Source organism: Pseudomonas sp. PGPPP1 (genome assembly GCF_002255865.1).
GTDB lineage: Bacteria > Pseudomonadota > Gammaproteobacteria > Pseudomonadales > Pseudomonadaceae > Aquipseudomonas > Aquipseudomonas cremoris.
In genome coordinates this window covers 56415-113340 of record NZ_NKIG01000019.1, presented here as the reverse complement: position 1 = coordinate 113340, position 56926 = coordinate 56415, and the positions used below count along the sequence as shown (strand labels likewise).

The following is a 56926-nucleotide window of genomic DNA, read 5'->3' as shown; positions in this document are numbered from 1 at the left end:
CACACCGGGATCAGTTCAGCCTGTGGGTAACTTTTGGCCAGGTGATAGAGCCCGCTTTTGAACGGCAGCAGGCCGTCTTCCAAGTTGCGCGTGCCTTCGGGGAAGATGATCAGCGAGTCGCCGCCCTCCAACGCGTCGAGCATCGGCTGCAAGGGGTTATCCACAGGGTCTTTACGTTCGCGGTCGATCAGTACGCCATTGAACACGCGGTTGATGATGTAGCGGCGCAGGGCGCTTGTGTTCCAGTAGTCGCTACCGGCCACCGGGCGGGTGAATTTGCGTAGGTTTTGTGGCAACGACGCCCACAGCAGCACGAAATCGCCGTGGCTGCTGTGGTTGGCGAAGTAGATGCGCTGCACCGGCACCGGCGCGCAACCTAGCCATAAGCTGCGGGCGCCAGTCACGGTGCGGGCCATGGAGGTGATCAGCGTGGCAACCACGGGTTCGAACATGGGAATTCCTTATCCGGCGAAAGGCAGCCAAGGGCTGGCAAGGATCACGCACAAGGTCAGCAGCGCTTGCGCGCCGAGCAGCCAAGCTTGTTTACGCAGCAGTTTGAGGGCGCCGCGACGGCGTTCTGCCCAAGGGCGACCGGCACGTTTGGGCGATTGTAGACCCAGGGTTTGCATGGCTTGGTCGAGGTCAGCGGTGCGCTCGATATCGCGCGCGAGCAGGGCGAACAGGTCCGCATCGAAGGCCACGCGCAGCGCCCAATACTTTTGCAGCAGCCCGAGAATAATCATCCACAGGGCCAGCAGCAGGCAGATCGTGGAAATGCTCGCCAACAAGAGTTGTGCGAGGCCGAACAATACGCCGAGCAAAGTCAGGCCTGTGGATAACTGATCCAGCGAACGGCCTCGACGCAGCAGGCTGGCGACGACCTGGAGTTCCATATCAGCGGGCATGGGGCAAACCCTCCAACGCTTTGCGGTGAGCAGGATGCAGGACCACATCGGCCCGCGCTGTACGAATAATAGTCAGTGCTTGCTCCACCGTGGTGGCGCGGTCGGTATGCAGCAACCAGGCGGCGACGGCGGTGGCACTGCGTGAATAGCCAAGGGCGCAGCACACCAGCAGCGGGCCGTGTGAGCGCAGCCGTTCGATGGCTTGGGCGGCGTGCAGGCATTCAGTGGTCGTGGGCGCGATCAGGTCCAGTACGGGAATGGATTGATAGGCACGACCCTGTGGATTAATCGGCAGTTCGGCGCAGAGATCGACAATTGCCTTGAAGGGTTCCTGCTCTCTCGTCGTAGGAATACGCCCGAGCCAAACGTTATCCACAATCCTGTCGGGCTGTGGATGCTTGCGTGTCCACAGGCGTGAGTTAATCCAGGCAGCCGCCAGATAGGGCGCATACAGCCAGCGCGCCGCAGGGGTTAGCCGACCGTCAGTACGTTTCTGAAAACCCGAGGCGCCGAGTACGAAGTAGTTGGCCTTGATCAACGCCAGGGAAACCGCGGGCCACAGTATCCACAGCCACGCGCCGCCCAGTACAAAGGCGAGGATCACCAGGATCAAGGCCCCCAGCCCGTAGCGCACTCCGATCTTCCAGCGTTGCACATCCCCTGTCAGGCGCGCATTCAATAGCGGGCTTGGGTGCTCCACCGGCCACAACCACACACACAGCCAACCGGCGAGGGCGCCTGTGGGTAAGTCGATAAAGTGATGTTGATAAGTGGTCAGCACCGATATGCCGATCAACGCGAACCAGCCGTGTACCAGCCAACGCCACACGCCCTGGGTATGGCGTTGGTACATGACCCACAGGATCACCAACAACGCGATGTGCAGTGATGGCGCCTGGTTGAAGGGTTTGTCGAACCCTGCCAGCACCGCAAACAGCCAACCGAACACGCCATCCAGCTCCGGCCGCTCGAAGGTGAAGCGCAGCGGCCAGATCAGGAAGCAGCTCACCGCGATCACCTGCGCGCTCAGCAGGCGCAGCGCATGTTGCTTCAACTCATGCCGGGTGTTCGGCAGCAGCAGGGAGAACCCGTAGAGCAGGTCGATGGACCAGTAGGGCAAGATGGTCCAGGCCAGGAACGGCATATGGGTTTCCCAGCCGAACACCATCGTGCCGACGTCGCTGCGCTGGCTGGTGACCCAGGTGGCAAAACCGTAGGTGCTGAAAAACAGCGGCGCCAACAGCAGCAGCCAGAGGACCGCTGGTTTCAATAAGCCGGGTTCGCGCATGTTCAGATCTTCTGTGCCAGGGACACGGTGAAAATGCCCCACTCGTCCACCCGTTGAGTGATCTTGCGGAAGCCGGCGGCCTCCACCAGTTGATCCATTTCTGCCTGGCTGCGGCGGCGCATCACCCAGGCCTGGCCTTGGCGATGGCTGGTCAGCGCGCGGGCGATCAGCTCCAGTTGCGGGTGCCACGGCTGGCCGGTGTAGACCAGATAACCGCCAGGCTCTACTGCTTCGGCCAGGCCTGCCAGCGAACCACCGACCATTCCGTTATCGGCAAACAATTCATACAACCCGGACACCACCGCCAGCGTCGGCTTGGGTTCCAGCGCTGCCAGATCCTGGCGATCAAACGCGTCGCCTTTGACGAACTGCGCGATATCCCCCAGGCCTTTCTCGCGAATCAGCGCGCCACCGTCGCGCACGTTGATGTCGCTGTAGTCGCGTAGCAGGATCGACTCCGGCAGCGGCGAAACGCCCTGCAAGGCTTCGAGAATGTAGCGCCCGTGACCGGCGGCGATATCGACAATGCGCACTTCGCGACCATCCGCGCGCAACTTGGCCATGGCCAGGCGCAGCAGTTCCTCGACGTTCAGCTTGCGCTGGCGAATGCCACGCCAGCCGATGGAGTTGAGGTAGTTGGTGTCGATCATCCGCCCCAGCCCGCCCTTGCCGGTGGGGGTGTTGCGGTATACGTAGTCCAGGGTGCTCCCGGAATCGAAGCCGGTGTCGAAGCCCAGCTTCACGCCGTCCGACAGATTCTTGCCCAGACCCATGCTGGCGCGGGTCAGGCGCCAGTACAGGTCGCGCAGGGAGTTGCGCGGTAGCGGCGCGGCGAGGGCTTCGGACTCGGCGCAGGTGGCGCCGATTTTGTCGGCATCCAGCAACGAGGCGCGGTCTAGCGGGTGCTCGAAGTTTTGCAGGATAAAGCGCCTGGCACTGCTCACGGCGGTGGCGCGGTCGCGTTCGCCCAGAGTGTCGTGGAAGAAACCGGGAAGAATGTGCAGCTCTTTTTTCAGGCTGCCGAGGCGGTCGAAAAATTGCTGCTGGGGTTTGCGGTGCACCACAAAGTCCGAGCCGGAGATGAGCAGTTGGGTGGGTACCTGGATCGCCTGTGCATCGGCCACAACCCGGTCGGCGGCTTCGTACAGCCCCAGCAGCACATTCACCGAGATGGCCTTGGTGATCAGTGGGTCATTGTCGTAGGACGCCACGCGCTGCGGGTCATGGCTGAGAAACTTGGCCTTGACGTAACTGTTGACGAAAAAGTTGCCGCGAAACTTGCGCATCAACGCCAGGCCCGGCCGGGCAAACGGTACGTACAGCTTGACCTTGAACGCGGGAGAAGCCAGCACCAAGGCGCGGATCTTCGGTGCGTAATCGTGCACCCAGGTCGCGGCGATGACGGCGCCGACGCTTTGCGCGATAACCGCGAAATTATCTTCCTCGATACCATAGGCCGCGCCGATGTGGTCGCAAAAGGTCTGCACGTCGCGGGCACTGGTGGCGAAGCTTGGGCTGTCACCGCGTTCGCCGGGAGATTGGCCGTGGCCGCGGGCGTCCCACGCGAAAAAGTCGAACTGCGGCAGGTCCAGCTCATCCACCAGATGGGCGATGCGCCCCGAATGCTCGTGGCCGCGATGGAACAACACGATCGCCTTGCGCGGCCCGTCACCCGCCGTGGCCGGCCAGTGCCGGTAGAAAAGCTCGACGCCATCATGGGTACTGAAGGTGTGCTCTTGCTGTTCGCGCATCGCAAAATCCTTATGCAGTCGGTGAGGTGTGTTCTTCTTTGAGGCCCTGGCGCACTCGGTTGACCAGGGTGTAGGCGAGCAGGGCAGCCACCAGCCACATCACCCCGTCGACCCAACCCGCGCCCAACCAGCCCAGTGCTACACCGGTGGCCAGCACGCCCAGCACGAACGCCCGGTCACTCTTGCCCATCGGCCCGTCATAGCGGCGGGATGCGCCCACCATTGGCCCCAGCACGCCGGCGTATTCGCTGAACACCGCCAGCAGCGCCACCAGCAGCACTGGCGCCAGGCTGGCGTCGGGGATCAGCGCAAAGGGAAGGATCAGTGCGCTGTCGGCGATCACGTCGCACAGTTCATTGAGGTAGGCGCCCAGGCGTGACTGCTGGCCGAATTCCCGGGCAAGCAAGCCATCGATGGCGTTGAGGGCCATGCGCAGGATCATCCACAGCGGAATCAGCGCAAACAGCCACAGGTGTTGGGCGAAGCTGGCGATGAGCAGGCCCACCAGCAGGGAAATCACACCGGCCAGCACCGTGATTTGGTTGGCGGTGGTGCCGTTGTCGTAGAGGCGCTGCACCAGAGGTCGCAGCAGGTTCTGAAAGCGCGGCTTGAGCTGATAGATCGAGATCATGGGGAGTGACGTTTCCTTGTCCGTGGACCCGCGAAAATCTGGCCTGGAGTGTGCCGATTATTCGGCGCCTTCACCAGTGATGGCACGTGTTTATGGGGGGTTGGTCACGCTCTTGGGCACAACAATATTCCTCTGTGGGAGCTGGTTTGCCTGCGATGGAGGCGTGTCAGGCGACCTATTAGCGATTGGGCTACCGCCATCGCGAGCAAGCCCGCTCCCACAGGGGATCTGAGTTGCATTCAAAAGCTGTGTTTATCGGACAAAAATTTCACGCCCCGTGTTATATCGTAACTAATTGTGTGTTAACGGGCGTTGAGTGGATGCAAGTGGATCTGGAAGCTGACGGCGCTTCGGTGGAAGGCCTTCCGCGTTTTCAACAGGGGGTGTTTCACGCCCGTCGATTGCGCCAAGCGGGCATCAGTCTGACGGTGCTGGCCGTTGCTGGCTGGGTGCTGGCGTTGTTTGTCGCGCTGTTTGCGCCGTTGTCGATCTGGCCGGTGGTGTTGATCAACGGTGCATCGGCGTTGCTGGTGCTGGTGGCGGGTTTGCAGTCGGCGTGGTGGGTAGCGGATTGGCGCGCCCAGGCGCTGGAAGAACCGGCGGTTGAAGCGCCGATTGAAGGTTCGGGCCGCTACGCGCGCCTTCTGGAGGGCTTTGGCAAGCAGATCGGCGCGCCGGTGTTGTGGCTTGGCGGTTGGTCGCTGCTGGCGCTGGTCAGCATTATCGAGTTCTGGAACCTGGCGTTACCTGCCGCGCCGTTGGGTCAATCGGCAAGCATCGGTGCTGCGTTGGCATTGGCGCTGGCCTTCGGTTTGCTGGTGTTCGAACGTCGCCTGGCCCAGGAAACCGCTGCCCAATGGCCCGAAGCCTCACAACTGGCGCAATTGAGCCGGGTGGCGATTATCTGCTCGGTGGTCAGTGCGATTTGCCTGTTGTTTGCCGGTGCCGAGTCCGTGTGGCCGCTGCGCCTGGCGGTGCTGATCGGCGCACTGCCTGCCCTGGTCGCTGTGGAATTCTTGCTGCGGGCTGTGCTGTCGCTGTTCAGCCCGCGCCAGCCACGCCTGGAACCACGCCTGATGGCGCAAAGCTTTATCGCCGGGCTGCTGCGCTGGCCGCCGCAACCCTTGCTTGCCTTGCAGCACGAATTGCACAACCGCTTCGGCATCGACCTGCGCCAGATCTGGGCGTTTACCTACATGCGCCGCGCGTTCCTGCCGGTGTTGCTGGTGGTGCTGGCGGTAGGTTGGGCATTGACCGGCGTGCACGAAGTGCCCCTGCAAGGGCGTGGGATTTATGAGCGCTTCGGCAAACCGGTCGAGGTCTTCGGCCCCGGCCTGCACGCCGGGCTGCCATGGCCATTGGGCCGTGTAATCACTGTGGAAAACGGCGTGGTGCATGAGTTGGCCACCAGCGTCAGCGAAGCTGCCGCCCCGGAGCTGGCGCCCGCTGAAGGCCCGGCGCCGCTGATCGCCAATCGGCTGTGGGACGCCAGCCATGTGAATGACAAATCCCAGGTGATCGCCAGCAGCAGCGGCGACAAGCAGAGTTTCCAGATCGTCAATATGGATGTGCGTTTCGTCTACCGCATTGGCTTGACCGACAAAGCCGCGCTCGCCGCCACTTATAACAGCGCCGATGTGCCAACCCTGATCCGCAGCACCGCCAGCCGCATCCTGGTTCACGATTTTGCCTCGCGCACCCTCGACGAGTTACTCGGTGAACAACGCACCAGCCTCGCCGATGAAATAGGCCGAGCGGTACAGGCGGATCTGCAGAAACTCGACAGCGGTGTAGAGATCCTCGCCACCGTGGTCGAAGCGATCCACCCACCGGCCGGTGCCGCCAATGCCTATCACGGCGTGCAAGCGGCGCAGATCGGCGCCCAGGCCCTGATCTCCCGCGAACGCGGCGCGGCCAGTGAGCAAACTAACCAGGCCTTGCTGCAAGCCAGCACTGCCCGCGACCAGGCCACGGCCACCGCCCGCGAAGTGAATGCCGGCGCCCAGGCGGCCGACCTGCGTTTTGCCGCCGAACAAAAGGCCTATGCCACCGCTGGCAAGGCCTTCGTGCTGGAACAGTACCTCGGCCAACTCAGCCAGGGCCTGGCCCACGCCAAGCTGCTTATTCTGGATCATCGCCTGGGTGCCGACAGCGCACCGACGATTGATCTGCGTTCTTTTACTTTGCCGGCCGATCCTTCGGTGCCGCGTAAAGCCGTTCAATAAGGAGTCTGTCTGTTGAGCGCTCATTCCCACGATCACGGTCATCATCATGGCCATCACCACCATCATCACTGTGACGAACACGCCGCCGGCCCGTTCCCTTGGCGGCGCATGGCCTGGGCGGTGTTGCTGGTGCTGTTTGCCGTCGCCGCCGCCAGCCTGGTGCAAGTGCGCTCTGGCGAGGCCACGGTGATCACCCGTTTCGGCAACCCGTCGCGGGTACTGTTGGAACCGGGCCTGGGCTGGCGTTGGCCGGCGCCGTTCGAGGCGGCGATTCCGGTGGACTTGCGGCTGCGCACTACTTCCAGCGGTTTGCAGGATGTGGGCACCCGCGATGGCCTGCGTATCATCGTGCAGGCCTACGTGGCGTGGCAGGTGCAGGGCGATGCCGACAACGTGCAGCGCTTCATGCGTGCGGTGCAGAACCAGCCGGACGAAGCGGCGCGGCAGATCCGCACCTTTGTCGGCTCGGCGCTGGAAACCACGGCGGCCAGTTTTGACCTATCCAGCCTGATCAATACCGATGCCAGCCAAGTACGCATTGCCGATTTCGAAGCCCAGTTGCGGCAGCAGATCGATCAACAACTGCTCACGACGTATGGCGTGCGCGTGGCTCAAGTCGGTATCGAACGGCTGACGTTGCCGTCGGTGACCCTCACCGCCACCGTCGACCGCATGCGCGCCGAGCGCGAGACCATCGCCACCGAACGCACCGCCGTGGGCAAGCGCGAAGCGGCGCAGATCCGTTCGGCGGCTGAGCGCGATGCACGCATTGTGCAGGCTGATGCCACGGTGAAAGCCGCCGACATCGAAGCGCAATCGCGAGTGGAAGCTGCGCAGATCTATGGCCGTGCCTACGCCGGCAACCCGCAGCTGTATAACCTGCTGCGCTCGTTGGATACCTTGGGCACCGTGGTCACGCCGGGCACCAAGATTATCCTGCGCACCGACGCTGCGCCGTTCCGCGCCTTGGTCGACGGGCCGAAGGACGTCCAGCCATGATCGAGCGTGACAGCCCGGACAGCCCCTGGATCCAGGCAGGGCGCCTGACCTTCCTGGCGCTGTACGCGGTGACGGTATTGGCGGCGTTGGCCTGGGCGTTTTCCAACGTGCGCCAGATCGACCCGCAGAACCGCGCGGTAGTGCTGCACTTCGGCGCCCTGGACCGCATCCAGAATGCCGGGCTGCTGCTGGCCTGGCCGCAGCCGTTTGAGCAGGTGGTGCTGTTGCCGGCGGCAGATCGGGTGATCGAGCGGCGGGTGGAGAACCTGCTGCGTTCCGACGCGGCAGTCCAGGCCGACCGCGTGGCTACTTTCGCCACGCCGCTCAGCGATGCCCTGGCCGGTTCCGGTTACCTGCTGACCGGCGATGCCGGGGTGGTGCAGCTGGATGTGCGGGTGTTCTACAAGGTCACCGAGCCGTATGCGTTTGTGTTGCAGGGCGAGCATGTGCTGCCAGCGTTGGATCGCCTGGTGACCCGCAGCGCCGTGGCGCTCACGGCGGCCCGCGATCTGGATACGATCCTGGTGGCGCGGCCCGAGCTGATCGGCAGCGACAACGGCGCCGCCGAACGTCGGGAACGCCTGCGCGGCGACCTGGTGCAAGGCATCAACAAGCGCCTTGCACAGCTGACTTCCAGCGGCTTGGGTTTGGGCATCGAAGTCACCCGTGTGGATGTGCAATCAAGCCTGCCAGGCCCGGCGGTGAATGCGTTCAACGCGGTGCTGACGGCCAGCCAGCAGGCGGATAAAGCCGTGGCCAACGCCCGCACCGACGCCGAAAAACTCACCCAGACTGCCAACCAGGAAGCCGACCGCGTGGTGCAAGTGGCCCACGCCCAGGCCAGTGAACGGCTGGCCAACGCCCAGGCGCAAACCGCGACCGTGGCCAGCCTGGCCCAGGTGAAAGACCCAGGCTTGCTGCTGCGCCTGTACCGCGAGCGCCTGCCGAAGATTCTCGGCCAGGCAGGTTCCGTGACCACGGTCGACCCTAAAGACGACTCCCGCTTGATCATCCAGGGAGCCGAGCAATGAGCGCACCCATGTTGACCTCCGCCGAGCAGCGTAGCGCTGCGCGGCAATTGACCCTGGCCATGCTGGCCTTGGGGTTGCTGGTGCTGGGCCTGGTATGGCGCTGGCTGGCGCCGGACCAGACCGGTGTGAGCCAGCTGCTGCTAGGTGTCGCTTCGTTGCTGGTGGCAGTTCCGGTAATGCGCTCGGCCTGGTACAGCTTGCGGTTTCCCAGCTTGCACGGCATCACCGACCAACTTATCGCCCTGGCCATGTTGGGCGCCTGGGCCACCGGCGATCTGCTGACCGCCGCGCTACTGCCGATCATCATGATCTTTGGCCATGTGCTGGAAGAGCGCAGCGTGATCGGCTCCCAGGAGGCTATTCATGCGTTAGGCAAACTGACCCGCAGCCATGCGCGGTTGGTGCAGGCCGACGGCAGCATTGTTGAAGTGGACAACGGCACGCTGAACACCGGCGATGTTGTCGAGGTGCGCGCCGGCGACCGAGTGCCCGCCGACGGTGTGGTGCTGTCGGGGCAAGCGAGCCTGGACACCGCGCCGATTACCGGTGAGTCGGTGCCGTTGGAAGCCAGTGTGGGCGTGCAGGTGTTTGGCGGGGCGATCAACCTTGATGGCTTGTTGCGTCTGCAAGTGACACGCACCGGTAACGAGTCGACCCTGGGTAAAGTCATTGCGCTGATGCAGAACGCCGAGCGCTCCAAGCCCCCGATCACCCGGCTGCTGGAGCGCTATGCCGGCAGTTATATGGTGTTGGTGTTGCTGTTGGCGGCGGTCACTTGGTTTGTGACTAACGACGCGCAAGCGATGCTCGCCGTGCTAGTGGCGGCGTGCCCGTGTGCATTGGTGTTGTCGGCGCCGGCTACCGCAATTGCAGGGATTGCCGTGGCAGCGCGCCATGGCATTCTGATTCGCAGCTCGGCGTTCCTGGAGGAACTGGCAGACCTGACGTCCCTGGTGGTCGACAAGACCGGCACCCTGACATTTGGCACGCTGCGCCTGCAATCGGTCGAAACCACCGTACCGGACCGGCAGGTGTTGCTCAACCTGGCAGCCAGTTTAGGTTCGGCCAGCAGCCACCCGGTCAGCCGGGCGTTGGCGGGGTTGGCGACGCAGGAACAAATGCTGGCGTTGACCGACATCCGCGAACGCCAGGGCCTGGGCGTGGTGGCACAGACCGAGGACGGCGAAGCGGCACTGGGGCGGCCGGAGTTGTTCGAACAATTGGGCATCGTCACCACCCCTGTCCCGAACCATGACGGCCCGATTGCCGGTTTGGCGCTGAACGGAGTGTTTCTCGCCTGGTTGCTGCTGGCCGATAGCGTCAAGCCGGAAGCCCGCCAGGCGCTGCAAGAATTGCGTGAGCTAGGCCTGGGTCGCCAGTTGCTGCTCACCGGCGACCGCCAAAGTGTCGCCGACAGCCTGGCGTTGGACGTGGGCATCAGTGACGTCGAAGCCCAAGCGTTGCCGGAAGACAAGCTCAACCGGGTGCTGGGTGAAATCGACAGCGGCTTCCGGCCCATGGTGGTGGGCGACGGCATCAACGATTCGCTGGCGCTCAAGGCCGGTGTGGTCGGCGTAGCCATGGGCGCGGGCGGGGCAGACATCGCGTTGGCCTCGGCAGACGTGGTGTTGATCGGCAGCGACCTGCGGCGCCTGGGCACGTGCGTGCGTTTGAGTCGCCAGTGCCGTCAGACGTTGCAGGTCAACGTGATCATTGGCTTGGGGTGGACGTTGGCCATCGTTGTGTTTGCCGCGTTTGGCTGGCTAGGGGCGGCGGGCGCGATGATTGCGGCGGTGTTGCATAACCTCAGCACCTTGCTGGTACTGGGTAATGCCGGGCGTTTGCTGCGCTTTCAGGAACCGCTTTTAAAGCTGGAGGAATAATTTTCAGAAATATTTGCACACAGCTGTAACGCGGATAGGGGGCCTCACTCTAGTGCTGTGTCGAGACTGAACAATCCGTTCAGACCGACACCACTACTGATCATGAGGAATACACGATGAACATTAAATCCGCTGCTGCTGGTGCCGCTCTCGCTATGGCTGCTGCCACTATGTTTGCTGGTGTGGTCACCCAGGCACAAGCCGCAGACGCCACTGTGCATTGCTATGGCGTCAACGCCTGCAAAGGCCAGAACGACTGCAAAACCAAAGACCACGCATGCAAAGGTCAAGGTTCTTGCAAAGGCCAGGGCTTCCTGTCGATGACCAAGTCGATGTGCGACGCCAAGGGCGGCAAAGTCGGCGAATAACCGGCCACCGAGTGCACCCGCAGCGGCAGCCCCCCACCGCTGCGGACACTTTTCCCAGGAGTGTCCTATGCCCACTTCCCTCCCGAACCTCGGTTATGGCCTGGGTTTACGCAGTGAGTACTACCAGCAGATCCTCGAACAGTCGCCCGCCGTGGATTGGTTTGAAGTGATCTCCGAGAATTACCTGGTCCAGGGCGGTAAAGCCTTGTACTACCTGGATGCGATCGCCGAGCGTTATCCGCTGGTGATGCACGGCGTGTCCCTGTCCATCGGCGGGCCGCATGCCCTCGATATCGATTACCTGAAGCAGATCAAGCAGCTCGCCGAGCGTATCCAGCCGGCGTGGGTGTCTGATCACCTGTGCTGGAGCCGCGGCAGCGCCCACCAGTTGCATGACCTGCTGCCGCTGCCCTACACCGAAGAAAGCCTGTACCACGTGGCCGCCCGTGTGCGTCAGGTGCAGGACGTATTGCAGCGCCCGCTGGTGTTGGAAAACGTCTCCAGCTACGTACGTGCCAAGGCCGATGAGTTTACCGAGTGGGAATTTCTCAACGCGCTGGCTCACTTGTCGGGGTGCCAGCTGCTGCTGGACGTGAACAACGTGTACGTGAGTTCGCGCAACCATGGCTTTGACGCCTGGACATTCATTCGTAATCTGCCGCCTGAAAGCATCCGCCAACTGCACCTGGCCGGGCATATGGACTACGGCGACTACGTGGTCGATACCCATGACCATCCGGTGTGTGATCCGGTGTGGGCGTTGTACCAGCAGACCCTGGAACACGTGGGGCCGGTCTCGACGTTGTTGGAGCGTGATGATCACTTCCCGCCGTTCGAGGAACTGCTCGCCGAGTTGAGCAAAGCCCGTGAACTGGGCGCAACCGCCTTGGCCCGGAGATCGTTATGCGCCTGACCGATTGGCAATTGGCCTTTGAGGAGCATTTGTTATCGCAAGCCAGCACTGCCAACAGCAGTTTTGCCGCCAGCTTGCTGGGCGGGCCGACGCTGGATGTGCAGACGGGCCTGGCGATTTACCACAACGCTTATCTCTCAAGATTGCAGGAAGTGTTGCGACACGACTTTGGCGCCCTCTGGTACTGGTTGGGTGATGACGAGTTCGCGCAACTGACAGACGCTTACGTGCGCCGCTATCCGTCCGCCCATTACAGCCTGCGTTGGCTCGGTGAGCGCTTGCCGGCGTTTATCGCTGAGTACCTGATGCTTGAACAGAGCCCGCCGTTGGTTGAACTGGCGCGGTTGGAGTGGGCGTTCACCCTGGCATTCGACGCGCCTCAAGGCGAGCCGTTGGGGTTGAACGATATGGCGCAGTTGCCGCCCGAGGACTGGCCGGGTTTGCAGGTCACCCTGGCGCCTTCGGTGCAGCAGCTGCTGTGCCACTTCAATACGGTAGCGATCTGGCGAGCCAGCAAGGGTGAATCAGACTTCCCCGGCAGCCACCCGCTTGAGCTGGCACACATTTGCCTGGTGTGGCGCCATCAGCAGGTGTGCAATTACCGCACGCTGGAACCTGCGGAAGCCTACGCGTTAGCGGGCATGGTAACCACCGGCTGGAATTTTTCAGAACTGTGCGCCGAGCTAGCAGTCACTTATGGAGAGGGTGCCCCCCTTCAGGCCGTTACGTGGCTGAAACAGTGGATCCAGGACGGTTTGCTGGAGCGTCGGACGCCATAGACGAACGCTATCAAATCGATAGCCTCCTACTTTGTCTTCTGATGGTCTACCCTCACTCCAGACGTCTGAAACAAGGGGGGACTACTCATGCTCGCGCAACTTCCACCGGCCTTACAGAATCTTCAGCTACCGCTGCGTCTTCGACTCTGGGACGGCCATGAATTCAACTTGGGCCCTGAGCCCAGTGTGACCATCGTGGTGAAGGACCCCACGGTCGTGTCCAAGCTGACCCATCCCACGCTCGATGCGCTGGGAGAAGCCTTCATCGAGGGCAAACTGGAGCTGGAAGGCTCCATCGCCGAGGTCATCCGGGTATGTGACGAATTGAGTCACGCCTTGATCGAAGACGACGAGGGGAGTCGTCCGGTGCGCTCGATCCACGATAAGGCCACCGATGCAGCGGCCATTTCCTACCATTACGACCTGTCCAACGAGTTCTACCAGCTGTGGCTGGACCAGGACATGGCGTATTCGTGCGGTTATTTCGAAACCGGCAGCGAATCCATCGATCAGGCCCAACAAGACAAATTCCGCCACCTGTGCCGCAAATTGCGGCTGCAGCCGGGGGAGTATTTGCTTGATGTCGGCTGTGGCTGGGGCGGGTTGGCGCGCTTTGCGGCGCGGGAGTTCGGGGTGAAGGTGTTTGGCATCACCTTGAGCAAGGAGCAGTTGGCGTTGGCCCGGGAACGGGTGAAAGCCGAGGGTCTGGCCGACCAGGTGGACCTGCAACTGCTCGACTACCGCGACCTGCCGCAAGACGGCCGTTTCGACAAAGTGGTGAGCGTGGGCATGTTCGAGCACGTCGGTCACGCCAACCTGGCGGAATATTGCAAGACCCTGTTCGGCGCGGTGCGTGAAGGTGGCCTGGTGATGAACCACGGCATTACCGCCAAGCACACCGACGGTCGACCCGTGGGCCGCGGTGCCGGGGATTTTATCGAGCGCTACGTGTTCCCCAACGGTGAGCTGCCGCACCTGGCGATGATGACCGCAGAACTCAGTGAAGTCGGGCTGGAAGTGGTCGACGTCGAAAGCCTGCGCCTGCATTACGCGCGCACGTTGGACCATTGGAGTGAGCGGTTGGAGGACAACCTGGAAGCGGCGGCGAAGATGGTGCCGGAGCAGGCGTTGCGCATTTGGCGACTGTATTTGGCCGGATGTGCTTATGCGTTTGCACGGGGCTGGATCAACCTGCATCAGATATTGGCAGTGAAGCCGCACGCCGATGGCAGCCATGAACTGCCGTGGACACGGGAAGATATCTACCGCTGAATCGGGAACAACAGCGATCTACCCATGTGGGAGCTGGCTTGCCTGCGATGGTGGCGTATCAGGACCGGATGAGTCGACTGATGCACTGCCATCGCAGGCAAGCCAGCTCCCACAGTTGTATTGAGGTGTTAGTTAGAGAATCGGCGAAATCAACCGCGCCACTCGCATGCCCAGTTGTTGCAACCGGCGCGTCTCGCGGCTTTCTTCCTGGCTGACTTCATGGGCCAGGGCGAAATCATCCAGCAGCATTTGCTCCACCTCGCTGGCAAACGCTTCATCCACCGTCAACAACATCACTTCGAAATTCAGCCGGAACGAGCGGTTGTCCATGTTTGCACTGCCGATCGCACTGATCTCGTTGTCCACTAACACCACCTTCTGATGCAAAAACCCGGGCTTGTAGCGGAATACGCGTACCCCAGCGCGCACGGCTTCGATCGCATACAAGCTGGAAGCGGCGTAGACGATACGGTGGTCGGGCCGCGACGGCAGCAGCAGGCGCACGTCGACGCCGCGCAAGACCGCCAAGCGCAGGGCAGAGAACACCGCCTCGTCGGGGATGAAATACGGGCTGGTGATCCACACGCGTTCGGTTGCTGCATGGATGGCTTCGACAAAAAACAGCGAGCAGGTTTCGTACGGATCAGCCGGGCCGCTGGCGAGCAATTGGCACAGCACGCCGTCTTCGGGGTAGGAGTCCGGCAGGATCAGTGGCGGTAACTCACGCGCAGCCCAAAACCAGTCTTCGGCAAACGACTCTTGCAAACACGCCACCACCGGGCCGGTGACTTGCACATGGGTGTCACGCCACGGCGCCAGCGGCGGTTTTTTGCCCAGGTATTCATCACCCACGTTATGCCCGCCGACAAACCCGGTCATACCGTCCACCACCACGATCTTGCGGTGGTTGCGGAAGTTGACCTGGAACCGATTGAGCCAGCCGCTGCGGGTAGCGAACGCCTTGACCTGTACCCCCGCGTCGCGCAGCGATTGCACATAGCGATGGGGCAGGGCGTGGCTGCCAATGCGATCGTACAGCACGTAAATGGCGACGCCTTCGGCGGACTTTTCCTTCAATAGGGTGTGCAGTTGTTGGCCGAGTTCGTCGTCGTGGATGATGAAGAACTGAAACAGTATCGCGGTCTTGGCGTTGCGAATCGCCTCGAAGATCGCGCTGAATGTGGCATCGCCGTTGATCAACAAGCGCACTTCGTTGTTGGCCAGGCACGGCATGCGGCCGAGCTTTGGCATTGCCCTCAGGGAGGCGTAGGCACTGGAGTTGCGCGCGGCCAGGGCTTCCTCGACCCAGGGGCGCCAGTTCAGTTCGGTGATTGCGGTGTGCATTTCCTGGTTGGCTTGGCGACGCGCCTGGATGTAGGCGTCGAAGGTGCTACGGCCGAAGATCAGGTAAGGAATCAGGGTCAGGTAGGGGATGAACATCAAGGACAAGGCCCAGGCGATGGAGCCTTGGGCGGTCCTGACGGTCAGCACCGCGTGGATCGCGGCGAGGGTCCCCAGAAAATGCAGCGTGGCAATGAAGTAGGCGAGCAGGTGCGGGCCAAAAAAATCCATGAACGACATGACTCCTGACAGTCCAGTGCCTAACAGACCATGAACGGCTGCGAATGTCGCTATTTTATTTGCCGTGCAACACTGGCGGCTTTGCGGCGTCTAACGCCCAACATTACCCAGGAGTTACCCGATGAATGCTCGTTTGCTCTGTTTAGCCTTGGTGACTGGTTTGGCGCTGCCGGTGGCAGCACAGGCGCAGATGCTGGCGCCGGGCTTGTGGGAATTGACCACCAGCAACATGAAAGTGGATAACCAGGACCTGCCGGACTTGTCGCTGATCCTCGGTCAGCTCAAGCAACAGATGACGCCTGAACAGCGCGCCATGCTGGAAAAACAAGGCATCACCATGGCCGGTAAGGGCGTGCAGGTATGCCTCACGCCTGCCCAGGTCGCGTCCGATTCGATCCCGCTGACCGACCCGCAATCGGGCTGCAAGCAGGAAGTAACCGACAAGACCGGCAACCAGTGGAAATTCCGTTTCAGCTGCCCGAAAGCCCAAGGCACGGGTGTGGCCACTTTCCAAAGCCAAAAGGAATTCACCACCACCGTCAACGGCACCTTCAATGCCACTGGCGTCCAGCAGAAGGGCAGTCTGGACACCCACGCCCAATGGCTGGGCAACGATTGCGGTACCGTCAAACCCCGCGCTTAACGCAAGAAATGCAGGGGCAGCCCCTGGCAGCTATCGACCACCCGGCCGTTGTACCAGGCCAGGTGGCCGGACACTAAGGTGGTGCTGACGCTGTGGCGAAAGCTACGCTCGGCGAACGGTGTCCAGCCACAGCGGCCGAGGATCGGTTGGCTGCTGACGGGTTTGCCTTCAGGCTCGGGTTGGATCAATACCAGATCTGCCCAATAGCCTTCACGCAGGTAGCCGCGATCAGGAATCGCGAACAGGTCGGCCACGCGATGGCTGGTTTTGGCCACCAGCGTTGTCAGCGGCAAGTGCCCATCCGCCACCAACTCCAGTAACGCCGGCAGCGCGTGCTGCACCAGGGGCAAACCCGACGGCGCCTCTCGATACCCCAGCTGTTTTTGCGCCCAGGTATGCGGCGCATGGTCACTGCCAATCACATCCAGGCGATCACTCAACAAGGCTTGGCGCAGCGCGTCGCGGTCGGCGCGGGTCTTGATTGCCGGGTTGCATTTGATCTGGTGGCCGAGGCGGTGATAGTCGCGGTCATCGAACAACAGGTGGTGCAGGCAAACCTCGGCAGTGATGCGCTTGTCCGCCAGCGGTTTGTCTTCGAACAACTCCAGTTCACGCTTGCTGGTCAGGTGCAGCACATGCAATCGCGTGCCGTGGCGTTTGGCCAATTCCACCGCAAAAGACGATGAGCGATAGCATGCCTCGGCGTCCCTGATCAGCGGGTGAGCGACGGCGGGGATGTGATCGCCGAAGCGCTCGCGCAAGCGCTGCTCGTTGGCCAGTATGCTTGGCGTGTGTTCGCAGTGAGCCAGCAGGATAGTCGGCACTTCGGCAAACAGCCGCTCCAGGATGCGCGGGTCGTCCACCAGCATATTGCCGGTGGACGCGCCCATGAACACTTTGACCCCGGCCACTTCGCACGGGTCGAGGGCGGCGACGGTGTCGAGGTTGTCGTTGCTGACTCCAAAGTGAAAGCCGTAGTTGGCCACTGAGTGCAGGGCTGCGCGGCGCTTCTTGTCGGCCAAGGCTTCCAGGTTCAGCGTGGCCGGGTTGGTATTGGGCATGTCCATGAAGCTGGTGATGCCACCGGCCACGGCTGCGCGCGATTCGCTGTAGAAACTGCCTTTTTCCGGCGCGCCGGGTTCACGAAAATGCACTTGGTCATCGATCATACCGGGCAGCAGCCAATGGCCTTGGGCGTCGATGGCCACGGGGGCATTGCAGTCTTGGATGCTGCTGGCGATCTTCTCGATGCGGCCGTTGGCGACCAGCACATCGGCGTCGAATTCCTGGCCTTCGTTCACCAGGCGGGCATTGCGGATCAGCAGGCGGCTCATGGTTCAGAACTCGTTTTGCAGGGCTTTGTAGCCGCGTACCAGGTCGACGTTGGTGCGCGCCACGTCCTCGGAAAACTCCGAGGCGCTGACGCTCACCGGCGGGAATTGCGACAGGTCGGTGTTGGGCCCGATGCGGGTGGTGGAAGGGACGTAAAAGGCGTCGGGCAAGTCGCGGCCATCGACTACAGAGTTGTGGCGTACCACGCAGCCATCGCCCACTGCACAGTTGAACAGCACGCTGTTGAAACCGATGAACACGCGGTCGCCAACGGTGCAGGGGCCATGGACGATGGAGCGATGCGCAATGGAGCTGAACTCACCAATCGTTACCGCTGCGCCAGACTTGGAATGGATGACGACGCCATCTTGGATATTGGAATTGGCGCCGATGGTGATCGGGTCCATGGCGCCGCTGGCGTCGACTTCGTCGGCGCGGATGACGGCGTAGGGGCCGACGAACACATTCTCGCCAATGATGACCTTGCCGCAGATGATGGCGGTCTTGTCGACGTAGGCCGATTCGGCAATCACCGGCAGGTCGCCGGAAGGGTTCTTGCGGATCATGCAGCGGGCTCCGTAATAATGTGGACATGGTCGCCGTCGATGGCGTTGTAGAAACAGGTGGGCCGGCCGGTATGGCAAGCCGGGCCTTGCTGGTCGACGATCAGCAACACCGCATCGCCGTCACAGTCCAGGCGGGCCTCCACCAACTGCTGCCAGTGGCCGGAGCTTTCGCCCTTGCGCCACAACCGTTGCCGCGAGCGCGACCAATAGCAGACGTGCCCGGTGGCCAGGGTTTCGTTGAGGGCCTGGCGGTTCATCCAGGCCAGCATCAAGACTTCGCCGCTACCGTGTTGCTGGGCGATGGCGGCAATCAGCCCATCGCTGTTCCAGGGCAGGGCGTTCAATACGTGTTCGAGTGGAAAGCGGCTGCCAATGGCAGCCCCTTCCAGGTCGAGCATGCTTAGGGTCATGGCTTGCTCAGGGCGGCGCACAGGGTGTTGAGGTTGTATTCGAACAGTCCGGTAAAGGTGCTGGCCGGGCCTTCTGCCGCGAGGGCATCGGAGTACAGCGTGCCGCCGATCTGTGCGCCGCTTTCGTCAGCGATTTGCTTGAGCAGGCGCGAATCCTTGATGTTTTCCATGAACACCGCCTTGACCTTGTCTTTGCGGATCTGGGTGATCAGCGCAGCGACTTCGGCGGCAGACGGTTCGCGTTCAGTGGACAGGCCCTGCGGCGCGAGGAACTCGATGCCATACGCCTGGCCGAGGTAACCAAAGGCATCATGGGAGGTGACGATGCGACGGTTGCCCGGTGGCAGCGCGCCGAACTTGGTTTTGGCTTCGGCCAGCAGGCGGTAGATTTCTTTCAGGTAGGCCTGGCTGTTACGCAGGTAGTCAGCCTTGTTGGCCGGGTCGGCGGCCACCAGGGCCTTGGTGATGTTGTTGACGTAGATTTCGGCGTTGGCCAGGTTGTGCCAGGCGTGGGGGTCGGGGATGGTTTCGCCGTCCTCTTCCATGGTGTGGGAAACCACGCCTTTGCTGGCAGTGACGACGGTGGCCTTGGTCTCGGTGCTGGTCACCAGGCGGTCCAGCCACGGCTCGAAACCGAGGCCGTTCTTGATGATGAGCTTGGCCTTGAGCAGTGCCTTGGCATCGTCCGGGGTGGGCTCGTAAGTGTGGGCGTCGGCGTCGGGGCCGACCATGTTGCTGATCTGGATGTGATCACCACCGATCTGGTGGGTGATGTCATCGAGAATACTGAAGCTGGTGACCACTTGGAGTTTGTCGGCGGCCTGGGCCATCGACAGCGGTAGCAAAAGGCTGAACAGCACGAGTAAAGCGCGCATCGGGAAACACCTCATTGGGATGACAGCAAGGGCGGGCGGCGCAGCAAGCCGTGCACCGGACCGAAGACCACGGACAGCAAGTACCCGGCGCCAGCCACCAGCACGATGGCCGGGCCGCTGGGCAACGAGTAGTAGAACGACAGCAACAAACCCAACCACACCGACAGGCATCCCAGCACCGCCGATACCGCGATCAACACCGGCAGGCGCCGGCTCCAGAAGCGTGAAGCAATGGCCGGCAACATCATCAAACCCACCACCATCAGTGCGCCGATAGCCTGGAAACCGATCACCAGGTTCAGCACCACCAGGGTCAGGAACAACCCGTGAGCCAACGGGCCAAGACGGCTGACGGTTTGCAGGAACAGCGGGTCGAGGGTGTCCAGCAGCAGCGGTTTGTAGATCAACGCCATGGCAATCAGGCTGAACCCGCTGACCCAAAGCATGCCGGTGAGGGTGGTTTCATCCACCGCCAGCGCGGAGCCGAACAGCAGGTGCAGCAGGTCCAGGCGTTTGCCGGCGATGCCCAGGATCAGCACGCCGGCTGCGAGAGAGATGGGGTAGATGGCAGCTAGGCTGGCGTCTTCGCGCAGGCCGGTGCGGCGGGTGATCCACGCGGACAAGCCGGCCATGCCCAGGCCGGCGCCGAGTCCGCCGATGGTCAACGCGGGCAGGCTGAGCCCGGCGAACCAGAAGCCCAGGGCAGCGCCGGGCAGGATGCCGTGGGCGACGGCGTCACCAATCAGGCTCATGCGCCGCAGAATCAGGAACACGCCCAGAGGCGCGGTGCTGCAGGCCAGCACCAGGCCGCCGATGAGCGCGCGGCGCATGAAGACGAAGTCGAGAAACGGCATCCACAGGTGGGCGGCGAAGTGCATCAGGCCACCTGCATGTGCGGTTGCGGTCGGATCAGCGCTTTGCTGTCGCCGAACACGCAGCCGGTGCTTTTGATCTGTACCACTTGCTGGGTGTGATGGCGTACGGAGGCCAGGTCATGGCAGACCACAATCAAGGTTCGGCCCTGCTCGTGCCAGGCATGGATGTGTTTCCAGCACAGCGCCTGGCCTTCTTCATCGAGGGCGGCGTGGGGTTCGTCCAACAGCAACACCGGCGCTTCGGCCAGGCTCATGCGGGCGAGCAGGGCACGTTGCAGTTCACCGCCGGACAAGGCCATCAACGGGCGATGTTCCAGGCCGCTGAGGCACCAGTCCTCCATCACGGCTTCAAGGCGTTGGCTGCGCTGTTGCGGGTTGAGTTGGCTGCCCCAGAACCCGGCGGCCACCAACTCTTGCAAGCTGATGGGAAACTGGCGGTCGAGGTGCTGTTGTTGGGGCAGGAACGACAGGCCACCACGGCGTGGAACATCCACGGTGACTTTGCCGGCCAACGGTTTTTGCAGGCCAGCGATCACCTTGAGCAGGCTGCTTTTGCCGGTGCCGTTAGCGCCGATAATGCCGGTGAGGCTGCCTTTTTCCAGGGAGAGGTCGATGGCAGGCGTTAGCGGTTGGCCGGGAGCGCCCCAGCGCAGAGCGGTGCAGGTGATCATGCAGAGTGTCTCGTCCAGCGGCTTTCAGCCACGGCATCGTGCGCGTGCAGGCTTTCGGCGTGGATCACTTTCAGGTGGAAGGCTTTGACGGCATCCGAGCGTTTCAAGGCGAGGTTCAAGCGGCGGGCGGCGTCTTCGCAGAACATCAGGTTCTGCCCGTTGGCCAGGGCGAAGGCTTGTTCGTCCGCGCGTTTCACAGCGGTTTGTACGGCAGTGCCGAGGGCGGCTTCCGCGTCGTTGATCAGGTCTGTCAGCGCCAGGTGCTCGCCTTGCAGGTGCACGTGCAACTGCGCGCTGCTGCGCTGGCTGTGGGGCGTGGCGACGATGCCATTGGCACTGCCGAGCCACGTCAGGACGTCTGCATGTTGCAGCGGCGTGTTGCCAAAATCTTCGAGAAATTGCTGCTGAATCAACTGCCTGGCGAGGGCAGCGGAGCAGGGGCAGGTTGAGGAATAAGTAACGTCAATTTTTAGTTCCACGTGGAACATCTGGTTTTCCAGGCGTGCCTCGATGCTCACCGGGTAGCTTTTCCAGCCGCTTAATGGGCTGACCAGTGCGGGGCGTTTGAGGAGCAGATGCGTATGGATACTTAGGTAGGCGTTCTTAGATAAACCTTCATGTGTGTCGATGAAGCGCTGCAGTACATTACGCAGAAGTGCAGGCGTAAGGGGCTGCTGGTCGAGCATCTCCAGCGCCAGGTACAGGCGCGACATATGAATGCCACGGGCGGTGCCATCGTCCAGGCTCACGCCGGCATCGGCGGTGGCGGTCAGGCGCTGACCGTCAATGTGAATCGGCAGGGCGATGCCGCACATGCCTACCCAGTCGAGTGGCAAGGCTTGGCGTGAAGCCTGCGCGGCGATATCCGGCAGAGTCAGCGCGTTCATGAGCAGGTCCATCATTGGAAATAAAAAGACATGTTATAGTATAACTATTGTCTCTACGATGGTTTTTCTGCACCCGCCTTTTTTCAGTCATGTCGAGCAGGGACGCTCCTTTATTTGCGGTATTTGTCATGCACAGACGTCAGCTCCTTAACCTGCTTCTGGCCAGCCCGCTATTCACATTGCCCTTTGCGGTGAATGCCACGCAGATCAGCAATGCGCGCCTGTGGCGCTCGGACGACAAGCTGCGCCTGGTGTTCGACCTCAGCGGTCCGGTGCAATACAAGACCTTTTCCCTCACCGCACCGGAGCGCCTGATCATCGACCTGAGCGGCGCTGGCCTCAGCGGTGACTTCTCTCAGTTGGCGTTGAAGAACAGCGGCATCACCTCGATCCGCTCGGGGCATTTCGGCAAGGGCGACACGCGCATCGTGCTGGACCTGGCCGCGCCGATGCAGCTCAACAGCTTTCTATTGCCACCCCAGGATGGCCAGGGCCATCGCCTGGTGCTTGACCTGACCAGTGCCACCCAGGCGCCTCGCCAGATTGCGGCTGAACCCAAGCCATTGGTAGACAAGGCACATCCCAAGCGCGACATCATCGTGGTGGTCGACCCCGGCCACGGCGGCAAAGACCCAGGCGCCATCGGTTCCAAGGGCCAGCGCGAAAAAGACGTGGTGCTGTCGATCGCTCAGCTGTTGGCCAAACGTTTGAAGCGCGAGAAGGGCTTTGACGTGAAGTTGGTGCGCAATGACGACTTCTTCGTGCCGCTGCGCAAACGCGTGGACATCGCCCGTCAGCACAAGGCCGATATGTTCATCTCGGTGCACGCAGATGCCGCGCCACGGCTCACCGCTTCGGGGGCGTCGGTGTATGCGCTGTCTGAAGGCGGCGCGACCTCTGCCACGGCACGCTTCATGGCGCAGCGTGAAAACGGTGCCGACCTGCTGGGGGCCACCACGCTGCTTAATCTCAAGGACAAGGATCCAATGCTGGCCGGGGTGATTCTCGACATGTCGATGAACGCCACCATCGCCTCCAGCCTGCAATTGGGCAGCTCGATCCTGGGCAGTCTGGAGGGCATTACCACCCTGCATCAGAAGCGTGTGGAACAGGCCGGGTTCGCGGTGCTCAAGTCACCGGATGTGCCGTCGATCCTGGTGGAGACCGGGTTTATTTCCAACACCCGCGACGCCCAGCGGCTGGTGACGGCGCGCCATCAACAGGCCGTCGCGGATGGCTTGTTCGAGGGGCTGAAAAAATACTTCCAGAAGAACCCACCCATGAACAGCTACATGGCGTGGGTGCAGGAACAGAAGAACAGCCAGGTCTAACAGCCAGTAATACGGCTGCACGTGAATTTGGCGCTGGCCCCACCGGAACTGGAAAACCGGTTGATCGTGGTCCAGCCCACACGCCGCGTGTAGCCCACCCACGCCTCACCATCCGACGCCAACCCGGTAAAGAACGTCAGCTGCCCATAGCGGCTGTTGGTCTGTGCCCAATAGCGTTTGCCGATCACCTCGAAGCCGCGCAAATACGTGGTGCTGCCTTGCGTCGCCACGCTGTAGGCATTGCCCAGTGGGTCTACGCACGCCAGCAGGTTGGCGCTGCGCGTGCAGTTGGCCAGCAGGCTCGGTACTTGGGCGCAGGCCGGTACTGCCGCCGTTAATAAGAGGGCGCACACCAGGTATTTCATAGGGGGTCTCGGGGCGGGAGGGTGCTCAAGCATTGCGCCCTTCGTCGAGAGGATCAAGGGGGGATTGGCTTATTTGCATTGTTATACTATAACATAAAAGCACAGCCTGACCCGTGAACCGCTCCCCATGACTGAACAAGACCTGCTGGCCCAACCGGCCGCTGACTACATGAATGAAGCCCAGCAAGGCTTCTTCCGCGAACTGCTGCTGACTCAGCGCCACGAGCTGCAAGCGCGTATCGAAGCTGAATTCCTGGTGCTGCGCGAGCAGGAAACCAACAGCGACCCGGCGGATGTCGGCAGTGCCGAAGAACAGCGTCAATGGCAACTGCGCCTGCTGGAGCGGGAAAAAAAGCTGTTGGACAAGATCGACGACGCCCTTGAACTGCTGGCCCGCGGTGAATACGGCTGGTGCCGCGAGACCGGCGAGCCCATTGGCCTGCAACGCCTGCTGCTACGCCCCACCGCCACCCTGTGTATCGAAGCCAAAGAACGCCAAGAGCTGCGCGAACGCCATAAACGGGCGATTTGACCGGCCAACCCTGATGAGGAATACCTGATGCCCAATCGTCTCCCCGTTACTGTGTTGTCCGGTTTTCTCGGCGCCGGTAAAAGCACGCTGCTCAACTATGTCCTGCGTAACCGCGAAAACCTGCGAGTTGCGGTGATCGTCAACGACATGAGCGAAATCAACATCGATGGCAGCGAGGTCCAGCGCGACGTCACCCTCAACCGCTCCGAAGAAAAACTGGTGGAGATGAGCAACGGCTGCATCTGCTGCACCTTGCGTGAAGACCTGCTGCTTGAAGTAGGAAAACTCGCCAAGGAAGGTCGTTTCGATTACCTGTTGATCGAATCCACCGGTATTTCCGAGCCGTTGCCCGTGGCCGAAACCTTCACCTTCCGCGATGAAAACGAACAAAGCCTGGCCGACATCGCCCGCTTGGACACCATGGTCACCGTGGTCGATGGCATGAACTTCCTGCTCGACTACCAGGCCGCCGAAAGCCTAGCCTCACGGGGTGAAACCCTTGGCGAAGAAGACGAACGCTCGATCACCGACCTGCTCATCGAGCAGATCGAATTCGCCGACGTGATCCTGATCAGCAAGATCGACTTGATCAGCAGCCGCGAACGCGAAGAACTGATGGCGATTCTTGAGCGCCTGAACGCACAGGCTGAAATCATCCCGATGGTCATGGGCGAAGTGCCGTTGCACAAGATCCTCAACACCGGCCGTTTCGACTTCGAACGCGCCGCCCAAGCGCCGGGCTGGTTGCAGGAATTGCGCGGTGAACATGTGCCGGAAACCGAGGAGTACGGCATCGCTTCCACCGCTTATCGCGCACGGCGTCCATTCCATCCCCAGCGCTTCTTCGACTTTATCGATCGGCCCTGGGTCAACGGCAAACTGCTGCGTTCCAAGGGCTTTTTCTGGCTGGCCAGCAAACATCAGGATGCAGGCAGCTGGTCCCAGGCCGGTGGCCTCATGCGCCATGGCTTTGCCGGACGCTGGTGGCGGTTTGTGCCCAAAAACCAGTGGCCCCAGGACGAAGAAAACATCGCAGCCATCATGGGCAATTGGCAACTGAGCACCGGTGATTGCCGTCAGGAACTGGTGTTTATCGGGCAGAACATCGACTTCACCCGCATGCGTGCCGAACTGGATGCCTGCTTGCTCAACGATGAAGAAATGGCCCTGGGCGTCGAAGGTTGGCGCCTGTTGGCCGACCCCTTTGGCCCTTGGTATGAGGAGGCAGCCGCCTGATGCTGGCCCCGGTTATTGCCCTGCGCCCCGTGATTCGCCAAACGTTTGGTGAAACCCCGCTGGCCCTGTCCGACATCCTTGAGGATGGCGTAAACCTTGCGGTGTGGCAGCGCCAGTTGCCGCTGCACATCGCCGAGTTTGGCGCCCTGCTGGTGGCGCTCAACGAGCCGCTGGCCGACTCGATGGTCATTGAGCTCAAAACTGAAGACGCTGAGCCGAACTTGCAGGGTTTGGCGTCCAGTTGCCGTGACCTCGAAGGTTATGAAGGTTTTATCGCCGATGTGTCGTGGCTGGTCAGCGCATTTGCCTGCCTGCTTGGCGCAAAGCGTATCGGCGTGCGCCTGCGGTTGTTGGATAAGGCCATGTGCCCGCGTTTTCACGTCGATCACGTGCCGGTGCGACTGATCACCACCTACGCCGGGATCGGCAGCCAGTGGTTGCGCGAAGGCGTGATGGACCGCCGCAAACTGAGCCAGCCGGACGCTGAACCCAGCGAGCGTATCGAACAGATCCACTGCGGCGAAGTCGCCTTGCTCAAGGGCACCAAGTGGCACGGCAACGAAGGCCATGGCCTGATCCACCGCTCACCGGCGCTCAAGGCCGATGAACGCCGCTTGATCCTGACACTGGATTGGCTCGCATAACCGCGTAGGATCAAGCGTTCTAATCGGTCTGAATAATGCCTCCATGTTGCAGAATATTCCCACCCACGTGATTGCCGGACCCTTGGGCGCCGGCAAGACCAGCCTGATCAAGCACCTGCTCGCCCAACGTCCGGCCAATGAGCGCTGGGCGGTGTTGATCAACGAGTTCGGGCAAATCGGCTTGGACGCGGCGCTGCTGACCCAGGACGACGATGGCATTGCCTTGGGTGAAGTGGCCGGTGGCTGTCTGTGTTGTGTGAATGGGGCGCCATTCCAGGTAGGCCTGGGTCGCCTGCTGCGTAAGGCCAAGCCGGATCGGCTGTTTATCGAGCCTTCGGGTCTCGGCCATCCGGCGCAGTTGCTCAAACAGTTGCGAGAAGCTCCGTGGCAGCAGGTGCTGGCCGTACAGCCATGCGTGATGGTGCTGGATGCCCAGGCGTTGGCGGCGGGTAAACGGTTGCCCCAAGCCCAGCAGGAGGCGCTGGCCAGCGCCGGGCTGTTGGTCTTGAACAAGGATGAAACGTTGGATGGCGCACAACGCCATGCTGTCGAGCGGCAATTACCCGATTGCCCGCTTTATTGGACCCGCCAGGCGCAATTGCCTCTGCAGCAGTTGCCCGGTTTGAGTGCACGCGCGGGAGCGGCTATGGATAACTTCGACGTGCCCAAGGGGCTCGCGCAAATGCCGGCGATCTGGAGCGATCCCACGCTGCCCATCTGTTTGAGTCAGGCGCAAGAAGGCGGCTGGAGTGTTGGCTGGCGCTGGCACCCAAGCCAGCAATTTGACCTCCCGCGCGTGCATGACTGGCTCACACGCCTTGAGTGGCGCCGCGCCAAGCTGGTTATCCACAGCGTCGAAGGCTGGGTTTCGGCCAACGCTGTGGATAACAGCCCGCTCGCCTGGCAACCCAGCGAATGGCGCCGTGACTCTCGTGTCGAATTGATCTTCAGCGCACCACAGGACGTGGCCGCGTTGCAGGCTGCATTGGCAGCCTGTCGTCAGTGACGATTCTTGGTGGCGTGGTCCTGGCGCCACTGGCTTAGCTCAATCACTTCGGCGCTGGGCAGCGGGGTCTTGATCTCGAACGGGTAGGGCGCCAGTTCGATCTGCGCGCTGTGAGCACCGAATTGGGTGATAGTCCCCGGGTGGCGAGCTTCGCCGGTCACGGTGAATTCGAAGTTGTAGATGCGTGCCAGGCGCCGCCGACCATTGGCATCCTTCACAAAACCGATGCGCTTGAGCGCCACCGCGCCGTCCAGCAGCTCGATGTCGAGCTTGGCGCAATGTTGCTTGACCCGCTCCAGTGCTCGCTCGCGCAGGCCGTGGTTGTGCCACACCCAGGCAGCACCGGTGGCCAGCAGCATCAACACGAAGATGTTTCCCAGGGTCAGCATGCGAAAAACTCCAACAAAGTGAGAGCAGCTTAACTGTGTCGCCGGCCTGTCGTACAGGCTGCGTTTAGTCGCATACTGCGCGGCCAGAATTTCATTGGTTTTACGGAAATCCCCTGCATGAAACGCACACCTCATCTGCTTGCGATCCAGTCTCATGTGGTCTTTGGCCACGCCGGGAACAGCGCCGCCGTATTTCCCATGCAACGCGTCGGGGTGAACGTATGGCCGCTGAACACGGTGCAGTTTTCCAACCACACTCAGTATGGCCAGTGGGCCGGAGAAGTGCTGGCGCCGCAGCAGATTCCGGCGCTGGTGGAAGGTATTGCTGCGATTGGCGAACTGGGCAACTGCGACGCGGTACTGTCCGGTTACCTGGGCAGTGCCGACCAAGGTCGAGCGATTCTCACCGGTGTGGCGCGTATCAAGGCCATGAACCCCAAGGCGCTATACCTGTGTGATCCGGTGATGGGGCACCCGGAAAAGGGCTGCATCGTGCCTCAGGAAGTCAGTGACTTCCTGCTGGATGAAGCCGCCGCGATGGCTGACTTCCTGTGCCCCAACCAACTGGAGTTGGACAGTTTCGCCGGGCGCAAGCCGCAATCATTGTTCGACTGCTTGGCCATGGCCAAGGCGTTGCTGGCTCGCGGGCCGAAGGCCGTGTTGGTCAAGCATTTGGATTACCCGGGCAAATTGCCGGATGGTTTCGAGATGCTGCTGGTGACCGCCGACGGCAGCTGGCATTTGCGCCGACCGTTGCTGGCGTTCCCGCGTCAGCCGGTAGGGGTGGGCGACCTGACATCCGGGCTGTTCCTGGCGCGGGTGTTGTTGGGCGACAGCCTGGTGGCGGCCTTCGAGTTCACCGCTGCGGCGGTGCATGAAGTGCTGCTGGAGACTCAGGCGTGTGCCAGTTACGAGCTTGAGTTGGTGCGGGCTCAGGATCGTATTGCGCATCCGCGTGTGCGCTTTGAAGCCACGCCGATCGGTCTGTAATTCCACAAATCAAAAATGTGGGAGCGGGCTTGCTCGCGAATACGGTGTGTCAGACCCGAATGAGTTGACTGACACACTGCATTCGCGAGCAAGCCCGCTCCCACATTTTGATTGGGTTTACAGATTTAGATTTACGGCGCTTCAGCCTTTGATTTCCTGATACCGTTTCTCCAGCTCCTGGCGAATCTGCCGACGCTGCTGGGCCTGCACAAAGCGGCGCTTGTCTTCACTGTTATGCGGCTGCAACGGCGGTACGGCGGCGGGTTTACGCTGGTCGTCCACGGCTACCATGGTGAAGAAGCAACTATTGGTATGACGTACCGAACGCTCGCGGATGTTCTCGGTCACCACCTTGATGCCCACCTCCATCGAGGTATTGCCGGTGTAGTTGACCGATGCGAGGAAGGTCACCAGCTCACCCACGTGAATCGGCTCGCGAAAAATCACCTGGTCCACGGACAATGTCACTACGTAGCGACCGGCATAACGGCTCGCACAGGCGTAGGCCACTTCGTCGAGGTACTTGAGCAGGGTGCCGCCGTGGACATTGCCAGAGAAGTTGGCCATATCAGGGGTCATCAGCACCGTCATCGACAGCTGGGCGTTTCCGGGTTCCATAGCACACTCACGGGTTGTAGGCATTGGTTGGGGGGCACCTCTGCGGGTGCTGGAATCTTTGCTGCGCCTTCCTTAACGGGACGCCGGTAGGCGGCTTGCCGTCACGCCTGCGCCGATCTGTTTCCATATATTGCACCGGCTTTCTGCTGGAAGTCGCGGTGTTAACCTGCAAAAGCCCATCTCAGGGCATTTCTTACGATTTAGGCAGACTTTTCCTTCCGCATTTTGCGACCGTTTAAAGGTGCGCGTGGAAGTGGGAAAAGCGCCAGTACCCTCAAGGAGCCCCTCGCCATGCACGCCATCAGCTTTATCCAGGACTTGGCCGTGATCATGTTGGTGGCAGGGGTTGTCACCATCCTGTTTCACCGCCTCAAACAGCCGGTGGTGCTGGGCTACATCGTCGCCGGCTTTATCATCGGCCCGCACACCCCGCCGTTCGGCCTGATCCACGACGAAGACACCATCAAGACCCTCGCCGAGCTGGGGGTGATCTTCCTGATGTTTTGCCTGGGCCTGGAGTTCAGCCTGCGCAAACTGTTCAAGGTCGGCGCTACGGCGTTTATCGCGGCGTTCCTGGAGATCATCCTGATGATCTGGATCGGCTACGAGATCGGGCGCTGGTTCGACTGGAACACCATGGACTCGCTGTTCCTCGGCGCGATTCTGGCCATTTCCTCCACCACCATCATCGTCAAGGCCCTCAACGACTTGAAGATGAAGAACCAACGCTTCGCGCAGCTGATTTTCGGCGTGTTGATCGTGGAAGACATCCTGGGTATCGGCATTATCGCCTTGCTGTCGAGCATCGCCGTCAGTGGTACGGTCAGCTCCGGCGAGGTGTTTTCCACGGTCGGCAAGCTTTCGCTGTTCATGATCGTTGCGCTGGTGATCGGCATTTTGCTGGTACCGCGCCTGCTGGCCTACGTGGCCAAGTTCGAAAGCAACGAGATGCTGCTGATTACCGTACTCGGCCTGTGTTTCGGCTTCTGCCTGCTGGTGGTCAAGTTGGAATACAGCATGGTGCTGGGCGCCTTCCTGATTGGCGCGATCATGGCCGAATCCCGCCAATTGATTAAGATCGAGCGCCTGATCGAGCCCGTTCGCGACATGTTCAGCGCGATCTTCTTTGTGGCAATCGGCCTGATGATCGACCCGCAGATCCTGCTGCAATACGCCTGGCCGATTGCGGTGATCACCGTGGCGGTGGTGTTGGGCAAGATGTTGTCCTGCGGCCTGGGCGCGTTTATCGCCGGCAATGACGGCCGTACCTCACTGCGCGTGGGCATGGGGCTGTCACAGATTGGTGAGTTTTCCTTCATCATCGCGGCGCTGGGGATGACCCTGCAGGTGACAAGCGACTTCCTTTACCCGGTGGCGGTGGCGGTATCGGCGATCACCACGTTGTTGACCCCTTACCTGATTCGCGGCGCCGACCCGTTGTCGTTGAAGATTGCGGCGGTGATGCCCAAGCGTATGAGCCGCGTATTCGGCATGTATGGCGAATGGCTGCGCAGCATTCAGCCGCAGGGCGAGGGCGCGATGCTGGCGTCGATGATCCGCAAGATCATCCTGCAAGTGGGGGTGAACCTGGCGTTGGTGGTGGCGATCTTCTTCTCTGGCAGTTTTTTTGCGGCGCGCATTGGTGGTTACCTGGAGGGCTGGGTCAGCGATCCAAGCTGGCAGAAGGCGTTGATCTGGGGCGGGGCGTTGTTGCTGTCGCTGCCGTTCCTGATTGCGGCGTATCGCAAGCTCAAGGCGTTGTCGATGCTGCTGGCTGAGATGAGCGTGAAGCCGGAGATGGCCGGGCGGCATACCCAGCGGGTACGACGGGTGATCGCGGAGTTGATCCCGATCCTGTCGCTGCTGGTGATCTTCCTGCTATTGGCAGCCTTGTCGGCCAGTATTCTGCCGACCAACAAGTTGCTGGTATTGATCGCCGTGGTCACGGCGGCGGTGGCGGCCGTGCTCTGGCGCTGGTTCATCCGCGTGCATACGCGGATGCAGGTCGCCTTGCTGGAGACGCTGGATAACCATAAGGATACGGCGGAGCACTAGGGTGTGTTGCCTGGATTGGGGCTGCTTCGCAGCCCGGCGCGAGGCGAGCTCGCTCACTACACAAGCGTGCTCACCGGCTATCAGCTTTCCAGCCAGACGTCCCGCGCCCAGTGCCACACTGATTCCCAGGTTTCCTCGGTGACGATTTCTTCTTCGCCAGACCACAGCACCACGGTGCCGTCTTCTTCAACGCAGTAGTAGTCGTCGCCGTCCTGGCAGATTGGGATCAGGCTGCGGTCGACACCGGCGTCCCAGGCGTTGGCGGCAACGTCCGGCAGGTAGGTGTGGGATTGCGGGTCAGTGACGGTCACTGGCTCCAGGCTGCCGTAGACCACGTCGCTGACGGTCAGCAGGAATTCACGGAAGACAAACGGGATGTCGATGAACAGCTGTTCCTCGATTTCCACCAGCAGGTCTTCGTCAGGCAGTTCCAGAGGAACCGGGACCGGTTCGTTGGCTTCACGCAATTGTTCGATGATTTCTTCCACGGCCGGGATCCTCTTGCTAGATGGCGCGGTTTATAGGGGCGTTTTATACAGTAGCTCGCTATAAGTGCAACCGTGAAATAGAAAACCCCGGAACATGTCCGGGGTTTTTATTACCAGTGGCTCAAACGTGCATGTATCAGCTGTTCTGGCGGATACCGGCGACCAGCCAAGGCTGGTTCTCGCCTTGCGGACGTTCCATGTTCCAGCTCTCGCTGAACACTTCGCCCTGGTCGAAGCGCGAAGTCTTCGACACACCGCTGAAGGTCAGGGTGGCGATGGTCTTGTCGGCGCGATCATCCACACCTTCCAGCTGCACGCGCAGGTCGTCGATGTAGGTCGACTGGAATGCGTCACCCAGTTCAGCGCGTTCGCGCTTGAGGAACTCCAGCAGTTGCGGGGTCACGAACTCGGCGATCTTGTCCATTTCGTTCGCGTCCCAGTGCTGCTGCAGAGACTGGAAGTGGCTGCGGGCCGCTTCGACGAAACGCTCTTCGTTGAACCACGCCGGTGCGTTGATCACCGGGCGGGGTGCAGCTGCAGGCGAACCACCACCGAAGATCGAACCCATGGCTGGCTTTTGCTCGAACACTTCACGCTGCATCGGCGCGCCGGCTGGAGCCAGGTGCTCCTGCTGCTTGCGGCGACGGGCGGCGATAAAGCGGAAGATCACAAAGGCGATGACCGCCATGATCAGGATGTCGAAGATCTGCATGCCCTGGAAGCCGCCGCCCATGAACATGGAAGCGAGCAGGCCGCCGGCCGCGATACCGGCCAGAGGGCCCAACCAGCGCGAAGCACCGCCGGCCTTGGCTGCGGCGCCAGCAGCACCGGCTGCGCCTGCGGTTGCGGCTGCACCGCCCATACCGCCGGCGGAGGGAGCCATTTGGCTGGTCTGGTGAGTCGGTGCTGCACCCGAACTTTTGCCGCCACCAAAGCGTTTGGCGTTGGCGTCGATGCTCATCGTCAGGCCGATGCACAACGCCATGGCGATGCTAAGAAAACGTTTCATAAAGGGAATTCCCATTTGTGGATTGCACGCGCGCCATGTTGCACAGGTGTAGTGGCAGTGGCTAGCGGCATAATGTTTCGGGCTTTTGCGTAAGACCGATTCAGAATGGTCTGTAGGACTTATTACAGATATTGGCCCGCACTCGTTAAAAACAAGGGCGGGCCGAAAAGCTTCATGTTGGGAAATGTTTCAGACGGCTTCGAGCTTGGCGTAGCCCATCATCAGCCACTTGCTGCCTTCGGCGAAGTTCACCTGCACCCGTGCCTGGGCACCGGCGCCTTCGAAGTTGAGGATAACCCCTTCGCCAAAGATCGCATGCTTGACCTGCTGGCCAAGGCTGAACTGGGTTTCCGGAATCTCCGAGCCGGCAAACAGGCTGCTGGCGCTCTGCTGCTGGCCACCGCCGAACGGGCGGCTGACGCTGTTGGACAGGCGCACTTCCTGGATCAGCCCCTTCGGCACTTCCCGTACGAAGCGCGACACCTTGTTGTAGGTCTCGCTGCCGTACAGGCGTCGGGTCTCGGCGTAGGTCATCACCAGGTTCTGCATCGCCCGTGTAATGCCTACGTAGGCCAGGCGGCGCTCTTCCTCAAGGCGGCCGGGTTCTTCCAGGCTCATCTTGTGGGGGAACAGGCCTTCTTCCATGCCTACCAAGAACACATACGGAAACTCCAGGCCCTTGGCGCTGTGCAAGGTCATCAGCTGAATGCTGTCTTCATGCTCGTCGGCCTGGGTATCGCCGGCTTCCAGCGACGCATGGCCAAGGAACGCGGCGAGCGGGGTCAGCTCTTCGTCTTCCTCGGTGTTTTCGAATGCACGGGCGGCGCTGACCAGTTCCTCAAGGTTTTCTACCCGGGCCTGGCCTTTCTCGCCTTTTTCCGCTTCGTGATAAGCGATCAATCCGGACTGCTCGATCACCGTTTGGGTCATCAGGTGCAGGGGCATTTCCGCGCATTTGGCAGCCAGATTCTCGATCAGCTCGACAAACACGCCCAGGGCGCCGGCCGCACGACCGGTCAGGCCTTTATTGGCGATGAGCAAGCGCATGGCTTCCCACATCGACACATCGGCATGGCGCGCATGGTCGCGGATGGCTTCGACGGTTTTTTCGCCGATGCCGCGGGCCGGGATGTTGATCACACGCTCCAGCGCCGCATCGTTGCCACGGCCTTCCAGCAAGCGCAGGTAGGCCATGGCGTTCTTGATTTCCGCACGCTCGAAGAAGCGCTGGCCGCCGTAGATGCGGTACGGGATGCGTTCGCGCAGCAGGGCTTCTTCCAGCACTCGTGATTGGGCGTTGGAACGGTACAGAATCGCGATATCGCTGCGTGCCAGGCCGGTTTTCAGGGCGCTTTCGATGGTTTCCACCACGTAGCGCGCTTCATCGTGCTCGTTGAACGCGGCGTACAGGTTGATCGCTTCGCCTTCGCCGCCGTCGGTCCACAGCTCTTTGCCCAGGCGCCCGGTGTTGTTGGCGATCAAGGCGTTGGCGGCCTTGAGGATGCCGGCAGTGGAGCGATAGTTCTGCTCCAGGCGGATGGTGACCGCGTCCGGGAAGTCTTCGGAATACTGGTAGATGTTTTCGATTTTCGCGCCACGCCAGCCGTAGATCGACTGGTCGTCGTCGCCCACCACCATCAAGCTGTCGCCGCCCTTGGCCAGTAGGCGCAACCAGGCGTACTGCACGGCGTTGGTGTCTTGGAACTCGTCCACCAGGATGTGCCGGAAGCGTTTCTGGTAATGGGCCAGCAAACCTGGGTTGTCTCGCCAAAGGTCGAGGGCGCGCAGCAGCAGCTCGGAGAAGTCGATCACACCGGCGCGAACGCAGGCGGCCTCGTAGGCTTCATAAATACTGCGCATGGTGGCCAGGAACAGATCACCGCTGGCCTGGATATGCTGTGGGCGCAGGCCTTCGTCTTTCTGGCCGTTGATGAACCATTGGGCCTGGCGTGCGGGCCAACGTTGTTCGTCGAGACCCAGCTCGCGGATCACCCGCTTGACCAGGCGTTGCTGGTCGTCGCTGTCGAGAATCTGGAAGGTCTGGGCGAGGCCCGCTTCCTGCCAGTGCGCTCGCAACAGGCGGTGCGCCAGGCCGTGGAAGGTGCCCACCCACATGCCGGCCGGGCTGATGCCCATCAACTGCTCGATGCGATGGCGCATCTCGGCAGCGGCCTTGTTGGTGAACGTCACCGACAGGATGGAGTGCGGGGACGCGTTTTCGACCTGGATCAACCAGGCGATACGGTGCACCAGCACTCGGGTTTTGCCGGAGCCAGCACCGGCCAGGACCAACTGACGGCCAACGGGGGCGGCTACGGCCTGGCGTTGGGCATCGTTGAGGGAGTTCAGCAGAAGGGAGAGATCATCGCGCATCGGCGCATTCTATGGCCCTCGGGGGAGTGGGGCAAACACCAATACCGCTTGGTCGACGGAAAACACTCGGGGTGATGACCGGTCGGTCAATGGCCACAGCCCCCGCAGCGTCTTGCTCAAGCCGTCTAGTCCTTAAGTTTGCGACTAATGACCCAGAGGTTTTTATGACTTAGAGCAGTTTGGCCCAAGCGTTTGCTTGTGTATGCTCCGTCGACGTTTCGGGCTCACCATTATAAGAACACTGCCTATGACCCTTAGCACCGACCTGTTCGGCCCCTCGGTGGCGCCCGCGCAGGTTATCCGCAAACATTACGCCACTGAGATGGCCGTCGAACGCACGCGCCTGCTGTATCAAGGCTCGTTGCTGCCTACCTTATTAATGCTGGTCAATGGCTTGGTCTGCGCCTGGCTGTTGTGGAACCCCAAGCAATACCTGCTCGACAGCATCTGGCTGGTCTGGCTGCTCGCGTTGGTGGCCATGCGTGTGATCCAGGTGGCGGCCTTCGATTCGGCCATGCCCAGCCGCCAGGCGCAGCCGGTCTGGCGACGCATGTTCATGCTGGGCTCGGCGGTCAGCGGGCTGACCTTGGCCATCGCCGCCATTGCACTGGTGCCGGTGGACAGCTTTATGCAACAGGCCTGGGTGTTCGGCCTGATCGGCGCCGCAACGCTGTCGGCCAGCGTGGCCTACGCCGTGAGTCTGCCGGCATTCCTGTCGTTTGCCTTGCCGTGCCTGGTGCCGGCTATCGCCTACCTGTTCTGGAATGGCGCCCCGCAGCAGCAGGGCTGGGGCGTGCTTGGCCTGATTTTGCTGGCCTCATTGAGCCTGGTGGCGTGGCAGGTCAACCGCCTGATCCAGCGCGGGCTGTTGCGACGTTTTCAGAACCAGGCGTTGATCGAGCATCTACAGAAGGCCCAGCAGCGCAGCGAGCAGTTGAATCTGGAGTTGGTGCGTGAAGTCGAGCAACGTCGCCAGGTCGAGCAGGAACTGCGCGATGCACAAATCGGCCTGCAGGACCGCGTGGCGCAACGCAGCCAGGAACTGGACGCCGCCAGCCTTGCCTTGAACAAAAGCGAAGCGCGCCTGGCCATGGCCCTGCAAGCCAGTGAACTGGGCCTGTGGGACTGGAACCTGCAGACCGACGAAGTCCACCACACCCAGCTCAAAGAACTGTTCGGCCTGGAGCCCGAGTACGTCACGGCCATGCTCAGCCATCTCAAGCCGCGCCTGCACCCCGAAGATCTGCCGCTGCTCAAGCGCGCCCTGGTGGAGCACCTCAAGGGCCGCAGCGAGGATTATCAGGTGGAATACCGTGTGCGCCACGGCGATGGCCACTGGGTATGGATCGAAGACCGTGGTCGCGCTGTGGAGCGTTCACCCAGCGGGCGAGTGACGCGAATGCTCGGCACGCGCCGGGATATCAGTGCCGACAAGGCCCTGGAAGAACAGCAGCGCCTGGCGTCGACGGTGTTCGAGGCCGCCAGTGAAGGCATCGTGATTCTTGACCCGAACTATGTGTTGGTCGCCGTGAACCAGGCGTTCAGTCGCGTGACGGGTTTTGATATCGACGACATGATCGGTCGCAATGTGGTGGAACTGCCTAGCAGCCGCGATGCCCGCCGGCACTTTCCGGTGATCCGCCAGGCGTTGCTCAGCCATGGCACCTGGCAGGGTGAGCTGGTGGAAACGCGCAAGAACGGCGAGCTGTACCCGCAGTGGCTGCAACTGAATGTGGTGCGCGATATTCGCGGGAAAGTCAGCCATATCGTGGGCTTCTTCGCCGATCTGTCGGCGCGTCGCGAATCCGAAGAGCGCATGCGCTACCTCACGCACTACGACGAATTGACCGGCCTGGCCAACCGCTCGCTGTTCCGCGAGCGGCTGCGCGAGGCTCATGCGCGGGTGCGCCAGGGCGGGCGTAGCCTGGCGTTGCTGCATATCAACCTGGACCGCTTCAAGCTGCTCAATGACAGCCTGGGCCATGAAGTCGCCGACCAGTTGCTGCAGAAAATGGCGCGACGGTTGATCAATGCCTTGCCTGAAGCCGACACCATTGCGCGCTTGTCTGGGGATGAGTTCGCCGTGCTGTTCGACGCCTACGGCAACCTGTCGAGCCTGGCACGAGTAGCCACACGACTGCTGGCCAAGCTGCGGGTGCCGGTGACGGTGGAAGGGCATGAGTTGGTGGTGAGTGCCTCGATGGGGGTTAGTCTTTTACCGGATAACGCGCGGGAAATTTCCGCGTTGGTCAGCCAATCGAACATGGCCATGCAGCATGCCAAGCACCTGGGCGGCAATAACTTCCAGTTCTACACCGACAGCCTGCAAGCCAGCACCCTGGAGCGTTTGCAGCTGGAAAACCATTTGCGCAAGGCCATCGAAGAGCGCCAGCTTACGGTCTTCTACCAACCCAAACTATGCCTGGCCACCGGCAAGCTCAACGCGGCCGAGGCGCTGATCCGTTGGGAGCATCCGCAGTGGGGCATGGTGCCGCCAGGCGATTTTATTGGTCTGGCCGAAGAGACCGGGCTGATCGTACCGCTGGGCGAATTCGTGCTGCGCCAGGCCTGCTGGCAGGCGTGTGAATGGCAGCGCCAGGGGCTGGCGCCGATTCGGGTGTCGGTGAACCTGTCGGTGCATCAACTGCGCCAGGGCAAGCTGGTCAGCCTGGTTCGCCAGGTGCTGGAAGAGACCGGCCTGGACCCGCAGTACCTCGAGCTGGAACTGACCGAGAGCCAATTGCTCGACAGCGTTGAACACATCATCGCGACCTTCCAGCAATTGCGGGACCTGGGCGTGAAGCTGGCCATTGATGACTTCGGCACCGGCTACTCCTCCCTCAGCTACCTCAAGCGTATTCCCGTGGACTACGTGAAGATCGACCAGACCTTCATTCGTGGGCTGGGTCAGGGTCGCGAGGACGCGGCGATCACTCGGGCAATCATCGCCATGGCTCACGGCTTGGCATTGAAAGTGGTGGCTGAGGGCGTGGAGGATCAGCAGCAGCTGGACTTCCTGCGGGGGGAACGTTGCGATGAAGTACAGGGCTACCTCATCAGCCGGCCGATGCAGGCCGATGGCTTGGCAGAATTGTTACGGAAAAATGCAGATTTTCCTTAGCGTAGCCTAGGGCGCCCTTGCGGCTACAAAGCCTGCGCCCTTTGATTCAGAGGGCAGCAGGGCGATTTAGTGATGCGTCGGACGGGCAAAACGACAATTCTTGTAGTATAACTACAAGCTTGCTACATCCCTGGCCCTGCCCATAACAAGAGTCCTGCCCTTTGAACCTGTTGCAACATATCGCCCAGTCGCGCCACCTGTTACGCAAATCGGAACTCAAGGTTGCCGATCACGTGCTGCTTGACCCTGCGGCTGTGATGCACAGTTCCATGGCCGACCTGGCCCACAGCGTGGGCATCAGCGAGCCGACCATCGTGCGCTTCTGCCGCGCCATCGGTTGCTCCGGGTTCCAGGACTTGAAGCTCAAACTGGCCCAAAGCCTGGCTGCCGGTGCGAGCTTTGGGCAGTTCGCGATCCACGAAGACGATTCGGTCGCCGACTACAGCCTGAAAATCTTCGACACCACGTTGCACACCTTGATGGAAGTGCGCGAGAAGCTCGACCCAATCGAGCTGCAAAAGGCCGTGACCGCCATGTCCCAGGCCCAGCGCGTCGAGTTCTATGGTTTCGGTGCTTCGGGCGCTGTTGCGGCGGATGCCCAGCACAAGTTCTTCCGCCTGCTGCTCACCGCAGCGGCCTACAGCGACCCGCACATGCAGGCGATGTCGGCAGTGACGTTGAAGCCTACCGACGTGGCGATCTGCATTTCCCAGTCCGGTCGCTCCAAGGACCTGCTGATCACTGCCAACCTGGTGCGTGAAAGCGGCGCGACCCTGATTACCCTGTGCCCGAGCCAGACGCCGTTGGCGGAGCTGTCCACGGTCAACCTGGCGATCGATGTGCATGAAGACACCGAGATCTACACTCCGCTGACCTCGCGTATCGCCCACTTGGTGGTGATTGACGTACTGGCGATGGGCGTGGCCATGGCGCGCGGGCCGAGTTTGGTCAACCATCTCAAGAGCGTGAAACGCAGCTTGCGCAGCCTGCGGTTGTCGCCCAAGTCCGTCAAAGCCCTCGACGACTGACAGGTTGGCCGCAGTCCAATGTTCACTCTTTTGTAATACGTGTGCCGCCAAACCGTAACCGCCCAAGGCCATCCTGAGCTCCCGTACTCGCATTGGGAGACTCGAAATGGCCCGTCCCTACGAAGACAGCAACAGCGCCGTAAAAACCCGTCGTCAGCAGGAAGACCAGCGCCGCATGGCGTTCCGTCGCGCAATCGAAGATCGTTGTGAAGAGCGCCAATTGCTCCAAAGCATCAGTGACTACCCGGAACTGCATTGGCAGGCACCCGTGGCTGCCCAGCGAAACGCTCAGCCAACACGCTGATCTGTGCCCGTTCGCTGCGGATAAAGCCCAGGAACGCGTGGGCCACCGGTGACAGGCGTTTGGCCTTGGCCTGCACCAGGCACCAGCTGCGGTACAGCGGCAGTTCCTCCACCGGCAGCTCTTTGAGTCCGCCGGTGGCCAGCTCCATGTTGACCGCGTGACGCGTCAGCAGGGCCACGCCCAATCCCGCGCATACACACTCACGCTGCGCCTCGGCCGAGGCCACTTCCACCGTTTGGGTGAAGTGCACGCGTTTTTCCTTGAAATACTCCTCGCAGGCCAGCCGTGTGCCGGAACCCGATTCGCGGATCAGCAGCGTGTAGGGCTCAAGGTCTTGCAGGCGCAGCGGGCCTTGCAGGCTCAAGGGGTGATCGAGCGGCGCCACCGCAACGATTGGGTTGTTGAGAAACGGCAGGAATTCCAGGCCCATGTCTTGGGGCACCATGGACATGATCACCAGGTCATCCCGGTTGTCCGAAAGTCTGCGGATCACCTGGCCGCGATTGACCACCGTCAGGTGCAATTGCACCTCCGGATGCTGACGCTTGAAGGCGGCAAACAGGTGCGGCACGAAGTACTTGGCGCTGGATTCAATCGCCAGTTTCAACTGGCCCTGCAGTGAGCCCTGCATGTCCGACAGCTGCATGTCGAGGTTTTCCAGGCGCCCGAAAATATCGCGACTGGCTCGCTGCAGCGCTTCGGCGGCCTCGGTCATGTAGAGTTTTTTGCCAACATAGTCGAACAGCGGCTGGCCGATCAGCTCTTCCAGCTGACGAATTTGTAGGCTTACAGCCGGTTGTGTGAGGGACATTTCCTCGGCAGCGCGACTGTACGAACGCAAATCGCACACTTCATTGAAGATCTGCAATTGACGCAATGTCATACGCATCAATGACTTACGCATATTTCAATTCCTTTTGCCCGAGGCCGTTCGGCCAACTATAAGTCTTTACTTATGCACGACCCAATAATTATTGATTTTTGTTAATCCCTCTGCGGGCTTAGTGTGTGTCTCGCGACTGTCATGAAACATTTGGTCACGCGTCGACCCGGGTCTAGTGGGTCGAAGAACGCAGCAATCGGCTCAAGGGAATTTCCAAGTGATAAAAAAGATCCTGATCGCCAACCGTGGTGAGATTGCCGTACGAATCGTGCGTGCCTGCGCCGAGATGGGCATTCGCTCGGTCGCGGTCTACTCCGACGCCGACCGCCACGCGTTGCACGTCAAACGTGCCGACGAGGCCCACAGCATTGGTGCCGAGCCCCTGGCCGGTTACCTGAACCCGCGCAAGCTGGTGAACCTGGCCGTGGAAACCGGTTGTGATGCGCTGCACCCTGGCTATGGCTTTCTGTCGGAAAACGCCGAACTGGCGGACATCTGTGCCGAACGTGGGGTGAAATTCATCGGCCCGTCCGCTGAAGTGATTCGCCGCATGGGCGACAAGACCGAAGCGCGCCGCAGCATGATCAAGGCCGGCGTACCGGTGACGCCTGGCACCGAAGGCAACGTCGCTGACATCGCCGAGGCCCTTACCGAAGGCGACCGTATCGGCTACCCGGTCATGCTCAAGGCCACCTCCGGTGGTGGCGGTCGCGGTATCCGTCGTTGCAACAGCCGCGAAGAACTTGAACAAGCCTTCCCCCGCGTCATCTCCGAAGCCACCAAGGCCTTCGGTTCGGCGGAAGTGTTCCTGGAAAAATGCATAGTCAACCCCAAGCACATCGAGGCGCAGATCCTCGGTGACAGCTTCGGCAATGTCGTGCACCTGTTCGAGCGCGATTGCTCGATCCAGCGTCGTAACCAGAAGCTCATCGAAATTGCCCCCAGCCCGCAGCTGACCCCGGAACAGCGCGCCTACATCGGTGACCTGTCGGTGCGCGCGGCCAAGGCCGTGGGCTACGAGAATGCCGGCACCGTGGAGTTCCTGCTCGCCGAGGGCGAGGTGTACTTCATGGAGATGAACACCCGGGTGCAGGTGGAACACACCATCACCGAAGAAATCACCGGTATCGACATCGTCCGTGAGCAAATTCGCATCGCCTCGGGCCTGCCGCTGTCGGTGAAACAGGAAGACATCCAGCACCGTGGTTTCGCGTTGCAGTTTCGTATCAACGCTGAAGACCCGAAGAACAACTTCCTGCCGAGTTTCGGCAAGATCACCCGTTACTACGCCCCGGGCGGTCCCGGCGTGCGTACCGACACGGCGATCTACACCGGTTACACCATCCCGCCGTTCTACGACTCCATGTGCCTGAAACTGGTGGTGTGGGCGTTGACCTGGGAAGAAGCCATGGACCGTGGCCTGCGCGCCCTGGACGACATGCGCCTGCAAGGCGTGAAGACCACCGCCGCCTACTACCAGGAAATCCTGCGCAACCCGGAATTCCGCAGCGGCCAGTTCAACACCAGCTTCGTTGAAGCCCACCCTGAACTGACCAACTACTCGATCAAGCGCAAACCCGAAGAGCTGGCCCTGGCCATCGCCGCCGCCATCGCCGCCCACGCAGGCCTGTGAGGAATAGAACAATGACTAAGAAAATATTCGTAACCGACACCATCCTGCGCGACGCTCACCAATCGTTGCTGGCCACCCGCATGCGCACTGATGACATGCTGCCGATCTGCGACAAGCTCGACAAAGTCGGCTACTGGTCCCTGGAAGTGTGGGGCGGCGCGACCTTTGACGCTTGCGTACGCTTCCTGAAAGAAGACCCGTGGGAGCGCCTGCGCAAACTGCGCGCCGCGTTGCCTAACACGCGCCTGCAAATGCTGCTGCGTGGCCAGAACCTGCTGGGCTACCGCCACTACAGCGACGACGTGGTCAAAGCGTTCGTCGCCAAAGCCGCCGTGAATGGTATCGACGTGTTCCGTATCTTCGATGCGATGAACGACGTGCGTAACCTGCGCGTGGCCATCGAAGCGGTGAAAGCCGCCGGCAAACACGCCCAAGGCACCATCGCCTACACCACCAGCCCGGTGCACACCGTCGAGGCGTTTGTGGCCCAGGCCAAGCAGCTGGAATCCATGGGCTGCGACTCCATCGCGATCAAGGACATGGCCGGCCTGCTGACCCCTTACGCCACCGGCGAACTGGTCAAGGCGCTGAAAGCCGAGCAGAACCTGCCGATTTTCATCCACTCCCATGACACCGCGGGTTTGGCTGCGATGTGCCAACTCAAGGCCATCGAAAACGGTGCCGACCACATCGACACCGCCATTTCCAGCTTCGCCTGGGGCACCAGCCACCCGGGCACCGAGTCGATGGTCGCCGCCCTTAAGGGCAGCGAGTTCGATACGGGCCTGAGCCTGGAGCTGCTGCAAGAGATCGGCCTGTACTTCTACGCCGTGCGCAAGAAGTACCACCAGTTCGAAAGCGAATTCACTGCGGTGGACACCCGTGTGCAAGTCAACCAGGTACCGGGCGGGATGATTTCCAACCTGGCCAACCAGTTGAAAGAGCAGGGCGCCCTCAACCGGATGAGCGAAGTGCTGGCCGAGATCCCGCGTGTGCGTGAAGACTTGGGCTTCCCGCCGCTGGTGACCCCGACTTCGCAAATTGTCGGCACCCAGGCGTTCTTCAACGTGCTGGCCGGCGAGCGCTACAAGACCATCACCAACGAAGTGAAGCTGTACCTGCAAGGCGGCTACGGCAAGGCGCCGGGTACCGTGAACGAGCAACTGCGCCGCCAGGCCATCGGCAGCGAAGAAGTGATCGACGTGCGCCCGGCCGACTTGCTCAAGCCGGAAATGACCAAACTGCGCGGTGAGATTGGCGCGTTGGCCAAGTCCGAGGAAGACGTGCTGACCTACGCCATGTTCCCGGACATCGGCCGCAAGTTCCTCGAAGAGCGCGACGCCGGCACCCTGGCACCGGAAGTGCTGTTGCCGATTCCTGAAGCTGGCGGCGTGGCCCGTGCCGGTGGCGAAGGCGTACCGACTGAGTTCGTCATCGACGTGCACGGCGAAAGCTACCGCGTAGACATCACCGGTGTGGGCGTGAAGGCTGAAGGCAAGCGCCACTTCTACCTGTCCATCGACGGTATGCCGGAAGAAGTGGTGTTTGAACCGCTCAATGAATTTGTCAGCAGCGGCGGCAGCAAGCGCAAGCACGCCACCGAGCCAGGCCATGTCAGCACGGCGATGCCGGGCAATATTGTCGATGTGCTGGTTAAGGAAGGTGATGTGGTCAAGGCCGGCCAGGCGGTGTTGATCACCGAAGCCATGAAGATGGAAACCGAAGTGCAGGCAGCGATTGCCGGCAAGGTGACCGCTGTTCATGTGGCCAAGGGCGACCGGGTCAACCCTGGCGAAATCCTGATTGAAATTGAAGGCTGATCCCTAGCCTTCAACGCGACCGTTTAATCCTCGGGGGGGCAGGTGCCCCCCTTTTTTTGCCTGGAATTTGGCGGTCAGGCGTTGCGTTTGAAGCTAACGAAAACGCCGTCTTGCGTGTAGTTCAATACCGGCGTCAGGGTTTTCAGGTTGCTGGTGATTTCGCTGAATTGGCCTTCAATCTGCTTGGCTTCGATGATGCGTACGGGCTTTGAGAGAAGCGCATCACTTTCTTTTTTCACCTGAATATTCAGCGTGGCGCCACTCAAGTTGGCGCTGTTGCCCACGCTCAAGGTTTTGTCGGTTCCTGGAGTGAAGGCCAAGGTTGAACCGACCTGCATGCGCAGGTCGTTGTTGATGCGGGTAGCGGGGCTCATTCGCAACGTGCCCGCGACATCGAGGTTGGCGACCGTGCCGCCGGAGTAGGTAGCCTCTGGCTCGACAGTCATCGACCCGCCGATCGTGCTGTGATTGATCAGCGTTGCACCGCTATAGACCTTGCCTTGCTGGTTGGCCTCAACGGCACCGGTGAGGGTCCAGGTGCCGGTGGCTACCCACAGGTGCTGCATCTGTTTGGCGCCGTCGAACGTGCCGCCTTTGTCGTCCTCCAGGATCACTTGGTTGGTGCCGCTGCCACCGTCTATTGCACCGTGGAACCGGCTACCGTGCTTGATGATCAAGGTGTCATCGCCACCGCCCATGTCCATCGCTATCCCATTGCCTCCCGCAATCAAGCCGTGGTTGACGACCTCATCGGCCTTGTCGCCGTTGAGCTTTACGCCATGGCCATTGTTGCAACGAATGACCCCATGGTTCTCAAGCCAAACCGACGCCAGGCCACTGCCGCGCAGGCCATCGTTGTTGCCGGTGATCGACCCGGTTGCGCTGTTGATGAGTTCGATGCCGCGCAAGGAGGCGCTGGCTCCCGGTTTTGTTTCGGCTGGGAGCAGGCTGGCGAACGTGTCGAGGTCCATCGTTCGATTCATGGACTGGTTGCAGGTCACGGAGATGAGGCTGGTCTTGAAGGTACTGGCCTTGGGGGCAAGTGGCGGCCGATCAGGCACGGGTTCGGGGGCTGCAGCGGCGCTCTTCACTGCCTGGATGATTGGCTGGGCGCCATAGGTCAGCAATGCGTTGAAGGGCGCGAAGTAGGGAAGTGTCAGTAGCATGGTAGTCCGACCTCTTGTGAGCAGGAGGCCGGAATATAGCGAGGGGAACAGGCCCCTGAATGTCAGGCGCGCTGCTTTGTGCCTGCGGGAGAAGTCATCCAGTAAAGGCGGTTAAAACGCCATCTTCCACTCACCCATCAGCCCTTGGCTGCGACTGCTGGTACCTGATTCACCTGTGTAGGTGAGGCCCACGCTGTGCTCGGTTGACAGTGCGAGGTCCAAGCCGGCCCGCAAGCTCAGGCTGTTGCGGTCCAGTGCGGCCCCGTCGATGGTGAAGTCATCGATGAGTCCGGGTGCATGCCGATAGGACTGGCGCACTTGGCTGTCGACGCCGCCGTAGAGGTGTTTCCAGCCGGTGCTCAAGTGAGGGCTGAGGGTCATCCGGTTATCGAACCGGTACAGCGTGGCAAGGCGCAGGCCAAAGGTACTGCTGAAGTTTTGCTGCGTTTGCGGGCCGACGTTCAATGCGCTTATACCGCCCTGTTCCTTGAAGCTGTCGCGGTGATAGCGCTGGTAGCCGAGGCTGGCGAAGGGCTCGACGCTGAGCGCTTCATCGCCTAACTGGTAGCCCAGTTCAGAGAACAAGGTCTGGCTTTGGGCACTGTATTTGCCCTTGAGTTGTTCCTTGTAATTGAGCAGCTCGACGTTGCGTTTGTTCTGCCCCCCATGGTTGCTGTAGATCGCCCCCAGGCGCAGGGCCAGGGGGCCGTCCTGGCGCACGGCGTAGCCACCCAGGTGCCAGCTGTCCAATTCGCCGGCAAACCGTTGGGCATCCAACTTGGTGGTGGACTTTGCACCCATCACACCAGCGCGCCAGGCGTGGTCCAACGCCCAGTCGGCGCCCAGCAACAGGCCTTGGGTGCCGTATTTCAGGCCGGCACTACCGCTCTGGGTGCCATCATTGCCCAGACTTTGCACCCAGAAGTGGCCGTCCTCATCGACCGCCAGCGTGCGCAGAGTGGAGAGCAACTGGTTGCTGATGTGTTGCGTGGTGTTTTGGGTTGCGCCGGCGAGGTTGGCATTTTGGCTGCCCGCCACTTGTTCAAGGGCAGCCCCCATGCCTCCCGGTGCCTGGGCAAGCTCGTACCCGAGCTTTTCCAGCGCCTTGATCTCTTCGGAGGTCAGCTCGCCAGACTCGAGCAAGCGACTCAGTGCGGGCTCCAGCACTTGGGCGACCTGGCGACCATTGTGGGTAGTGGCCTGGTTGTAGAAGTAGCCGTCGATAGGGTCGCGCTCAATAACCGGCTCATACGATGCATAGCTGTAATCGGGCAGCCCAACTGGAAGCTGAACGGGCGTGCCGGCCTGTGCCTGGATGAGTTGAGCGCTGGCAACACCCATCAAAAGGATGATGCTGCGTGCGAGTTGCTTGAGTGAAAAGGGCATGAAATCCCGACCTCTGATAGATGAGGTCGGGAATTTAGCGAGGGGGCGTGAGGTTAACTGTCAGGCTATGGGACTGTGGTTTGCGGGAGTTGTCTGTATCGCAGGCAAGTTCGCTCCCGCCGGTGTTCCGCCTGGGAGGGTCAGGCTCGGCACTCAGCCAATGTCTTCAACTGACCTGAGCCAGTCTGGTTCCCTTCTGACAACCATGCTTCAAATCCCGCACCAACCGCCGGCCATTCCGAGTCGATGATCGAATACCACGCGGTATCCCGGTTCTGACCCTTCACCACCATGTGCTGGCGGAACACGCCTTCAAAGGTGAAGCCCAACCGCTCGGCCGCGTATTTGGAGCGGGCGTTGCCGTTGTTGCACTTCCACTCCAGGCGACGATAACCCTGCTCGAACGCGTGTTTGGCCAGCAGGTACACCGCCTCGGTGCTTTTTGGCGAACGCTGCATCGGCGCGCCGAAGGTGACGTGGCCGATCTCGATGCGCCCTTGGGCCGGCACGATGGACATCAAGCTGAGGATGCCCTGCACCTGACCGGTCTTGCGGTCGATCACGCTGAAAAAATACGGGTCGCTGTGTGCCGCGTGGTTGTTGAGCCAGTCATTGAATGCACTGCGCTCCGGGAAAGGGCCGTAAGGCAGATAGTCCCATAGCTTGGGGTCGGCGCCGGGGCCTTGGAGCGCCTGGAACAGTTCGTCGCCATGGCGCGCCGGGTCGAGTTTTTCCAAGCGGATAAAACGCCCTTCAAGCAATTGCACGGTCGGCGCCGGGACACCTTTCCAGTCAGCGGGGGAAATGGGCATGCTGCGCTCCTTAAAGACCTTTGCGAAATTGGATGAAACCTGGCCGTTCGGCGATGCGTTCGTAGAGTTGGATCGCGGTGGCGTTGGTTTCGTGGGTCAGCCAATGCACCTTGCAGCAACCATCGGCCTTGGCAGTGGCGTAGACGAATTCGATCAATTTGCGGCCCACGCCGGTGCCGCGTTGGGCTGGGTCCACCAGCAGGTCCTGCAGGTAGCAGGAGTTTTCAATGCTCCAGTTGGAGCGGTGGTAGATGAAGTTGACCATGCCCACTGCCTTGCCGTCCTGCCAGGCCAGCGCCGAGTGCGTCGGCTCACGGTCGTCGATCAGGCGTTGCCAGGTGCTTTGGCTCACGGCATCCGGCAATTCGGTGTTGTAGAACTTCAAGTACGCCTGCCACAGCGGCAACCAAGCCGCGTGGTCGGCGGCGGTGACTTGGCGGATATCGATCTGGCTCATTCTGCGACTCCTTGGGGAATAAAGCGGGCGAGGTTTTGGTCGCGCACGTCGGCGCTGGTGGCCAGGCCTTTGCGCACACCGGCGATATCGGCCGGGCTGCGGTTCTGACTGAGTTTGCGCTTGCCGATCAGGCGTTCCATCGGCAGGGCGAAGCCGACAATGGCCTTGAGCATGCCGTCGATGTAGTCGGCCGGGGCGTCGCTGACTTTCCACGGCTGGGCGCGGCTGCCTTCGTGGCGGTCGGTGAGGGCGCTGACCAGGTTGAGCAAACGCTCTGCATCGGTGAACACCTCGGCCTTGCCGTAGGCGTGCACCGCGATGTAGTTCCAGGTGGGCACTACTTTGCCGTGCTCGGCCTTGGCCGGGTAAAACGCCGGGCTGATGTAAGCCTCGGCGCCAGCAAAGATCACCAGGGCGTCGCTGCCGTTCTGCAAGTCTTTCCACTGCGGATTGGCCTTGGCCAAGTGCCCGTAGAGCGTGCCATTCGGGCCTTCGTCGGGATTGAGCAGCAGCGGCAGGTGGCTGGCCAGCAGGCCTTGTTCGCCAACGGTCACCAGCTGCGCCAGGCGGGTGTGCTGGATCAGTTGATGCAGTTCGGGCAAGTCGTCGAGGGCAAAGGCGCGAGGTGTGTACATGGAAATTTTCCTTGGCGAATGCCTGCATCCTAGGCAGGCTAATGGCTCGTTGAAAGAGCCATCTGGCGTCCATTTCATAGGTCCAATATGTCGCCCATTACACCGCCGTTGTCCTTCAACCCCGCCGGTATCGAGCTGGACCGGCGCCAGGGGCTGACACGCCAATTGTATGAAGCCCTGCGCCAGCGTGTGCTGGATGGGCGACTGGTCAGTGGCACGCGCTTGCCCGCCACGCGTGACTTGGCGGCGGCGTTGTCGATCTCGCGCAACAGTGTGGTGCGTGCCTACGATCAGCTGTACGCCGAAGGTTTTATCGAAAGTCGGGTCGGTGATGGCACTTATGTTGCGCAACTGCCCACGGCCAAAAAGTTACCCACAAAACTGTCCACAGGGTTTTCAACAGGCTTATCCCCAACCTTATCCACAAAATGGGCAAAATTGCCCGAAGATTTGGACTGTGAAGTTATCCACAGCGGCGGCTTGGGTCGGGTACAAAGTAACCATTTGCCGCAGCCACCCTCCGGGCCGCCGCGGGCCTTTCGCGTGGGTGTGCCGGCATTTGATCTGTTTCCGTTCGAGGTGTGGGCCAAGCTGAATGCGGCTTTCTGGCGCAAACCGGACCTGGAACAACTGTGCTACGGCGACCCGGCGGGTGACGGCCGATTGCGCGGTTTGATCGCCGCTTACCTGCGCAGCTCCCGAGGCATGCAGTGCTCCGCTGAGCAAATTGTGATCACCAGTGGTGCACAGCAAGCGATTAGCCTTTGTGCACAGTTGCTGGTGGAGCCCGGCGACGGGGTTGCTGTGGAAAACCCGGGGTATCGCGCGGCAGGTCATGCGTTCGCTCTGGCTGGAGGGAAATTGCACGGCGTGCCGGTGGATGGCGAGGGCATCGACTGCCAAGTGCTCAACACGCTGGATGACTGCCGTGTGGCCTATGTCACGCCGTCCCATCAGTACCCTCTGGGCGTGGTGATGAGCCTGGCACGGCGCCTGGAATTGCTGGCCTGGGCGGAACGCACGGGCGGCTGGATCATCGAGGACGACTACGATGGCGAGTACCGCTACAGCGGCGCGCCCCTGTCGCCCTTGGCTGCGTTGGATCGCAACGGTCGCGTGCTCTACGTCGGCACCTTCGGCAAGGTGGCGTTTCCGGCCTTGCGCCTGGGTTACCTGGTGCTGCCGCCGGGTTTGGTGGACGCTTTTGCTCGTCGCCGCGCGGTGGACATGCGCCACTCGGAAATCAGCACCCAAGCGGTGATGGCCGAGTTCATGGCGGCGGGGCACTTTCAGCGGCATATCCGCCGTATGCGCCGAGCGGCCTTAAGTCGGCGCAACGTATTGCTGGCGGGCTGGCCTGATGATTTGCCGGGTGTCGGCGAGCTGCCCAGCGTGGCGGCGGGGTTGCACCTGACCGTGCGGGTGAACAGCCTGGCGCGCGAACAACAACTGCTCGACCAGGCTCATGACGTGGGGGTTGAGGTCAACGGTTTGAGCAGCTACTGGTTGTCGCACTCCAGCACGCCACCGGATCAGCGCGCGGGCCTGGTGATGGGGTTTGCCGCCGTACCCGAGGCGGCTATCACACTCGCACTGAAGCGTCTGCGTGCCGCGTGGCAGCCCGGATAACTAACTACCGTCCTGCCAGGAGACGAGGTCATTACCGTGATGGATCCCTCTGTACTGTGCACGGTAAACGATCATGCCCGACCTGCTTTCCCCATTAACGGCTGTTGATTCACTGCAGCTGCGTATCTGCCAACTGTTCGCCTTGCGCCCGACCCTGGGCACGCTTGGCGTTACTCAAATCCAGCTCGATGCCGATCCTGAGTCCGTGCTGGAGTATTACGCCGAGAGTTTGGTCGATTTTTTCTGCGCCACCGACACAACGTCAGAAAGCCGCTGGGAGCGGTTGACGCAGCTGCTTGCGCAGCGACTGCGCAGAGTCCTGCATAAACAGACTGACCCCATTACTCGCCGCATGCTTCAAGCGGTACTTGCCTTTCCCGACAGCGGCGAGCGAACGCCGGCGTTTGAGACATACGCCTTGGGGCGCCCCAACGACCTCGCGTTGGTGATCGTGGGCGACAACAAAACCCTGGTCTACTCCTTGGGGTTTGGCCTTGAGACGTTTGTGCCGGCTCTGCCGGATCACGTGCTGGAAAACGCGGAACGGCTGGAACATGACGTTTTTGAAGGCTGGGCGTTGTGCGCGCTGGAAGCGATGTTGCAGCGAATTGACGCGATTGACCTCAGTGAACCACCGCGCCTTGAACATCTGGATCGGCAACTGGCCTGGGCTACACGGTTCCGTGATTTCTTCCAGCAGGATCCCGAACAGGAAACATTACGCCAACAGCTCCCGACCTGGTTGAAGGATGCTTGTGCTGAAGGCCGACTGGCCTATAGCAAGCTCTTGGCGGCGATGGCCGGGGCTCACCAAAAATACTGCGCGCCAACCCTGCTCGACACGCTGCCGGACGATGGCAGTGCACACCAGGCCTGTTTTGCTCGGGACATGGCTCTGCAGTTGTGTCGGGTGGCATTGGAGTGCAGCTTTCAGGGCCTGGCGGGAATCACGCTTGATGGCTATAACCGCCTGCGCGTGGCAGTGAAAACCTATGCGACCCATCGTCATGTGCAGGGTGAGCCGATGGTATTCCGGCGTTTGACGGATGAGTCGGGTTATCTGATTGGTGCCCAGAGCGATGAGTCGGGGCCCTGGTTGGTTTTCCGACCGGGGTCGACACAGGTTTTGCAGCAAGTAATGACTCCGCCCGCGTCGGGGCCAGCGTTGCCCAAACCCTTCGCCGACCTGTTTCGGGCGAGACAGGCGCTGGTCGGTAGTCCGTTCAATGTGTTACTCGCCGCCGACGCTGATAGCGCGTGGCGCGCAGACAATGGCCTGATGCGCAGTGTGGCCTTGCTGCTGGTTTATCCTGTCCTGTCGCAGAGCGTAGAACCTGTTCAAATGCACCCACGGGTTAAGCGTCTGGATGTCAGTTGGGCAGGTGCCCGCCAGGCGCTTTCGGCTTTACAGCAACATCGGTTGGCTGCACTACGACGCCCGTACCGGGTGGGGGAACTGATTCGTGAGGGTGTCCATAAGGGCCTGCATCTCTTCAATTCCCTGCTCATCTACAACAAAGACGAGAACCACATTCACGTGTTGTCGCACAATCGCATCCACCCGGTTATCAATATCAATGTTTCGGTGCACCGATTGGTCGACAGCCCCGACCACCCGGAGGCTGTTGGACCTGAGATCTCGAGCAATGCCGAAGGTATCTGGGAGATCAGCCGATCGCCCCGGTTCAAGCGTGAAGTGGAAGGGCTGAGTGTTCGCGGGTGTAAGGCATTTGATGCAGCCCGAGCCGCACTGACTCAAGTCAACAGGGAGGCAGGTGAAGCCATTTTGCCCGGCACGCCACCTGTCGAAGTTGAGGAACGGTTCGAGCGCTTGGCTCAAACGTTGGACAATGCCGCCAAGGTGCTCGTGCAATTTACTCAGCGCCTCGCTACTGCGGACTCTGCCGCGTTGGTCCTTCAATTGCGAGCAACAGCTGCTGAACTGCGCGTCAACGGTCGTCGCCGGCGTATCGATTTGACCCGGCGCAGCCAGACACCGACCGTAGGCGATGTTCAATACCTGCTTGAACAGCAGGTAGTCAGTATCAGCCGGCTCAATGGCCGTGAGGAGGAAACCATCGACGGCACGGTGGACTTCCTGCAGGAGTTCGCGGTGTTGGACGGGTTGGAGGACCACCGTCCCCTCTGGTACGCCCACTTTCACTACCCTGCACCGGACACTTCGCAAGACCAGCCCTCCACGGCCCACTTGAAGTTAGCCAGCCAGCGCAGATTGGGCCGTGTCTTTGAGCAGGCCGAGAGGGGGGCTGGTCGCAGCACACGAGTCTACCGTGCACCGATCAGCACACCGTCTGGCCGGCGGATTTTTCTGGATGTCCTGTAGCACTTATGGGAGCGAGTAGTTCCGCTCCCACAGCATCAGGTTCCCGACTTGATCTTGGTCCATGCCCGTGTCCTGGCGCGTTCGGCGTCACGGCCCAGGGGTTTCAAGGTGTAGAGCGTGGCCATGGCCGCCTCGGTCGGGTACAGGTTGGGGTTGTTGCGAATCGTCGGATCAACCTGCTCCGTCGCATCCTTGTTCGGGTTGGGGTAGCCGACAAAATCGCTGATCGGCGCGATCACCTGGGGTTGCAGCAGGTAGTTGATGAAGGTGTAGGCGTCCTGCGGGTTTTGCGCGCCTTTGGGAATGGCGAGCATATCGAACCAGATCGGCGCGCCTTCCTTGGGCAGACGCATGTCCACGATCACGCCGTTCTTGGCTTCCTTGGCACGGTTGGCGGCTTGGGAGAAGCTGCCCGAGTAACCCACGGCCACGCAGATGTCGCCGTTGGCGATATCGGCCATGTACTTGGACGAGTGGAAGTAGGTGATGTAGGGGCGGATCTTCATCAACAGCGCTTCAGCCTTGACGTAGTCCTTGGGGTTGCTGCTGTTGGGGTCCAGCCCCAGGTGCTGCAGGGCCAGCGGAAGGATTTCCGAGGGCGAGTCGAGCAAGGCGACGCCGCATTGCTTGAGCTTGCTGATGTTTTCTTCCTTGAAGATCAGGTCCCAACTGTCCACCGGCGCGTTCGGCCCAAGCACCGCCTTGACCTTGTCCGGGTTGAAGCCGATCAGGATGGTGCCGTACATGTAGGGCACGGCAAATTTGTTGCCGGGGTCGTTGGCTTCGATCAGCTTCATCAGCTTGGGGTCGAGGTGGTTCCAGTTGGGTAACTGGCTGCGGTCCAGGGGCTGGAACACCCCGGCTTCGATCTGCTTGGCGAGGAACACGTTGGACGGCACCACCACGTCATAGCCTGAGTTACCGGTGAGCAGCTTGGCTTCCAGGGCTTCGTTGGTGTCGAAGATGTCGTAGACCAGCTTGATCTTCGGGTTCTGCGCCTTGAAGTCTTCAAGTGCCTTGGGTGTGATGTAGTCGAACCAGTTGTAGACCTTTAGGGTTTTTTCTTCGGCCTGCACAGCGCCGCTCAAAACGGCGGCGCACAGGGCCAGTGAGGTGAGCATCTTCATCGGGCGGCTCCTTCTGATTCGAAACCTTCAAGAACGTTGACGGCATTGATGCCGATTTCTTCGACAGCGTAGCCGCCTTCCATCACGAACAGCGTGGGCTTGCCCAGGCGTGCGAGTCGCCGGCCCATGGCCAAGTAGTCCGGGCTGTCGAGTTTGAACTGTGAAATCGGGTCGTCCTTGAACGTGTCCACGCCCAGGGACACCACGATGACGTCGGCGCCGTAGCGTTCAGTTTGCTTGCACACCTCTTCCAACGCTGCGCTCCACTGATCCCAGCCGGTTCCGGCGGGCAGCGGGTAGTTGAAATTGAAACCTTCCCCGACGCCTTCGCCCAGCTCGTCGGCATAGCCGAGGAAGAATGGGAACTCCGCTTCCGGGTGGCCGTGGATCGAGGTGAATAGCACGTCGCTGCGTTCATAGAAAATCGACTGGGTGCCGTTGCCGTGGTGGTAGTCCACGTCGATGATCGCCACCTTCTTGTGGCCTTGGTCGAGGAACGCTTGTGCGGCAATCGCCGCGTTGTTGAGGTAGCAATAACCGCCCATCAAGTCGCCAGCTGCGTGGTGACCCGGCGGGCGGCACAAGGCGAAGGCACTGTGGGCGCCTTGCTGGATGGCCTGCTGTGCGGTGAGCGCCACTTGCGCTGCGCTGTACGCCGCTTGCCAGGTACCGGCGGTGATCGGTGCGCCACCATCGAAGCTGTAGTAGCCCAACTGGCCATGCAGGCTGGTGGGCAATACCCGGCGCAAGGTACGAGCAGGCCAGGTGTAGGGCAGCAAATCGCCGTCCTGGCCATATTCAGTCCAGCGGTCCCAGGCGCCTTTGAAAAAGTCGAGGTAATCGCGGCTGTGAATGCGTTGCAGTGGTGCCAGGCCGAAGTCCTGCGGTGCCTGAACCGGGCCGAGTTCACGGTCCTTGACTCTTTGCAGTACATGGTCGGCGCGAGAGGGCATCTCGAAACAGGGCATTAGTTGCCCGTCCATCAATTCACAGCGTCCATGGTGCAGATGGTGATCGTCGGAGTAGATCGTCAGCATGGGTACTCCCCGCAGGCTCATTGTTGTGCCTTGCAGTGTTGCGGTGCGGGTCGCTCAAGAGAATGGCAGGGACGGCCAGAAGGGGATAAATGTGGCCAAAGGAAGTGACCGCAATTCGCCCATTAATGGCGCATCAGGCTGGGCGCCACACCACTCCAGCGCACAAACGCGTGGCGAAAGCTCGCGGTCTCACTGAAGCCCAGTTGTTCGGCGATCTGATGTATCGGCATTTGGTCCTGCGCCAGCCACTGCTTAGCCTGCTCAAATCGCAGTTCATCGAGCAGTTGCTGGTAGCTGCAACCCAATGCGTGCAGGTGCCGGCGTAGCGTTCGGGCTGAGCAGTTCATCTGTGCCGCCAGGCCATTTAGCCCGGGAGCGGCGTGCAGTTGATCAGCCAGCAGTTGGCGCACGCGATTGAGCCAAGCCTGGCGCCCGGTGAATTCGGAGTTCTGTTTGCGGCAGCGCTCAGCCATGGCTCGGTGGGTGATGGCGTCCGCCAATGGAAGAGGTTGTTGCAGCCACTGCCGGTCGAAAGCAAAGCCATTGGTCAGCGCGTCAAATTGTAAAGGGCAGTCGAAACATTCCGTGTAACGGACGTGGTAATCCGGCGCCGCGTAATCGAAGCGCGCTTCACGAAGCGGTAGCGAGCGGCCAAGCAAGTCATCGCAGATGACCTTCATCGACACCAAACAAAACTCAACGTTGAACGCCGCCAACTCGGGGTTTTCCCGATAGTCGCCAGCGGTCAGCCAGATCTGCTCGCCATCTTCCACCAAGCTGAGCTCGAAAAGTGTTCCCAACAGCGCCGGATAGCGCAGTGCCAGGCGCAAAGCGTCACCTAAGGTGGCACTGGTGAGCAGCGCATAGCCGAGCAAGCCGTAGCTCGACACATGCATGCGCTGGCCCAGTTCCAGGCCAATGTCCTGGCGCAAGGCCACGGCGTTGGCGCAGACGCGCATCTCCTGGCACGTTGTGATGCGCGTATCAGCGTGGCGCAGATCCGCCACGCCAATACCGCTGCCGGCCAGTAGCACGTCGCTCGGCAGGCCCTGATCCTTGAAGGTGGTCAGGACCAGCGACACGGCATTGAGGGTGGTCAGGTGCGAATGCAACATGGGGAAACCAGTGTCAGGGTATGGCACTGGCGCAGCAAGTTGCATGCCGCCCTCTATCGTCGGTTAGCGGCTGGACTCGGATTTCGGGCGCTCGAAAAACAACTTGCGAGCTTCCTGCAGGCTGATCTCACTGCGGTGAAACGCGACGGTTTGCGCGCGGTTCAAGCCTTTTACTGAGTCGGCGGCAAGGCCAAGGCTTTGCTCTTCTGGTGTTTTCAAACGAGCCGACAGAATGAATTTGTCGGGCGTCCAATTGGTACTGTAGTGAAAGTGTGCATACCAGAGCACCTCCTGGGTGGCGCGATCTTTAATGGTGTACTCATCCAGGAAGTCAGGTGTTTGAGACTTGATTCGACGGCGGGTTACCGTTTTCTTGACGATGATTGCATTGTGCCGGCTAAGCCATTCCACCCCCGCCATGGTGGGGGGATATGACTTCAGCGCTCGAAGCACCAACTGGTTGCTCTGCTGGTAGAGCTGGGCCAGGGCACTATCAATGGCTTTGGTCACGGCACTGGCCGGGGGGTAGATGGCATCACTTTCAGTGATGTTGTGTCGGGTCAGGGCCTGCTCGATTGCACGGGAGGCCTGTTCCAACCGTTGTGCATGCTGGTGGTACAGGTACTCAATACCAAAGGGCACGCGATCGGCGAGGTTGGCATGGGTGCGGGCCCGCGCCAGAAACGCTGGCAGCCCATCGAGCAGCGCCTGTCCCAGATTGATGGTCGCCTGCAGATCCCGTTCAACCGGTGCGACGGAAGGCGTGGGGAATGCGTCGTGGACAACCCAGACACCCTTGGTTTTCTCATGGTAAGTGGCGAGGATTTGGTGAGTCAGCGGTGAGCGAATGTCGACCAGGCCGGTTTCCAGACCCACATCGTTCAAGCGTGGCTCGCCAATCAGCAGGCCACTGTAGCGGGTGTGGATAAACTGCCTTAGAGGGCGCGGCGGGGTTGACGGTGGGGTGGGACGGCTCCTGAACAACGCGCGTTCGGCACTCAGCACACTCAGGTGGGCGATGGCTCGTTGTTGGAATACGTTCAACTCAGCGCGCAATTCCTGCAACTGATGGGTGATGGCGTGCTCGGAGAACTCCACTGGGAAATCCTGCAGGCGCTCGTCCAATAATTGAAACTGCTCGATCAGGTTGCTCGAAGTATCAATGCGTTCATCCAGGCGCCGGTCGCTAAGCTCCTCCAGGGTATCGCGCAGACACTGGATCGCGACATCTGCCGTGTCGATGATCTGGTCAATCGCCAGCCAAGCCTCGGGTGCTGTGTGGAGCGTGTTTTGCGGCAGGCACAGGTTGCGACTGAGCGACACGCGAATGGCTTTCAGATCGTCAGCGGTATAGACCGGCATCGAGCCTTTGAGGGTGTTCAAGAGCAGTGCACCATCCCTGGCCAGTGCCCTGAGCTCGGCAAACCTGCCATGCATGTACTCTAGTTGCACGCACAGGTCACCGGCCAGTTCACGCATTTCACGAAAGTCTTCTACTGGACGCTCAA

At 61.1% G+C, this 56926-nt stretch carries 52 protein-coding genes (2 of these 52 only partly in view); 23 read left to right on the top strand and 29 right to left on the bottom strand.

Annotated features, from left to right (window positions below; all coding sequences use genetic code 11):
• The 5 genes in view from CFE47_RS20530 to CFE47_RS20510 are tightly spaced (at most 10 nt apart) and all read right to left on the bottom strand, a layout consistent with a single transcriptional unit that may run on beyond the window.
• Window positions 1-452, bottom strand: partial view of a lysophospholipid acyltransferase family protein gene (locus CFE47_RS20530; RefSeq protein ID WP_286839908.1) — the 5' portion only. 169 nt of this gene lie to the left of the window's left edge; only the first 452 of its 621 coding nucleotides appear in the window; the start codon lies at window positions 450-452; its stop codon lies beyond the left edge, outside the window.
• Between the two features lie 9 nt (window positions 453-461).
• Window positions 462-905 carry a hypothetical protein gene (locus CFE47_RS20525; protein WP_286839906.1) on the bottom strand — a complete coding sequence of 148 codons (444 nt, stop codon included), beginning with the start codon at window positions 903-905 and terminating at the stop codon, window positions 462-464.
• Window positions 895-2193, bottom strand: a complete 1299-nt coding sequence (locus CFE47_RS20520; protein WP_286839904.1) for a phosphatase PAP2/dual specificity phosphatase family protein — start codon at window positions 2191-2193, stop codon at window positions 895-897. The genes CFE47_RS20525 and CFE47_RS20520 overlap by 11 nt, the downstream gene beginning before the upstream one ends.
• A 2-nt stretch (window positions 2194-2195) precedes the next feature.
• Window positions 2196-3944: a bifunctional alpha/beta hydrolase/class I SAM-dependent methyltransferase gene (locus CFE47_RS20515; protein ID WP_286839902.1), complete on the bottom strand. Its 1749-nt coding sequence runs from the start codon at window positions 3942-3944 to the stop codon at window positions 2196-2198.
• 10 nt (window positions 3945-3954) lie between these two features.
• Complete coding sequence (locus CFE47_RS20510) at window positions 3955-4575, bottom strand: CDP-alcohol phosphatidyltransferase family protein (RefSeq protein ID WP_286839899.1); 621 nt, start codon at window positions 4573-4575, stop codon at window positions 3955-3957.
• 320 nt (window positions 4576-4895) lie between these two features.
• Here CFE47_RS20510 and hflK (CFE47_RS20505) point away from each other — a divergent pair, with 320 nt between their 5' ends.
• The 8 genes from hflK (CFE47_RS20505) (at window position 4896) to cfaB (ending at window position 14045) form a co-directional block, all read left to right on the top strand.
• Window positions 4896-6800: a protease modulator HflK gene (hflK, locus tag CFE47_RS20505; RefSeq protein WP_286839897.1), complete on the top strand. Its 1905-nt coding sequence runs from the start codon at window positions 4896-4898 to the stop codon at window positions 6798-6800.
• Between the two features lie 9 nt (window positions 6801-6809).
• Complete coding sequence (gene hflC / locus CFE47_RS20500) at window positions 6810-7799, top strand: protease modulator HflC (RefSeq protein WP_286839929.1); 990 nt, start codon at window positions 6810-6812, stop codon at window positions 7797-7799.
• A complete protein-coding gene (gene hflK, locus CFE47_RS20495; protein WP_185709594.1) occupies window positions 7796-8830 on the top strand; it encodes a protease modulator HflK in 1035 nt (344 codons plus the stop codon). The genes hflC and hflK (CFE47_RS20495) overlap by 4 nt, the downstream gene beginning before the upstream one ends.
• Window positions 8827-10713 (top strand): cation-translocating P-type ATPase, encoded by a 1887-nt coding sequence (locus CFE47_RS20490; RefSeq protein WP_286839894.1) that lies wholly within the window; start codon window positions 8827-8829, stop codon window positions 10711-10713. Before hflK (CFE47_RS20495) ends, CFE47_RS20490 begins: the two co-directional genes overlap by 4 nt.
• 116 nt (window positions 10714-10829) lie before the next feature.
• A complete protein-coding gene (gene bufA2 / locus CFE47_RS20485) occupies window positions 10830-11081 on the top strand; it encodes a BufA2 family periplasmic bufferin-type metallophore (RefSeq protein WP_185709592.1) in 252 nt (83 codons plus the stop codon).
• A gap of 67 nt (window positions 11082-11148) precedes the next feature.
• On the top strand, window positions 11149-11994 hold the full coding sequence (bufB, locus tag CFE47_RS20480; RefSeq protein WP_286839890.1) for an MNIO family bufferin maturase: 846 nt from the start codon (window positions 11149-11151) through the stop codon (window positions 11992-11994).
• Entirely contained in the window at window positions 11985-12773 is a 789-nt protein-coding gene (locus tag CFE47_RS20475; protein WP_286839888.1) for an HvfC/BufC N-terminal domain-containing protein, read from the top strand. Before bufB ends, CFE47_RS20475 begins: the two co-directional genes overlap by 10 nt.
• Window positions 12774-12860: 87 nt before the next feature.
• Window positions 12861-14045, top strand: a complete 1185-nt coding sequence (gene cfaB / locus CFE47_RS20470) for a C17 cyclopropane fatty acid synthase CfaB (protein ID WP_286839886.1) — start codon at window positions 12861-12863, stop codon at window positions 14043-14045.
• A 132-nt stretch (window positions 14046-14177) separates the two neighbouring features.
• Here the strand turns inward: cfaB and cls are convergent, their stop codons facing one another.
• The gene (gene cls, locus CFE47_RS20465; protein ID WP_286839884.1) at window positions 14178-15617 is read right to left on the bottom strand and encodes a cardiolipin synthase; all 1440 of its coding nucleotides are present in this window, start codon (window positions 15615-15617) and stop codon (window positions 14178-14180) included.
• Between the two features lie 130 nt (window positions 15618-15747).
• Here cls and CFE47_RS20460 point away from each other — a divergent pair, with 130 nt between their 5' ends.
• Complete coding sequence (locus CFE47_RS20460) at window positions 15748-16269, top strand: DUF3617 domain-containing protein (RefSeq protein WP_185709587.1); 522 nt, start codon at window positions 15748-15750, stop codon at window positions 16267-16269.
• Here CFE47_RS20460 and CFE47_RS20455 read toward each other — a convergent pair.
• Genes CFE47_RS20455 through folE2 form a run of 7 tightly spaced genes read right to left on the bottom strand, consistent with a single transcriptional unit; the run spans window position 16266 to window position 21885 of the window.
• Window positions 16266-17603, bottom strand: coding sequence for a dihydroorotase (locus tag CFE47_RS20455; protein WP_286839882.1), 1338 nt, complete (start codon window positions 17601-17603; stop codon window positions 16266-16268). The two genes, CFE47_RS20460 and CFE47_RS20455, sit on opposite strands and share 4 nt — an antisense overlap.
• Before the next feature lie 3 nt (window positions 17604-17606).
• The gene (locus tag CFE47_RS20450; protein WP_286839879.1) at window positions 17607-18167 is read right to left on the bottom strand and encodes a gamma carbonic anhydrase family protein; all 561 of its coding nucleotides are present in this window, start codon (window positions 18165-18167) and stop codon (window positions 17607-17609) included.
• Window positions 18164-18577 carry a phosphoribosyl-AMP cyclohydrolase gene (gene hisI / locus CFE47_RS20445; protein WP_286839876.1) on the bottom strand — a complete coding sequence of 138 codons (414 nt, stop codon included), beginning with the start codon at window positions 18575-18577 and terminating at the stop codon, window positions 18164-18166. The genes CFE47_RS20450 and hisI overlap by 4 nt, the downstream gene beginning before the upstream one ends.
• Window positions 18574-19452: a metal ABC transporter substrate-binding protein gene (locus CFE47_RS20440; RefSeq protein WP_286839875.1), complete on the bottom strand. Its 879-nt coding sequence runs from the start codon at window positions 19450-19452 to the stop codon at window positions 18574-18576. Before CFE47_RS20440 ends, hisI begins: the two co-directional genes overlap by 4 nt.
• A gap of 11 nt (window positions 19453-19463) precedes the next feature.
• Complete coding sequence (locus CFE47_RS20435; protein WP_286839872.1) at window positions 19464-20330, bottom strand: metal ABC transporter permease; 867 nt, start codon at window positions 20328-20330, stop codon at window positions 19464-19466.
• Window positions 20330-20998 carry a metal ABC transporter ATP-binding protein gene (locus CFE47_RS20430; protein ID WP_286839869.1) on the bottom strand — a complete coding sequence of 223 codons (669 nt, stop codon included), beginning with the start codon at window positions 20996-20998 and terminating at the stop codon, window positions 20330-20332. Before CFE47_RS20430 ends, CFE47_RS20435 begins: the two co-directional genes overlap by 1 nt.
• Window positions 20995-21885: a GTP cyclohydrolase FolE2 gene (gene folE2, locus CFE47_RS20425; RefSeq protein WP_286839868.1), complete on the bottom strand. Its 891-nt coding sequence runs from the start codon at window positions 21883-21885 to the stop codon at window positions 20995-20997. Before folE2 ends, CFE47_RS20430 begins: the two co-directional genes overlap by 4 nt.
• Window positions 21886-22013: 128 nt before the next feature.
• On the opposite strand from folE2, the gene CFE47_RS20420 reads away from it, so the two are divergent.
• Window positions 22014-23216 (top strand): N-acetylmuramoyl-L-alanine amidase, encoded by a 1203-nt coding sequence (locus CFE47_RS20420; RefSeq protein WP_286839866.1) that lies wholly within the window; start codon window positions 22014-22016, stop codon window positions 23214-23216.
• On the opposite strand, the gene CFE47_RS20415 is transcribed toward CFE47_RS20420, so the two are convergent.
• Window positions 23213-23581 carry a glutamine synthetase gene (locus CFE47_RS20415; protein ID WP_185709578.1) on the bottom strand — a complete coding sequence of 123 codons (369 nt, stop codon included), beginning with the start codon at window positions 23579-23581 and terminating at the stop codon, window positions 23213-23215. The genes CFE47_RS20420 and CFE47_RS20415 overlap by 4 nt on opposite strands.
• A gap of 127 nt (window positions 23582-23708) precedes the next feature.
• Between CFE47_RS20415 and dksA the strand changes: the two genes are divergently transcribed.
• From dksA to CFE47_RS20395, 4 genes are read left to right on the top strand one after another with little or no spacing between them, the layout of a single operon-like run.
• Window positions 23709-24113: an RNA polymerase-binding protein DksA gene (dksA, locus tag CFE47_RS20410; protein ID WP_286839863.1), complete on the top strand. Its 405-nt coding sequence runs from the start codon at window positions 23709-23711 to the stop codon at window positions 24111-24113.
• Window positions 24114-24140: 27 nt separating this feature from the next.
• Window positions 24141-25349, top strand: coding sequence for a zinc metallochaperone GTPase ZigA (gene zigA / locus CFE47_RS20405; protein WP_286839860.1), 1209 nt, complete (start codon window positions 24141-24143; stop codon window positions 25347-25349).
• The gene (locus tag CFE47_RS20400; protein ID WP_286839857.1) at window positions 25349-25993 is read left to right on the top strand and encodes a DUF1826 domain-containing protein; all 645 of its coding nucleotides are present in this window, start codon (window positions 25349-25351) and stop codon (window positions 25991-25993) included. Before zigA ends, CFE47_RS20400 begins: the two co-directional genes overlap by 1 nt.
• A 43-nt stretch (window positions 25994-26036) precedes the next feature.
• Window positions 26037-26999 (top strand): CobW family GTP-binding protein, encoded by a 963-nt coding sequence (locus tag CFE47_RS20395; RefSeq protein ID WP_286839856.1) that lies wholly within the window; start codon window positions 26037-26039, stop codon window positions 26997-26999.
• On the opposite strand, the gene CFE47_RS20390 is transcribed toward CFE47_RS20395, so the two are convergent.
• Window positions 26993-27388, bottom strand: coding sequence for a DUF3301 domain-containing protein (locus CFE47_RS20390; RefSeq protein WP_176994529.1), 396 nt, complete (start codon window positions 27386-27388; stop codon window positions 26993-26995). The genes CFE47_RS20395 and CFE47_RS20390 overlap by 7 nt on opposite strands.
• Before the next feature lie 117 nt (window positions 27389-27505).
• On the opposite strand from CFE47_RS20390, the gene pdxY reads away from it, so the two are divergent.
• Window positions 27506-28378, top strand: coding sequence for a pyridoxal kinase PdxY (gene pdxY, locus CFE47_RS20385; protein ID WP_185709572.1), 873 nt, complete (start codon window positions 27506-27508; stop codon window positions 28376-28378).
• A gap of 141 nt (window positions 28379-28519) precedes the next feature.
• Here pdxY and CFE47_RS20380 read toward each other — a convergent pair whose 3' ends face one another.
• Window positions 28520-28996 (bottom strand): acyl-CoA thioesterase, encoded by a 477-nt coding sequence (locus CFE47_RS20380; RefSeq protein ID WP_017739034.1) that lies wholly within the window; start codon window positions 28994-28996, stop codon window positions 28520-28522.
• 291 nt (window positions 28997-29287) lie between these two features.
• Here CFE47_RS20380 and CFE47_RS20375 point away from each other — a divergent pair, with 291 nt between their 5' ends.
• Complete coding sequence (locus CFE47_RS20375; protein WP_286839851.1) at window positions 29288-31051, top strand: cation:proton antiporter; 1764 nt, start codon at window positions 29288-29290, stop codon at window positions 31049-31051.
• 80 nt (window positions 31052-31131) lie between these two features.
• Here the strand turns inward: CFE47_RS20375 and CFE47_RS20370 are convergent, their stop codons facing one another.
• The 3 genes from CFE47_RS20370 to uvrD all read right to left on the bottom strand — a co-directional run bounded on the left by CFE47_RS20370 (window position 31132) and on the right by uvrD (window position 34921).
• Window positions 31132-31539 carry an SMI1/KNR4 family protein gene (locus CFE47_RS20370; RefSeq protein WP_010207624.1) on the bottom strand — a complete coding sequence of 136 codons (408 nt, stop codon included), beginning with the start codon at window positions 31537-31539 and terminating at the stop codon, window positions 31132-31134.
• Window positions 31540-31675: 136 nt separating this feature from the next.
• Window positions 31676-32548 (bottom strand): Tim44 domain-containing protein, encoded by an 873-nt coding sequence (locus CFE47_RS20365; RefSeq protein ID WP_286839848.1) that lies wholly within the window; start codon window positions 32546-32548, stop codon window positions 31676-31678.
• Between the two features lie 189 nt (window positions 32549-32737).
• Window positions 32738-34921: a DNA helicase II gene (gene uvrD / locus CFE47_RS20360; RefSeq protein WP_185709569.1), complete on the bottom strand. Its 2184-nt coding sequence runs from the start codon at window positions 34919-34921 to the stop codon at window positions 32738-32740.
• Between the two features lie 247 nt (window positions 34922-35168).
• On the opposite strand from uvrD, the gene CFE47_RS20355 reads away from it, so the two are divergent.
• From CFE47_RS20355 to CFE47_RS20345, 3 genes are all read left to right on the top strand, one after another.
• Entirely contained in the window at window positions 35169-38042 is a 2874-nt protein-coding gene (locus CFE47_RS20355) for an EAL domain-containing protein (RefSeq protein ID WP_286839847.1), read from the top strand.
• Between the two features lie 161 nt (window positions 38043-38203).
• Window positions 38204-39070 (top strand): transcriptional regulator HexR, encoded by an 867-nt coding sequence (gene hexR / locus CFE47_RS20350; RefSeq protein ID WP_017739023.1) that lies wholly within the window; start codon window positions 38204-38206, stop codon window positions 39068-39070.
• Between the two features lie 106 nt (window positions 39071-39176).
• Window positions 39177-39374, top strand: coding sequence for a PA3496 family putative envelope integrity protein (locus tag CFE47_RS20345; protein ID WP_122485268.1), 198 nt, complete (start codon window positions 39177-39179; stop codon window positions 39372-39374).
• Here CFE47_RS20345 and CFE47_RS20340 read toward each other — a convergent pair.
• Window positions 39304-40278: a LysR family transcriptional regulator gene (locus CFE47_RS20340; protein WP_286839844.1), complete on the bottom strand. Its 975-nt coding sequence runs from the start codon at window positions 40276-40278 to the stop codon at window positions 39304-39306. The two genes, CFE47_RS20345 and CFE47_RS20340, sit on opposite strands and share 71 nt — an antisense overlap.
• A gap of 196 nt (window positions 40279-40474) precedes the next feature.
• Here CFE47_RS20340 and CFE47_RS20335 point away from each other — a divergent pair, with 196 nt between their 5' ends.
• On the top strand, window positions 40475-41890 hold the full coding sequence (locus CFE47_RS20335; RefSeq protein ID WP_286839843.1) for an acetyl-CoA carboxylase biotin carboxylase subunit: 1416 nt from the start codon (window positions 40475-40477) through the stop codon (window positions 41888-41890).
• 11 nt (window positions 41891-41901) lie between these two features.
• Window positions 41902-43710, top strand: coding sequence for a sodium-extruding oxaloacetate decarboxylase subunit alpha (gene oadA / locus CFE47_RS20330; RefSeq protein ID WP_286839841.1), 1809 nt, complete (start codon window positions 41902-41904; stop codon window positions 43708-43710).
• Between the two features lie 74 nt (window positions 43711-43784).
• Here the strand turns inward: oadA and CFE47_RS20325 are convergent, their stop codons facing one another.
• The 5 genes from CFE47_RS20325 to CFE47_RS20305 form a co-directional block, all read right to left on the bottom strand.
• Window positions 43785-44876: a hypothetical protein gene (locus CFE47_RS20325; RefSeq protein WP_286839839.1), complete on the bottom strand. Its 1092-nt coding sequence runs from the start codon at window positions 44874-44876 to the stop codon at window positions 43785-43787.
• 111 nt (window positions 44877-44987) lie between these two features.
• Window positions 44988-46262: an autotransporter outer membrane beta-barrel domain-containing protein gene (locus CFE47_RS20320; RefSeq protein WP_286839838.1), complete on the bottom strand. Its 1275-nt coding sequence runs from the start codon at window positions 46260-46262 to the stop codon at window positions 44988-44990.
• A gap of 140 nt (window positions 46263-46402) precedes the next feature.
• Window positions 46403-47074, bottom strand: a complete 672-nt coding sequence (locus CFE47_RS20315; RefSeq protein ID WP_286839836.1) for a GNAT family N-acetyltransferase — start codon at window positions 47072-47074, stop codon at window positions 46403-46405.
• A gap of 10 nt (window positions 47075-47084) precedes the next feature.
• Entirely contained in the window at window positions 47085-47531 is a 447-nt protein-coding gene (locus CFE47_RS20310) for a GNAT family N-acetyltransferase (protein WP_286839835.1), read from the bottom strand.
• Window positions 47528-48166 carry an FMN-binding negative transcriptional regulator gene (locus CFE47_RS20305; RefSeq protein WP_286839833.1) on the bottom strand — a complete coding sequence of 213 codons (639 nt, stop codon included), beginning with the start codon at window positions 48164-48166 and terminating at the stop codon, window positions 47528-47530. Before CFE47_RS20305 ends, CFE47_RS20310 begins: the two co-directional genes overlap by 4 nt.
• 87 nt (window positions 48167-48253) lie before the next feature.
• Here CFE47_RS20305 and pdxR point away from each other — a divergent pair, with 87 nt between their 5' ends.
• Entirely contained in the window at window positions 48254-49795 is a 1542-nt protein-coding gene (gene pdxR, locus CFE47_RS20300; protein ID WP_286839831.1) for a MocR-like pyridoxine biosynthesis transcription factor PdxR, read from the top strand.
• 73 nt (window positions 49796-49868) lie between these two features.
• Window positions 49869-52139 (top strand): hypothetical protein, encoded by a 2271-nt coding sequence (locus CFE47_RS20295; RefSeq protein ID WP_286839830.1) that lies wholly within the window; start codon window positions 49869-49871, stop codon window positions 52137-52139.
• A gap of 35 nt (window positions 52140-52174) precedes the next feature.
• Here the strand turns inward: CFE47_RS20295 and CFE47_RS20290 are convergent, their stop codons facing one another.
• The 4 genes from CFE47_RS20290 to CFE47_RS20275 all read right to left on the bottom strand — a co-directional run.
• A complete protein-coding gene (locus tag CFE47_RS20290; RefSeq protein WP_286839828.1) occupies window positions 52175-53266 on the bottom strand; it encodes a polyamine ABC transporter substrate-binding protein in 1092 nt (363 codons plus the stop codon).
• Window positions 53263-54303, bottom strand: coding sequence for a histone deacetylase family protein (locus CFE47_RS20285; protein WP_286839826.1), 1041 nt, complete (start codon window positions 54301-54303; stop codon window positions 53263-53265). Before CFE47_RS20285 ends, CFE47_RS20290 begins: the two co-directional genes overlap by 4 nt.
• A gap of 122 nt (window positions 54304-54425) precedes the next feature.
• The gene (locus tag CFE47_RS20280; RefSeq protein WP_286839823.1) at window positions 54426-55418 is read right to left on the bottom strand and encodes an AraC family transcriptional regulator; all 993 of its coding nucleotides are present in this window, start codon (window positions 55416-55418) and stop codon (window positions 54426-54428) included.
• Between the two features lie 63 nt (window positions 55419-55481).
• A protein-coding gene (locus tag CFE47_RS20275) for a hypothetical protein (protein ID WP_286839821.1) crosses the window boundary here: on the bottom strand, window positions 55482-56926 show its 3' end. It continues 3157 nt past the right edge of the window; only the last 1445 of its 4602 coding nucleotides appear in the window; its start codon lies beyond the right edge, outside the window — the gene reads right to left on this strand; it ends in the stop codon at window positions 55482-55484.

Coding starts and splice junctions, on each gene's coding strand:
- CFE47_RS20525 (WP_286839906.1), bottom strand. CDS start 905: ATGCCCGCTGATATGGAACTCCAGGTCGTCGCCAGCCTGCTGCGTCGA.
- CFE47_RS20520 (WP_286839904.1), bottom strand. CDS start 2,193: ATGCGCGAACCCGGCTTATTGAAACCAGCGGTCCTCTGGCTGCTGCTG.
- CFE47_RS20515 (WP_286839902.1), bottom strand. CDS start 3,944: ATGCGCGAACAGCAAGAGCACACCTTCAGTACCCATGATGGCGTCGAG.
- CFE47_RS20510 (WP_286839899.1), bottom strand. CDS start 4,575: ATGATCTCGATCTATCAGCTCAAGCCGCGCTTTCAGAACCTGCTGCGA.
- hflK (WP_286839897.1), top strand. CDS start 4,896: ATGCAAGTGGATCTGGAAGCTGACGGCGCTTCGGTGGAAGGCCTTCCG.
- hflK (WP_185709594.1), top strand. CDS start 7,796: ATGATCGAGCGTGACAGCCCGGACAGCCCCTGGATCCAGGCAGGGCGC.
- CFE47_RS20490 (WP_286839894.1), top strand. CDS start 8,827: ATGAGCGCACCCATGTTGACCTCCGCCGAGCAGCGTAGCGCTGCGCGG.
- bufA2 (WP_185709592.1), top strand. CDS start 10,830: ATGAACATTAAATCCGCTGCTGCTGGTGCCGCTCTCGCTATGGCTGCT.
- bufB (WP_286839890.1), top strand. CDS start 11,149: ATGCCCACTTCCCTCCCGAACCTCGGTTATGGCCTGGGTTTACGCAGT.
- CFE47_RS20475 (WP_286839888.1), top strand. CDS start 11,985: ATGCGCCTGACCGATTGGCAATTGGCCTTTGAGGAGCATTTGTTATCG.
- cfaB (WP_286839886.1), top strand. CDS start 12,861: ATGCTCGCGCAACTTCCACCGGCCTTACAGAATCTTCAGCTACCGCTG.
- cls (WP_286839884.1), bottom strand. CDS start 15,617: ATGGATTTTTTTGGCCCGCACCTGCTCGCCTACTTCATTGCCACGCTG.
- CFE47_RS20460 (WP_185709587.1), top strand. CDS start 15,748: ATGAATGCTCGTTTGCTCTGTTTAGCCTTGGTGACTGGTTTGGCGCTG.
- CFE47_RS20455 (WP_286839882.1), bottom strand. CDS start 17,603: ATGAGCCGCCTGCTGATCCGCAATGCCCGCCTGGTGAACGAAGGCCAG.
- CFE47_RS20450 (WP_286839879.1), bottom strand. CDS start 18,167: ATGATCCGCAAGAACCCTTCCGGCGACCTGCCGGTGATTGCCGAATCG.
- hisI (WP_286839876.1), bottom strand. CDS start 18,577: ATGACCCTAAGCATGCTCGACCTGGAAGGGGCTGCCATTGGCAGCCGC.
- CFE47_RS20440 (WP_286839875.1), bottom strand. CDS start 19,452: ATGCGCGCTTTACTCGTGCTGTTCAGCCTTTTGCTACCGCTGTCGATG.
- CFE47_RS20435 (WP_286839872.1), bottom strand. CDS start 20,330: ATGCACTTCGCCGCCCACCTGTGGATGCCGTTTCTCGACTTCGTCTTC.
- CFE47_RS20430 (WP_286839869.1), bottom strand. CDS start 20,998: ATGATCACCTGCACCGCTCTGCGCTGGGGCGCTCCCGGCCAACCGCTA.
- folE2 (WP_286839868.1), bottom strand. CDS start 21,885: ATGAACGCGCTGACTCTGCCGGATATCGCCGCGCAGGCTTCACGCCAA.
- CFE47_RS20420 (WP_286839866.1), top strand. CDS start 22,014: ATGCACAGACGTCAGCTCCTTAACCTGCTTCTGGCCAGCCCGCTATTC.
- CFE47_RS20415 (WP_185709578.1), bottom strand. CDS start 23,581: ATGAAATACCTGGTGTGCGCCCTCTTATTAACGGCGGCAGTACCGGCC.
- dksA (WP_286839863.1), top strand. CDS start 23,709: ATGACTGAACAAGACCTGCTGGCCCAACCGGCCGCTGACTACATGAAT.
- zigA (WP_286839860.1), top strand. CDS start 24,141: ATGCCCAATCGTCTCCCCGTTACTGTGTTGTCCGGTTTTCTCGGCGCC.
- CFE47_RS20400 (WP_286839857.1), top strand. CDS start 25,349: ATGCTGGCCCCGGTTATTGCCCTGCGCCCCGTGATTCGCCAAACGTTT.
- CFE47_RS20395 (WP_286839856.1), top strand. CDS start 26,037: ATGTTGCAGAATATTCCCACCCACGTGATTGCCGGACCCTTGGGCGCC.
- CFE47_RS20390 (WP_176994529.1), bottom strand. CDS start 27,388: ATGCTGACCCTGGGAAACATCTTCGTGTTGATGCTGCTGGCCACCGGT.
- pdxY (WP_185709572.1), top strand. CDS start 27,506: ATGAAACGCACACCTCATCTGCTTGCGATCCAGTCTCATGTGGTCTTT.
- CFE47_RS20380 (WP_017739034.1), bottom strand. CDS start 28,996: ATGGAACCCGGAAACGCCCAGCTGTCGATGACGGTGCTGATGACCCCT.
- CFE47_RS20375 (WP_286839851.1), top strand. CDS start 29,288: ATGCACGCCATCAGCTTTATCCAGGACTTGGCCGTGATCATGTTGGTG.
- CFE47_RS20365 (WP_286839848.1), bottom strand. CDS start 32,548: ATGAAACGTTTTCTTAGCATCGCCATGGCGTTGTGCATCGGCCTGACG.
- uvrD (WP_185709569.1), bottom strand. CDS start 34,921: ATGCGCGATGATCTCTCCCTTCTGCTGAACTCCCTCAACGATGCCCAA.
- CFE47_RS20355 (WP_286839847.1), top strand. CDS start 35,169: ATGACCCTTAGCACCGACCTGTTCGGCCCCTCGGTGGCGCCCGCGCAG.
- CFE47_RS20345 (WP_122485268.1), top strand. CDS start 39,177: ATGGCCCGTCCCTACGAAGACAGCAACAGCGCCGTAAAAACCCGTCGT.
- CFE47_RS20340 (WP_286839844.1), bottom strand. CDS start 40,278: ATGCGTAAGTCATTGATGCGTATGACATTGCGTCAATTGCAGATCTTC.
- oadA (WP_286839841.1), top strand. CDS start 41,902: ATGACTAAGAAAATATTCGTAACCGACACCATCCTGCGCGACGCTCAC.
- CFE47_RS20325 (WP_286839839.1), bottom strand. CDS start 44,876: ATGCTACTGACACTTCCCTACTTCGCGCCCTTCAACGCATTGCTGACC.
- CFE47_RS20320 (WP_286839838.1), bottom strand. CDS start 46,262: ATGCCCTTTTCACTCAAGCAACTCGCACGCAGCATCATCCTTTTGATG.
- CFE47_RS20315 (WP_286839836.1), bottom strand. CDS start 47,074: ATGCCCATTTCCCCCGCTGACTGGAAAGGTGTCCCGGCGCCGACCGTG.
- CFE47_RS20310 (WP_286839835.1), bottom strand. CDS start 47,531: ATGAGCCAGATCGATATCCGCCAAGTCACCGCCGCCGACCACGCGGCT.
- CFE47_RS20305 (WP_286839833.1), bottom strand. CDS start 48,166: ATGTACACACCTCGCGCCTTTGCCCTCGACGACTTGCCCGAACTGCAT.
- pdxR (WP_286839831.1), top strand. CDS start 48,254: ATGTCGCCCATTACACCGCCGTTGTCCTTCAACCCCGCCGGTATCGAG.
- CFE47_RS20295 (WP_286839830.1), top strand. CDS start 49,869: ATGCCCGACCTGCTTTCCCCATTAACGGCTGTTGATTCACTGCAGCTG.
- CFE47_RS20290 (WP_286839828.1), bottom strand. CDS start 53,266: ATGAAGATGCTCACCTCACTGGCCCTGTGCGCCGCCGTTTTGAGCGGC.
- CFE47_RS20285 (WP_286839826.1), bottom strand. CDS start 54,303: ATGCTGACGATCTACTCCGACGATCACCATCTGCACCATGGACGCTGT.
- CFE47_RS20280 (WP_286839823.1), bottom strand. CDS start 55,418: ATGTTGCATTCGCACCTGACCACCCTCAATGCCGTGTCGCTGGTCCTG.